Source organism: Calditerricola yamamurae, assembly GCF_054654135.1.
In genome coordinates this window covers 452,501-505,663 of record NZ_BAAIFH010000004.1, presented here as the reverse complement: position 1 = coordinate 505,663, position 53,163 = coordinate 452,501, and the positions used below count along the sequence as shown (strand labels likewise).

67 protein-coding genes, 3 pseudogenes and 1 other annotated feature (2 of these 71 only partly in view) are annotated in these 53,163 nt (G+C 61.9%); of the genes and pseudogenes, 65 read left to right on the top strand and 5 right to left on the bottom strand.

Annotation, left to right across the window (positions count from 1 at the left end):
* The 13 genes from cysS to ACYQ0Z_RS03900 form a co-directional block, all read left to right on the top strand.
* Positions 1-587 carry the 3' portion of a cysteine--tRNA ligase gene (cysS, locus tag ACYQ0Z_RS03960; RefSeq protein ID WP_459864577.1) on the top strand. The gene continues 862 nt to the left of window position 1, outside the view, so only the last 587 of its 1,449 coding nucleotides appear in the window; its start codon lies beyond the left edge, outside the window; the stop codon is at positions 585-587.
* A 12-nt stretch (positions 588-599) separates the two neighbouring features.
* Positions 600-1,046 carry a Mini-ribonuclease 3 gene (locus ACYQ0Z_RS03955; RefSeq protein ID WP_459864575.1) on the top strand — a complete coding sequence of 149 codons (447 nt, stop codon included), beginning with the start codon at positions 600-602 and terminating at the stop codon, positions 1,044-1,046.
* The gene (gene rlmB / locus ACYQ0Z_RS03950) at positions 1,043-1,783 is read left to right on the top strand and encodes a 23S rRNA (guanosine(2251)-2'-O)-methyltransferase RlmB (RefSeq protein ID WP_459864573.1); all 741 of its coding nucleotides are present in this window, start codon (positions 1,043-1,045) and stop codon (positions 1,781-1,783) included. Before ACYQ0Z_RS03955 ends, rlmB begins: the two co-directional genes overlap by 4 nt.
* Before the next feature lie 22 nt (positions 1,784-1,805).
* A complete protein-coding gene (locus ACYQ0Z_RS03945) occupies positions 1,806-2,333 on the top strand; it encodes an NYN domain-containing protein (protein ID WP_459864571.1) in 528 nt (175 codons plus the stop codon).
* Between the two features lie 61 nt (positions 2,334-2,394).
* Positions 2,395-3,054, top strand: a complete 660-nt coding sequence (gene sigH / locus ACYQ0Z_RS03940; protein WP_459864569.1) for an RNA polymerase sporulation sigma factor SigH — start codon at positions 2,395-2,397, stop codon at positions 3,052-3,054.
* Positions 3,055-3,223: 169 nt separating this feature from the next.
* A complete protein-coding gene (gene rpmG / locus ACYQ0Z_RS03935; RefSeq protein WP_459864567.1) occupies positions 3,224-3,373 on the top strand; it encodes a 50S ribosomal protein L33 in 150 nt (49 codons plus the stop codon).
* A 15-nt stretch (positions 3,374-3,388) separates the two neighbouring features.
* Positions 3,389-3,604 (top strand): preprotein translocase subunit SecE, encoded by a 216-nt coding sequence (gene secE / locus ACYQ0Z_RS03930; RefSeq protein WP_459864565.1) that lies wholly within the window; start codon positions 3,389-3,391, stop codon positions 3,602-3,604.
* Positions 3,605-3,638: 34 nt separating this feature from the next.
* Positions 3,639-4,172, top strand: a complete 534-nt coding sequence (nusG, locus tag ACYQ0Z_RS03925; RefSeq protein WP_459864562.1) for a transcription termination/antitermination protein NusG — start codon at positions 3,639-3,641, stop codon at positions 4,170-4,172.
* Between the two features lie 166 nt (positions 4,173-4,338).
* Positions 4,339-4,764, top strand: a complete 426-nt coding sequence (gene rplK / locus ACYQ0Z_RS03920) for a 50S ribosomal protein L11 (RefSeq protein ID WP_459864560.1) — start codon at positions 4,339-4,341, stop codon at positions 4,762-4,764.
* Between the two features lie 84 nt (positions 4,765-4,848).
* Positions 4,849-5,538: a 50S ribosomal protein L1 gene (gene rplA / locus ACYQ0Z_RS03915; protein WP_459864558.1), complete on the top strand. Its 690-nt coding sequence runs from the start codon at positions 4,849-4,851 to the stop codon at positions 5,536-5,538.
* A 48-nt stretch (positions 5,539-5,586) separates the two neighbouring features.
* Positions 5,587-5,743: a sequence feature (ribosomal protein L10 leader region), on the top strand.
* Positions 5,744-5,763: 20 nt separating this feature from the next.
* On the top strand, positions 5,764-6,279 hold the full coding sequence (gene rplJ, locus ACYQ0Z_RS03910) for a 50S ribosomal protein L10 (RefSeq protein WP_459864556.1): 516 nt from the start codon (positions 5,764-5,766) through the stop codon (positions 6,277-6,279).
* Positions 6,280-6,342: 63 nt separating this feature from the next.
* Positions 6,343-6,714 carry a 50S ribosomal protein L7/L12 gene (rplL, locus tag ACYQ0Z_RS03905; protein ID WP_459864554.1) on the top strand — a complete coding sequence of 124 codons (372 nt, stop codon included), beginning with the start codon at positions 6,343-6,345 and terminating at the stop codon, positions 6,712-6,714.
* A gap of 152 nt (positions 6,715-6,866) precedes the next feature.
* Positions 6,867-7,469, top strand: a complete 603-nt coding sequence (locus ACYQ0Z_RS03900) for a class I SAM-dependent methyltransferase (protein WP_459864552.1) — start codon at positions 6,867-6,869, stop codon at positions 7,467-7,469.
* A 125-nt stretch (positions 7,470-7,594) separates the two neighbouring features.
* Here ACYQ0Z_RS03900 and ACYQ0Z_RS03895 read toward each other — a convergent pair whose 3' ends face one another.
* The gene (locus ACYQ0Z_RS03895) at positions 7,595-8,764 is read right to left on the bottom strand and encodes a DDE-type integrase/transposase/recombinase (RefSeq protein ID WP_459863705.1); all 1,170 of its coding nucleotides are present in this window, start codon (positions 8,762-8,764) and stop codon (positions 7,595-7,597) included.
* A gap of 313 nt (positions 8,765-9,077) precedes the next feature.
* On the opposite strand from ACYQ0Z_RS03895, the gene rpoB reads away from it, so the two are divergent.
* The 10 genes and pseudogenes from rpoB to ACYQ0Z_RS03845 all read left to right on the top strand — a co-directional run bounded on the left by rpoB (position 9,078) and on the right by ACYQ0Z_RS03845 (position 24,175).
* Positions 9,078-12,620: a DNA-directed RNA polymerase subunit beta gene (rpoB, locus tag ACYQ0Z_RS03890; RefSeq protein ID WP_459865129.1), complete on the top strand. Its 3,543-nt coding sequence runs from the start codon at positions 9,078-9,080 to the stop codon at positions 12,618-12,620.
* 12 nt (positions 12,621-12,632) lie between these two features.
* Positions 12,633-16,271 carry a DNA-directed RNA polymerase subunit beta' gene (gene rpoC / locus ACYQ0Z_RS03885; RefSeq protein WP_459864550.1) on the top strand — a complete coding sequence of 1,213 codons (3,639 nt, stop codon included), beginning with the start codon at positions 12,633-12,635 and terminating at the stop codon, positions 16,269-16,271.
* A 125-nt stretch (positions 16,272-16,396) separates the two neighbouring features.
* Positions 16,397-16,651: a 50S ribosomal protein L7ae-like protein gene (locus ACYQ0Z_RS03880; protein ID WP_459864548.1), complete on the top strand. Its 255-nt coding sequence runs from the start codon at positions 16,397-16,399 to the stop codon at positions 16,649-16,651.
* Between the two features lie 125 nt (positions 16,652-16,776).
* Entirely contained in the window at positions 16,777-17,199 is a 423-nt protein-coding gene (rpsL, locus tag ACYQ0Z_RS03875; protein ID WP_459864546.1) for a 30S ribosomal protein S12, read from the top strand.
* Positions 17,200-17,243: 44 nt separating this feature from the next.
* Complete coding sequence (gene rpsG, locus ACYQ0Z_RS03870) at positions 17,244-17,714, top strand: 30S ribosomal protein S7 (protein WP_459864545.1); 471 nt, start codon at positions 17,244-17,246, stop codon at positions 17,712-17,714.
* A 39-nt stretch (positions 17,715-17,753) separates the two neighbouring features.
* A complete protein-coding gene (fusA, locus tag ACYQ0Z_RS03865) occupies positions 17,754-19,829 on the top strand; it encodes an elongation factor G (protein WP_459864543.1) in 2,076 nt (691 codons plus the stop codon).
* 125 nt (positions 19,830-19,954) lie between these two features.
* Positions 19,955-21,145 (top strand): elongation factor Tu, encoded by a 1,191-nt coding sequence (gene tuf / locus ACYQ0Z_RS03860; RefSeq protein WP_459864541.1) that lies wholly within the window; start codon positions 19,955-19,957, stop codon positions 21,143-21,145.
* Positions 21,146-21,486: 341 nt separating this feature from the next.
* Positions 21,487-22,202: pseudogene (locus ACYQ0Z_RS03855) on the top strand (ABC transporter ATP-binding protein).
* Positions 22,203-22,206: 4 nt separating this feature from the next.
* On the top strand, positions 22,207-23,403 hold the full coding sequence (locus ACYQ0Z_RS03850) for an ABC transporter permease (RefSeq protein ID WP_459864539.1): 1,197 nt from the start codon (positions 22,207-22,209) through the stop codon (positions 23,401-23,403).
* Between the two features lie 265 nt (positions 23,404-23,668).
* A complete protein-coding gene (locus tag ACYQ0Z_RS03845) occupies positions 23,669-24,175 on the top strand; it encodes a DoxX family membrane protein (protein WP_459864537.1) in 507 nt (168 codons plus the stop codon).
* Between the two features lie 94 nt (positions 24,176-24,269).
* On the opposite strand, the gene ACYQ0Z_RS03840 is transcribed toward ACYQ0Z_RS03845, so the two are convergent.
* Positions 24,270-25,223, bottom strand: coding sequence for a pseudouridine-5'-phosphate glycosidase (locus ACYQ0Z_RS03840; protein ID WP_459864535.1), 954 nt, complete (start codon positions 25,221-25,223; stop codon positions 24,270-24,272).
* 209 nt (positions 25,224-25,432) lie between these two features.
* Between ACYQ0Z_RS03840 and ACYQ0Z_RS03835 the strand changes: the two genes are divergently transcribed.
* On the top strand, positions 25,433-26,071 hold the full coding sequence (locus ACYQ0Z_RS03835) for a LytTR family DNA-binding domain-containing protein (RefSeq protein ID WP_459864533.1): 639 nt from the start codon (positions 25,433-25,435) through the stop codon (positions 26,069-26,071).
* Between the two features lie 177 nt (positions 26,072-26,248).
* On the top strand, positions 26,249-27,781 hold the full coding sequence (scpC, locus tag ACYQ0Z_RS03830; protein ID WP_459864531.1) for a succinyl-CoA:acetate CoA-transferase ScpC: 1,533 nt from the start codon (positions 26,249-26,251) through the stop codon (positions 27,779-27,781).
* Positions 27,782-28,015: 234 nt separating this feature from the next.
* Here scpC and ACYQ0Z_RS03825 read toward each other — a convergent pair whose 3' ends face one another.
* Positions 28,016-29,185, bottom strand: a complete 1,170-nt coding sequence (locus ACYQ0Z_RS03825; RefSeq protein ID WP_459865126.1) for a DDE-type integrase/transposase/recombinase — start codon at positions 29,183-29,185, stop codon at positions 28,016-28,018.
* 260 nt (positions 29,186-29,445) lie between these two features.
* On the opposite strand from ACYQ0Z_RS03825, the gene rpsJ reads away from it, so the two are divergent.
* The 39 genes and pseudogenes from rpsJ to ACYQ0Z_RS03630 all read left to right on the top strand — a co-directional run bounded on the left by rpsJ (position 29,446) and on the right by ACYQ0Z_RS03630 (position 50,908).
* Positions 29,446-29,760, top strand: coding sequence for a 30S ribosomal protein S10 (gene rpsJ / locus ACYQ0Z_RS03820; RefSeq protein ID WP_459864529.1), 315 nt, complete (start codon positions 29,446-29,448; stop codon positions 29,758-29,760).
* A 40-nt stretch (positions 29,761-29,800) separates the two neighbouring features.
* A complete protein-coding gene (rplC, locus tag ACYQ0Z_RS03815) occupies positions 29,801-30,430 on the top strand; it encodes a 50S ribosomal protein L3 (protein WP_459865124.1) in 630 nt (209 codons plus the stop codon).
* Between the two features lie 31 nt (positions 30,431-30,461).
* Positions 30,462-31,088 (top strand): 50S ribosomal protein L4, encoded by a 627-nt coding sequence (rplD, locus tag ACYQ0Z_RS03810; RefSeq protein ID WP_459864527.1) that lies wholly within the window; start codon positions 30,462-30,464, stop codon positions 31,086-31,088.
* Complete coding sequence (gene rplW / locus ACYQ0Z_RS03805; protein WP_459864525.1) at positions 31,085-31,375, top strand: 50S ribosomal protein L23; 291 nt, start codon at positions 31,085-31,087, stop codon at positions 31,373-31,375. Before rplD ends, rplW begins: the two co-directional genes overlap by 4 nt.
* Before the next feature lie 32 nt (positions 31,376-31,407).
* The gene (gene rplB, locus ACYQ0Z_RS03800; protein ID WP_459864523.1) at positions 31,408-32,238 is read left to right on the top strand and encodes a 50S ribosomal protein L2; all 831 of its coding nucleotides are present in this window, start codon (positions 31,408-31,410) and stop codon (positions 32,236-32,238) included.
* A 43-nt stretch (positions 32,239-32,281) separates the two neighbouring features.
* Complete coding sequence (rpsS, locus tag ACYQ0Z_RS03795; protein WP_054669358.1) at positions 32,282-32,560, top strand: 30S ribosomal protein S19; 279 nt, start codon at positions 32,282-32,284, stop codon at positions 32,558-32,560.
* A gap of 30 nt (positions 32,561-32,590) precedes the next feature.
* Positions 32,591-32,920 (top strand): annotated as a pseudogene (gene rplV / locus ACYQ0Z_RS03790) (50S ribosomal protein L22); the annotation flags it as partial.
* An 81-nt stretch (positions 32,921-33,001) separates the two neighbouring features.
* Positions 33,002-33,670 (top strand): 30S ribosomal protein S3, encoded by a 669-nt coding sequence (gene rpsC / locus ACYQ0Z_RS03785; RefSeq protein ID WP_459864521.1) that lies wholly within the window; start codon positions 33,002-33,004, stop codon positions 33,668-33,670.
* A 2-nt stretch (positions 33,671-33,672) separates the two neighbouring features.
* Entirely contained in the window at positions 33,673-34,101 is a 429-nt protein-coding gene (rplP, locus tag ACYQ0Z_RS03780) for a 50S ribosomal protein L16 (RefSeq protein WP_459864519.1), read from the top strand.
* Between the two features lie 2 nt (positions 34,102-34,103).
* Positions 34,104-34,301, top strand: a complete 198-nt coding sequence (rpmC, locus tag ACYQ0Z_RS03775; RefSeq protein WP_459865121.1) for a 50S ribosomal protein L29 — start codon at positions 34,104-34,106, stop codon at positions 34,299-34,301.
* An 18-nt stretch (positions 34,302-34,319) separates the two neighbouring features.
* Positions 34,320-34,577 (top strand): annotated as a pseudogene (gene rpsQ / locus ACYQ0Z_RS03770) (30S ribosomal protein S17); the annotation flags it as partial.
* 100 nt (positions 34,578-34,677) lie between these two features.
* On the top strand, positions 34,678-35,046 hold the full coding sequence (rplN, locus tag ACYQ0Z_RS03765) for a 50S ribosomal protein L14 (RefSeq protein ID WP_459864516.1): 369 nt from the start codon (positions 34,678-34,680) through the stop codon (positions 35,044-35,046).
* 48 nt (positions 35,047-35,094) lie between these two features.
* Positions 35,095-35,406, top strand: a complete 312-nt coding sequence (gene rplX, locus ACYQ0Z_RS03760; RefSeq protein ID WP_459865118.1) for a 50S ribosomal protein L24 — start codon at positions 35,095-35,097, stop codon at positions 35,404-35,406.
* Between the two features lie 31 nt (positions 35,407-35,437).
* Positions 35,438-35,983, top strand: a complete 546-nt coding sequence (rplE, locus tag ACYQ0Z_RS03755; RefSeq protein WP_459864514.1) for a 50S ribosomal protein L5 — start codon at positions 35,438-35,440, stop codon at positions 35,981-35,983.
* A gap of 23 nt (positions 35,984-36,006) precedes the next feature.
* Positions 36,007-36,192 (top strand): type Z 30S ribosomal protein S14, encoded by a 186-nt coding sequence (locus ACYQ0Z_RS03750; protein WP_459864512.1) that lies wholly within the window; start codon positions 36,007-36,009, stop codon positions 36,190-36,192.
* A 30-nt stretch (positions 36,193-36,222) separates the two neighbouring features.
* On the top strand, positions 36,223-36,621 hold the full coding sequence (gene rpsH, locus ACYQ0Z_RS03745; RefSeq protein ID WP_459864510.1) for a 30S ribosomal protein S8: 399 nt from the start codon (positions 36,223-36,225) through the stop codon (positions 36,619-36,621).
* A gap of 27 nt (positions 36,622-36,648) precedes the next feature.
* Entirely contained in the window at positions 36,649-37,185 is a 537-nt protein-coding gene (gene rplF, locus ACYQ0Z_RS03740) for a 50S ribosomal protein L6 (RefSeq protein ID WP_459864508.1), read from the top strand.
* Positions 37,186-37,227: 42 nt separating this feature from the next.
* On the top strand, positions 37,228-37,596 hold the full coding sequence (rplR, locus tag ACYQ0Z_RS03735) for a 50S ribosomal protein L18 (RefSeq protein ID WP_459864506.1): 369 nt from the start codon (positions 37,228-37,230) through the stop codon (positions 37,594-37,596).
* Between the two features lie 25 nt (positions 37,597-37,621).
* Complete coding sequence (rpsE, locus tag ACYQ0Z_RS03730) at positions 37,622-38,119, top strand: 30S ribosomal protein S5 (RefSeq protein ID WP_459864504.1); 498 nt, start codon at positions 37,622-37,624, stop codon at positions 38,117-38,119.
* Between the two features lie 13 nt (positions 38,120-38,132).
* Positions 38,133-38,321, top strand: coding sequence for a 50S ribosomal protein L30 (rpmD, locus tag ACYQ0Z_RS03725; RefSeq protein ID WP_459864501.1), 189 nt, complete (start codon positions 38,133-38,135; stop codon positions 38,319-38,321).
* A 39-nt stretch (positions 38,322-38,360) separates the two neighbouring features.
* A complete protein-coding gene (gene rplO, locus ACYQ0Z_RS03720; RefSeq protein ID WP_459864499.1) occupies positions 38,361-38,795 on the top strand; it encodes a 50S ribosomal protein L15 in 435 nt (144 codons plus the stop codon).
* Entirely contained in the window at positions 38,795-40,087 is a 1,293-nt protein-coding gene (secY, locus tag ACYQ0Z_RS03715; protein WP_459864497.1) for a preprotein translocase subunit SecY, read from the top strand. Before rplO ends, secY begins: the two co-directional genes overlap by 1 nt.
* Positions 40,088-40,114: 27 nt before the next feature.
* On the top strand, positions 40,115-40,759 hold the full coding sequence (locus ACYQ0Z_RS03710) for an adenylate kinase (protein WP_459864495.1): 645 nt from the start codon (positions 40,115-40,117) through the stop codon (positions 40,757-40,759).
* Between the two features lie 9 nt (positions 40,760-40,768).
* Positions 40,769-41,515, top strand: coding sequence for a type I methionyl aminopeptidase (gene map / locus ACYQ0Z_RS03705; RefSeq protein WP_459864492.1), 747 nt, complete (start codon positions 40,769-40,771; stop codon positions 41,513-41,515).
* Positions 41,516-41,528: 13 nt separating this feature from the next.
* Entirely contained in the window at positions 41,529-41,855 is a 327-nt protein-coding gene (locus ACYQ0Z_RS03700; protein WP_459864490.1) for a KOW motif-containing protein, read from the top strand.
* Positions 41,842-42,060 carry a translation initiation factor IF-1 gene (infA, locus tag ACYQ0Z_RS03695; protein ID WP_054669311.1) on the top strand — a complete coding sequence of 73 codons (219 nt, stop codon included), beginning with the start codon at positions 41,842-41,844 and terminating at the stop codon, positions 42,058-42,060. Before ACYQ0Z_RS03700 ends, infA begins: the two co-directional genes overlap by 14 nt.
* A gap of 35 nt (positions 42,061-42,095) precedes the next feature.
* Entirely contained in the window at positions 42,096-42,209 is a 114-nt protein-coding gene (gene rpmJ, locus ACYQ0Z_RS03690; RefSeq protein ID WP_054669309.1) for a 50S ribosomal protein L36, read from the top strand.
* Between the two features lie 27 nt (positions 42,210-42,236).
* Positions 42,237-42,605 carry a 30S ribosomal protein S13 gene (gene rpsM, locus ACYQ0Z_RS03685; protein WP_054669307.1) on the top strand — a complete coding sequence of 123 codons (369 nt, stop codon included), beginning with the start codon at positions 42,237-42,239 and terminating at the stop codon, positions 42,603-42,605.
* A 25-nt stretch (positions 42,606-42,630) separates the two neighbouring features.
* Positions 42,631-43,029, top strand: a complete 399-nt coding sequence (gene rpsK / locus ACYQ0Z_RS03680) for a 30S ribosomal protein S11 (protein ID WP_459864486.1) — start codon at positions 42,631-42,633, stop codon at positions 43,027-43,029.
* Between the two features lie 143 nt (positions 43,030-43,172).
* Complete coding sequence (locus ACYQ0Z_RS03675) at positions 43,173-44,117, top strand: DNA-directed RNA polymerase subunit alpha (protein ID WP_459864484.1); 945 nt, start codon at positions 43,173-43,175, stop codon at positions 44,115-44,117.
* A 26-nt stretch (positions 44,118-44,143) separates the two neighbouring features.
* A complete protein-coding gene (rplQ, locus tag ACYQ0Z_RS03670) occupies positions 44,144-44,509 on the top strand; it encodes a 50S ribosomal protein L17 (RefSeq protein WP_459864482.1) in 366 nt (121 codons plus the stop codon).
* A 106-nt stretch (positions 44,510-44,615) separates the two neighbouring features.
* Entirely contained in the window at positions 44,616-45,464 is an 849-nt protein-coding gene (locus ACYQ0Z_RS03665; protein ID WP_459864480.1) for an energy-coupling factor transporter ATPase, read from the top strand.
* Positions 45,440-46,309, top strand: coding sequence for an energy-coupling factor transporter ATPase (locus ACYQ0Z_RS03660; RefSeq protein ID WP_459864478.1), 870 nt, complete (start codon positions 45,440-45,442; stop codon positions 46,307-46,309). The genes ACYQ0Z_RS03665 and ACYQ0Z_RS03660 overlap by 25 nt, the downstream gene beginning before the upstream one ends.
* Positions 46,306-47,106, top strand: coding sequence for an energy-coupling factor transporter transmembrane component T family protein (locus ACYQ0Z_RS03655; protein ID WP_459864476.1), 801 nt, complete (start codon positions 46,306-46,308; stop codon positions 47,104-47,106). Before ACYQ0Z_RS03660 ends, ACYQ0Z_RS03655 begins: the two co-directional genes overlap by 4 nt.
* Before the next feature lie 28 nt (positions 47,107-47,134).
* Positions 47,135-47,917 carry a tRNA pseudouridine(38-40) synthase TruA gene (truA, locus tag ACYQ0Z_RS03650; RefSeq protein WP_459864473.1) on the top strand — a complete coding sequence of 261 codons (783 nt, stop codon included), beginning with the start codon at positions 47,135-47,137 and terminating at the stop codon, positions 47,915-47,917.
* A gap of 91 nt (positions 47,918-48,008) precedes the next feature.
* On the top strand, positions 48,009-48,446 hold the full coding sequence (rplM, locus tag ACYQ0Z_RS03645) for a 50S ribosomal protein L13 (protein ID WP_459864471.1): 438 nt from the start codon (positions 48,009-48,011) through the stop codon (positions 48,444-48,446).
* Between the two features lie 17 nt (positions 48,447-48,463).
* Positions 48,464-48,859, top strand: a complete 396-nt coding sequence (rpsI, locus tag ACYQ0Z_RS03640; protein ID WP_459864469.1) for a 30S ribosomal protein S9 — start codon at positions 48,464-48,466, stop codon at positions 48,857-48,859.
* Positions 48,860-49,014: 155 nt separating this feature from the next.
* Positions 49,015-49,767, top strand: a complete 753-nt coding sequence (cwlD, locus tag ACYQ0Z_RS03635; RefSeq protein WP_459864467.1) for an N-acetylmuramoyl-L-alanine amidase CwlD — start codon at positions 49,015-49,017, stop codon at positions 49,765-49,767.
* Positions 49,768-49,813: 46 nt separating this feature from the next.
* Positions 49,814-50,908, top strand: coding sequence for an Mrp/NBP35 family ATP-binding protein (locus tag ACYQ0Z_RS03630; RefSeq protein ID WP_459864464.1), 1,095 nt, complete (start codon positions 49,814-49,816; stop codon positions 50,906-50,908).
* Between the two features lie 103 nt (positions 50,909-51,011).
* Here the strand turns inward: ACYQ0Z_RS03630 and gerD are convergent, their stop codons facing one another.
* Entirely contained in the window at positions 51,012-51,665 is a 654-nt protein-coding gene (gene gerD / locus ACYQ0Z_RS03625; protein WP_459864461.1) for a spore germination lipoprotein GerD, read from the bottom strand.
* Positions 51,666-51,833: 168 nt separating this feature from the next.
* Here gerD and ACYQ0Z_RS03620 point away from each other — a divergent pair, with 168 nt between their 5' ends.
* Positions 51,834-52,475 carry a KinB-signaling pathway activation protein gene (locus ACYQ0Z_RS03620; RefSeq protein ID WP_459864459.1) on the top strand — a complete coding sequence of 214 codons (642 nt, stop codon included), beginning with the start codon at positions 51,834-51,836 and terminating at the stop codon, positions 52,473-52,475.
* A 1-nt stretch (position 52,476) separates the two neighbouring features.
* Here ACYQ0Z_RS03620 and pdaB read toward each other — a convergent pair whose 3' ends face one another.
* Positions 52,477-53,163 carry the 3' portion of a polysaccharide deacetylase family sporulation protein PdaB gene (pdaB, locus tag ACYQ0Z_RS03615; protein ID WP_459864457.1) on the bottom strand. 78 nt of this gene lie beyond the right edge of the window, so the window shows 687 of its 765 coding nt (coding positions 79-765); its start codon lies beyond the right edge, outside the window; the stop codon is at positions 52,477-52,479.

Here is a 53,163-nt window from a genome sequence, read left to right as displayed (position 1 = left end):
GCGAGCTGCGGCGGCAGCATGACCCGATGGCCCTGCGCTTCTTCCTCCTGTCGGTCCACTACCGCAACCCGATCAACTTCAGCGAGGAGCTTCTCGCTCAGGCGGAGGCGGGTCTGGCCCGTCTCCGCACAGCGGTGGAGAACCTGCGCTTTGCGCTGGGCGGAGCGAGAGAGGGCGCGGTGGAGCCTGAGGTGGCCGAGGCCGTCTCCACCCTGCGCGCGCGCTTTGTGGCGGAGATGGACGACGACTTCAACACGGCCAACGCCATCACCGTGCTCTTCGACGCGGCGCGGGAGGCCAACCAGTACGTGCGGCGTGACGCGATGGTTCGCGGATCTGTTCAGGCCTTCCTCGACCTCTTTGCCGAGCTTGCCGAGGAGGTGCTCGGCCTGACCTTGGCGCCGCAGGCCGAAGCCTCCGGCGAGGACGACAGCTTTGTGGCGGAGGTGGAGCGGCTCATTGCCGAGCGCCAGGAGGCCCGCAAGCGCAAGGACTGGGCCACGGCCGACGCCATCCGCGACCGGCTGAACCAGATGGGCGTCATCGTGGAGGACACGCCCCACGGCGTGCGGTGGCGGCGAAAGTGAGGGTGTGGTGGGATGCGACTGACCGTTGATGTGACGCTGTCCCTTCCTCCCGAACGGCTTCACCCCCTGGTGTGGGCCTATGTCGGCGACGCCGTCTATGAGTTGTACGTGCGCACGCACCTGTTGGCGCGGGGCGTGCTGAAACCGGGCAACCTGCAGCGGGCAGCGGTTGCCTACGTGTCAGCGCGCGGCCAGGCCCGGGTGGTCCACCGCCTGTTGCCGCTCCTCAGCGAGGAGGAGGCGGCCGTGCTGCGCCGCGGGCGCAACGCCAAGTCCGGCACCATACCCAAAAATGCCCGCGTGTCCGAATACCGCCTTAGCACGGGGCTTGAAAGCTTGTTTGGCTACCTGTACCTGACGGGGCAGGAGGGGCGGCTGCGCGAGCTGATTGCCCACGCCTTGACGGCCATGGACGGGGACGGCGGGCCGCCGGAACCCGAAGGGAGCGAAACGCGGTGACGGAATGGATCTACGGACGCCATCCGGTGCTAGAGGCCTTGCGTGCCGGACGGGCGATCAACAAGATTTTGCTGGCGGAAGGGGTCTCATCCCGCCAGTTGGCGCCGCTCTTGACCGCGGCGCGCCAGCAGGGTGTGCCGGTTCAGCAGGTGCCGCGGCGCAAGCTGGACGAGCTGGCTCCCGCTGCGGTGCATCAGGGGGTGGCCGCTGCCGTGGCTGCCCGCGCCTATGCCGAGGTGACGGACCTCCTGGCGCGGGCCCGCGCGCGGGGCGAAATGCCCTTTCTTGTTGTGCTGGACGGCCTCGAGGATCCGCACAACCTGGGCTCCATCCTGCGCACGGCCGACGCCGTCGGCGCCCATGGCGTGATCATCCCCAAGCGGCGTTCGGCCCAGCTCACCCCCGCGGCCGTGAAAGCCTCCGCCGGGGCGGCCGAACACGTTCCCGTCGCCCGCGTCACCAACATCGCCCGCACCCTGGAGGAACTGAAAGCGGAAGGCCTGTGGGTCGTCGGCACCGATGCCCAGGCGACCCACGATTACCGCACGGCCGACTATACGGTGCCCCTTGCCCTTGTCGTCGGCAGCGAGGGGCGGGGCATGAGCCGGCTGGTGCTCGAGACCTGCGACGTGCTCGTCCGCCTGCCGATGGTCGGCCGCCTCACGTCGCTAAACGCGGCGGTTGCCGCGGCCCTGCTCATGTACGAGGTCTTTCGCGCCCGGCATCCCGTCGGATGAGGACGGTCCCGGTGGGGTGGCCATGGAAGAGGTGCTGATCGTCGACGGATACAACGTGATCGGGGCCGCGGCCGGGCAGTTGTCGGAGCCGCTGGGGGAGGCGGCTCTCGAGGAGGCGCGTCGGGCGCTGGTGGATGCGCTCGCCGACTATCAGGCCGTCACGGGCCGCCGGGTGATTGTCGTGTTTGACGCGCACCGCACCGAGGGCCCCGCGGTCACCACCTGCGAACACGGTGTCACCGTCACCTACACGGCGCGCGGCGAGACGGCCGATGAGCGGATCGAGCGGCTTGTGGGCGAGTGGCTGTCCTCCCGGCGGCGGGTGTACGTGGCCACGTCGGACGCCGTGGAGCAGTGGGTGGTCTTCGCTCGCGGGGCGCTGCGGCTGCCGGCGCGCCAGCTCCTGAACGAACTGGCCGGCGTGCGTCGTGACGTCGCGGCGCGCATGAAAACGCTCTCGCCTCCGAGAACGTCGGTGGGCGATCGCATGCCGGAGGAGATCGCCGAACGATTCGAAAAATGGCGCCGGAGCGGCGATCCCGCGAGTTGACGGGCTTGGCCTGCGGGCGGTATACTGAACCTATCACCCAGGAATGTCCGCAGCCGGAGGGATGAGGGTGAGCGCGGAGCTCAGGGACAGCCACGAAACGAGCCGCTATGACCAGATGACGGACGAAGAACTGGTGGAACGGATCCGTGACGGCGACAACGACGCCTTGGAATACCTCATCAACAAATACAAACCCTTTGTGCGGGCAAAGGCCCGGTCGTACTTCCTGATCGGTGCCGATCGGGAGGACATCATCCAGGAAGGTATGATCGGGCTGTACAAGTCGATTCGCGATTACCGTGGCGATAAGCTCACCTCGTTCAAGGCCTTTGCCGAATTGTGCATCACGCGGCAGATCATCACGGCGATTAAGACGGCAACGCGGCAGAAACACATCCCTCTCAACTCGTACATCTCGTTGGACAAGCCCATCTATGACGAAGACTCCGACCGCACGTTGCTCGACGTGTTGTGCGGTTCACGGGTTGCGGATCCCGAAGAGCTGATCATCAACCAGGAGGAGTTTGATGACATCGAGCTCAAGATGAGTGAGATCTTGAGCGACTTGGAACGCAAGGTGCTGATGCTGTACCTTGACGGCCGGTCGTACCAGGAGATCGCGCTCAACCTCGACCGGCATGTCAAGTCGATCGATAACGCGCTGCAGCGCGTCAAGCGCAAGCTGGAACGGTATCTGGAAGTGCGGGAAGTGACGACGTGAGGCGGCCTGGTGAACGCGACCCAGGCCGCCTTGTCGTTGCCTGCAAAATGAATGCTTCATTGACAGAGATTAGCGGCTGTGATAGAGTATCTAGAGTAGCCGTGGGTGAATTGCGGGTGTCCCCGTTCGGTGGCGATACAGGTTGGCATCCTGCAGGGAGGTGGAGGAGATGCGGGTCATCATCACGCTGGAATGCACGCAATGCAAGCGCCGGAACTACACGACCACGAAGAACAAGCGGACCCATCCGGACCGCCTGGAACTGAAAAAGTACTGCAAGTACTGCAATAGCCACGTGCTGCACCGCGAGACGCGCTAAGCGGGAGGTGGCGACGTGGCCTTTCTCGCGCGCATCGGTTCCAGTTTCAAACGAACGGGGGCGTTTTTCCGGGATAGCTGGATGGAGATGAAGAAAGTCCGGTGGCCGAATCGGGCGGAGCTCACCAGCTACACCGTTGTCGTCATCACCACGGTCACGCTGCTCGCCCTCTTTTTCGCCATTGTGGATCTGGGGATTTCGCGGCTCATTGAGCTGATTCTGGCCAATTAACGTGAGGGAGGAAGGACCCGCCGGGTCTTACGTCATGGAAAAGCAGTGGTACGTGATCCACACCTACTCGGGCTACGAGAACAAGGTGAAGACCAACCTCGAAAAGCGCGTCGAGTCAATGGGCATGCAGGACAAGATCTTCCGCATTCTCGTCCCCACCGAAGAGGCCAAAGAGGTGAAGGACGGGAAGCAGCGGACGGTCCAGCGCAAGGTGTTCCCCGGGTACGTGCTCGTCGAGATGATCATGACCGACGACTCGTGGTACGTCGTGCGGAACACGCCGGGCGTCACCGGGTTTGTCGGCGCCAGCGGGGCGGGATCGAAACCGATTCCCCTACAGCCGAAGGAAGTGCAGGCCATTCTGCGCCAGATGGGCATCCAGGAGCCCAAGCCCACGGTCGACTATGAGGTTGGCGACAAGGTCAAGGTGAAGGACGGGCCCTTTGCCGACTTTGTCGGCACGATCGAGGAAATCCAGCTCGACAAACAGAAGGTCAAGGTGCTCGTCAACCTGTTCGGGCGCGAGACGCCGGTGGAGCTCGATTTCTCCCAAGTGGAGCGAATCTGACGTTGCAAGGGGCCGCGATTTGTGATACGTTCATCTTGTTGTGTGATCCCCAAACAAGGGCTTCTTTCTTTTTTGCCGCGCGGCGTCGCCGGTGCGCGGCGGCCGCCGGCGTGTGGGAGGGCGCGACGTCCCGCTACACCACATTCGGAAAGGGAGGTGTCCTGCCGTGGCCAAGAAAGTCGTGAAAGTGGTCAAGCTGCAAATTCCTGCTGGGAAAGCCAACCCGGCGCCGCCGGTCGGTCCGGCCCTTGGTCAAGCCGGGGTTAACATCATGGCCTTCTGCAAGGAGTTCAACGAGCGGACGAAGGATCAGGTGGGGCTGATCATTCCCGTCGAGATCACGGTCTACGAGGACCGCTCGTTCACCTTCGTCACCAAAACGCCCCCGGCGGCGGTGCTGTTGAAAAAAGCGGCCGGCATCGAGACCGGTTCCGGACAGCCGAACAAAAACAAGGTGGGCAAGGTAACGCGGGAACAGGTGCGGCAGATCGCCGAGCAGAAGATGCCGGACCTCAACGCGGCCAGCCTGGAAGCCGCCATGCGCATGATCGAAGGTACGGCCCGCAGCATGGGCATCGAAATTGTCGACTGACGCGCGACGGGTTGGCGCGACGGCGCCAACCCCTCCTTACGTGGGAGGAGCTTCCGTTAAGACCACACAAAGGAGGACAGACGTATGCCGAAGCACGGAAAAGCGTATCGGGAAGTGGCGGCACTCGTCGACCGCACCAAGCTGTACGATCCGGCGGAGGCCGTCGAGCTGGTGAAGAAGACGGCGCGCGCCAAGTTTGATGAAACAGTGGAGCTGGCGGTGCGCCTCGGCGTGGATCCCAAGCGTTCCGACCAGCAGGTGCGCGGCGCGGTGGTGTTGCCGCACGGTACTGGGAAGACGGCCAAGGTGCTCGTCTTCGCCAAAGGGGAAAAAGCGCGGGAAGCCGAGGCCGCCGGAGCGGACTACGTCGGCGATGAGGACCTGATCAGCAAAGTGGCCGAAGGGTGGATCGACTTTGATGTGGTCGTGGCCACCCCGGACATGATGGGCCAAGTGGGTCGCCTCGGGAAGATCCTCGGTCCGAAAGGGCTCATGCCCAACCCGAAAACCGGTACGGTCACCTTTGACGTGGAGAAGGCCGTGAAGGAGATCAAGGCCGGGAAGATCGAGTACCGTACCGACAAGGCCGGGAACGTCCACGTGCCGATCGGGAAGGTCTCCTTCGATTCCCAGAAGCTTTTGGAGAACTTCCTCACGGTGATCGACGCCCTGAAGCGGGCCAAGCCGGCGGCGGCCAAGGGGCAGTACTTCCGGTCGGTCACCTTGAGCTCGACAATGGGCCCGGGGATTCGCGTCAACGCGGCCAAGCTGTAATCTTGACAGAGGTTGTAAAACCGAGTACAATCGTTCATGTTGTGACAATTGAATCGGGAAGCCTGGCCGTAGACAGAAGGTGCCACACGGTGGCTTAATACCCTTCCGAGGCGGGCGTCTTACGGGCGTGGAGCGGCCCCTGTGCCCTCGCATGCCGTGGGAAAGCCGTGCCTCCGTTGTCTACGGGGGCTTTTTTCATGCCGCGAGCGAACAGGAGGTGTCGAGATGGCGGTCGTGCGGGAAAAGCCCGTCCGGGAAGAGAAGAAACAGATCGTCGCCGAGATCGCCGAGAAGCTGCGTACGTCCAAGAGCGCCATCTTGGCCGACTACCGCGGGCTGAACGTGGCGCAGATGACCGAGCTGCGCAAAAAGCTCCGCGAAGCCGGCTGTGAGATCAAGGTGTACAAGAACACCTTGGCCCGCCGGGCGACGGCGGAAGTGGGCCTGACGGAACTGGATCCGTTCCTCGTCGGTCCGACGGCGATTGCCTTCGGGCCGGAAGACCCGGTGGCGCCGGCCAAGATCCTTGCCGAATTTGCCAAGGAAAACGAGGCGCTGGAGTTGAAGGCGGGGGTTGTGGAAGGCCGTGTCGTTAGCGCGGAGGAGATCAAAGCCATTGCCAAGCTGCCGTCCCGCGAAGGGCTCTTGGCTATGCTCCTCAGCGTGCTCCAGGCGCCGATCCGCAATTTTGCGCTGGCGGTCAAGGCCGTGGCCGACAAGAAGGAGCAGGAAAGCGCCTAAGGGCAGCGCGTGGAAGCGATTTGCAAGCCCGTAGAATTTCTTGAGGATGGGAGGCACGTGACGATGACGAAGGAGCAAATTATCGAAGCGATCAAAGGGATGACCGTTCTCGAGCTGAACGAACTGGTCAAGGCGATCGAAGAGGAATTTGGCGTGACTGCTGCGGCGCCGGTGGCCGTCGTTGGCGCGCCGGGGGCTGCTGCGGATGCCGGTGCGGCCGAGCAAACCGAATTCACGGTTGTGCTCAAGAGCGCCGGTGCGTCGAAGATCAACGTCATCAAGGTGGTGCGCGAAATCACCGGCCTCGGCCTGAAAGAGGCGAAGGAACTGGTCGATGGCGCGCCGTCCAACATCAAGGAAGGCGTCAGCAAGGAAGAAGCCGAGGAAATCAAGAAGAAGCTCGAAGAAGCCGGCGCGGAAGTCGAGCTCAAGTGAGGCGCCGCGCCGCCGAGCCCGCCGTACGCTGCGTACGCGCGGGTTTTTTCCTTTTCCCGCGGTTGTTTTCCGGGATCGCGCCCGCCCCCGGCCCGGCGCCGGGGTTTAACGGGAGGGGTCCTGGTCGAAACTGGCAAACAAGGGGGATTGCCGTGAGCGAGCACTACTACACGGCGTCGCCGCAAAGCGACGAGGAGCGGAAGAAAATCCAGGCTGTCCTGCGCGACACGCGTTTTGTGTTTTGGACGGCCGCCAGCGTCTTCTCCCGTGAGTATGTCGACTACGGTTCCCGCCTGCTCATTGAAACGCTCGATGTCCCGCCGGGTGCCCGCGTGCTCGATGTTGGCTGCGGATATGGGCCGATCGGCATCGCCATTGCCAAAACGGTAGCCGATGTCCGGGTGGACATGGTCGACATCAATGAGCGGGCCGTGGCGCTGGCACAGGAAAACGCCGCCGCCAACGGCGTGGCCGACCGCGTGCGCGTTTTTATTAGCGATGGGTATGCCCGGGTGGATGGCGTCTATGACGTCATCGTGACCAACCCGCCCATCCGTGCGGGGAAGGACGTCGTGTATGCCATCTTTGCGGGAGCGAAGGAGCACCTGGTGCCGGGGGGCAGCCTGTGGGTGGTGATCCATAAGAAACAAGGCGCCCCGAGCGCGGAGCGCAAGCTGGCCGAGCTATACGACACCGTGGAACGGGTGGCGCGGAAGAAGGGGTATCATGTGTTTCGCGTGACACGGGGGGCGTGACGTTTCGGAGTGCGCGTGTCAACTCACATAAAAACCTAACCGAAGTGAAACCGATCCCTCACGTAAAAACCTAACCGAATACTCTTGGCAAGAGGCTCCCTCAGGTAGGAAAATGGAGTTGAGGTCTACCCGACCTCAAGAGGTTCTTGGTTAGGTGGCTCGGGGGAGGGAGCCCAAGGACCCCGAGCCACGATTTTTTCGAGCTCATCATGAAGATCGAGCGGGTTGAGCGTTTCAAACTGAGCCTTGAGCACGTGTTCCATCTCCGGTTTTAAGGCGCCGCTTTCGATCAGGCGTTGGAAAGGCGTGCGGGCTTGGTCGAAGCGTTTGCGAATGCGCTTGCCTTCGTAGGATTTTTCGACGACCTTGCGGGTGGGCAAAAAGAGATTGGCGTAGGGGTCGAGGAGGGCATAGACGGCGTTGAGCCACTCCACAGCCTCTGGGGTGTCGTAGCGGGCATAGCCCACGATCTCGCGAACGAACTGGCGGTTTTTCTGTTCGACATGGGGGTTGTCGTTTTTGCGGTAGGGACGGCTGCGCATAAACGCAATCCCCTTTTGCCTGCAGAAACGGAGGAGATGATGGTTCAAGAACTCGGAACCGTTATCGCTGTGGAGGGTATGGACAGCTGTAGGCCACTGCGAGAGGATGGATTCCAAGGCAGCGAAGACGGCTTTTTGGCTTTTGCCGAGGATGGCCTGGCGGCGGCTGTAGCCGGTGACCATGTCGGTAACCGACAAGGTGCAGGCGAACTGGCCGGACGAGTCGCCGCCATTGTGTTCGACGAGATCGATTTCCAGGGCGCCGGGGCGGGATTCGTTCCAAGGGAGCCGGCCTGCAGGGATGTCCCTTTTCAAGCGATTGGTGGGTTTGGGGCGCATAAAGCGTCTGGGTTTGGGCGAATCGAATTCCTTCAGGCGCCGAGCGAGCGTAGATCGGCTGATTTGGGCGAGTTGCTGGCGGATGAGCGAGGTTAAGCGAAGTTTTCCATGGCGTTCTAAATGCTCGGCAGTCGGCAGGAGGACCGGATGGAGGCGTTCGGCACAAGGGTAGTCAAGGGCTTCCCAAACGGTTCGGATGACAGGGAGCGCTTCTTGATACCGCTTGGGCCGTTTGCGCCGGATCTGTTTGGGTTTCCACTCCGGGCCGTTGAGAACCTGGATAGCGTACTTGCGGTGATACCCCAGCACGCGCGTGACTTCATCGAGAATGCGCGACTTTTCTTTTCGGGACGAGGCTTTGGCATACCATTTCCGGATTTGTGTAAGGTATTCGCGACGGCTTTGGAGAGACATGGTCACGTCACATCCCCCTCGGTAAGATTTCGATGTGAGTGATCCAGTCTCCCTTCGGTTAGATTTTAGCTGAGCGATTGCGGTGCGTTGACATTTGATTTTTGCTATGATATCGTTATAAAATGCGAAATGAAAGAACGGGATGGCGTGGTGAACAGGACGTGAACGGATCGCAGGCGATCGGAGAGGTGGAAACGAGCCGGCTCGACAGACAGGCTCTGCCGTTTTTCTTTTTCCGGGCCTGCTCGTGAAGGGGTCCGACGCGTCCTGTTTTTTGTTTTACGGCCAGATTCCGTGACGAGGGGTGAAGGAGTTGGCTGGTCACCTGATCCAATGTGGACGCCACCGCGTACGCCGTTCCTATGCGCGCATCAAAGAGGTACTCGAACTCCCCAACCTCATCGAGGTCCAGTTGAAGTCGTACCGCTGGTTCCTTGACGAGGGGCTGCGGGAGCTCCTCCGTGACATCTCCCCCATTACCGATTTTACGGGGAATCTCGTTCTCGAGTTCCTCGACTATAGCCTCGGCGAGCCGAAGTACACCGTCGAGGAAGCCAAAGAGCGCGACGTGACGTACGCGGCACCGCTCCGCGTGAAAGTGCGCCTGATCAACAAGGAGACGGGCGAGGTCAAAGAGCAGGAAGTGTTCATGGGCGACTTCCCGCTGATGACCGAGACCGGGACCTTCATCATCAACGGAGCCGAGCGGGTCATCGTCAGCCAGCTCGTTCGTTCGCCCAGTGTGTATTTTAGCAAAAAGGTCGACAAAAACGGCAAACCGATGTACACCGCCACCGTCATCCCGAACCGTGGCGCGTGGTTGGAGCTTGAGACGGACGCCAAGGATGTTGTCTACGTGCGCATTGACCGGACGCGGAAGATTCCCGTCACGGTGCTGCTGCGCGCCCTTGGCTTCAGCACCGACGCCGAGATTCTCGACCTTCTCGGCGACGACGAGTACGTGCGCAACACGCTGGAGAAGGACAACACCGATTCGACGGAAAAAGCGTTGATCGAAATCTACGAGCGCCTGCGCCCCGGCGAGCCGCCGACGCTGGAGAACGCGAGGAACCTTCTCATCTCCCGCTTCTTTGATCCCAAGCGCTACGATCTGGCCGCCGTGGGCCGGTACAAGATCAACAAGAAGCTGCACCTGAAGGAGCGCCTGTTTAACCAGCGTCTGGCCGAGCCAATCGTCGATCCCGAAACGGGCGAGATCGTCGCCGAGGCGGGCCAAGTGATCGACCGCCGCCTTCTTGACAAGATTCTGCCGTACCTGGAAAAGGGGGCCGGCGTGTTTGAGGCCCGGCCGCGGGGCGGCATCATCGACGGCGACACGGTGCGGCTGCAGGCCGTGCGCATCTTTGCCCCGGATGACGACGGCAAGGTGATCAAGGTCATCTCCAACGCCGGGGTGGACAAAAACGTCAAACACATCACCACGGCGGACATCGTGGCCGCGATCAGCTACTTCTTCAACCTGATGCACGGCGTGGGCAACATCGACGACATCGACCACCTGGGCAACCGCCGCCTGCGCTCGGTGGGCGAGCTCCTGCAGAACCAGTTCCGCATCGGGCTGTCGCGCATGGAACGCGTCGTCCGCGAGCGGATGTCGATCCAGGATATCAATGCCGTCACCCCGCAGGCGCTGATCAACATCCGCCCGGTGATCGCGGCGATCAAGGAGTTCTTCGGCTCGAGCCAGCTGTCCCAGTTCATGGACCAGACCAACCCGCTGGCCGAGCTCACCCACAAGCGCCGCCTGTCGGCCCTCGGTCCCGGCGGCTTGACGCGGGAGCGGGCCGGTTTTGAGGTGCGCGACGTGCACCATTCCCACTATGGTCGGATGTGCCCGATTGAGACGCCGGAAGGGCCGAACATCGGGCTGATCAACTCCCTGTGCACCTACGCGCGGGTGAACGAGTACGGATTCATCGAGACGCCGTACCGCAAAGTGGATCCCGAGACGGGCCGCGTGACCGACGAGATCGTGTACCTGACGGCGGACGAAGAGGACAACTACGTGATTGCCCAGGCCAACGCGCCGCTCGACGAGGAGGGGCGCTTTGCCACCGAGCAGGTCGTCTGCCGGTATAAGGGCGAGATCGTCACCCTGCCGCGCGAGCGCGTCGACTTCATGGACGTGTCGCCGAAGCAGATCGTCTCCGTGGCCACGGCGCTCATCCCGTTCCTCGAGAACGACGACGCCAACCGCGCCTTGATGGGGTCGAACATGCAGCGCCAGGCCGTGCCGCTTTTGGTGCCCGAGGCACCGATTATCGGCACAGGGTTGGAGTACAAGGCGGCCAAGGACTCGGGCGCGGTGGTCGTGGCCAAGCACGACGGGATCGTCGAGCGCGTAACGGCTGACGAGATCTGGGTGCGCCGCGTGGCCGTGATCGACGGCAAGGAAGTGAAGGGCGATCTCGACGTTTATCGCCTGCAGAAATTTGAGCGCTCCAACCAGGGAACGTGCATCAACCAGCGGCCCATCGTGCGCAAGGGTGATCGCGTCCAGGCGGGCGAGGTGATCGCCGACGGGCCGTCGACGGACAAAGGGGAGCTGGCCCTCGGCCGCAACGTCCTCGTTGCCTTCATGACGTGGGAAGGGTACAACTACGAGGACGCCATCCTGCTCAGCGAGCGCCTGGTGAAAGAGGACGTCTACACCTCGATCCACATCGAGGAGTACGAGTGCGAGGCGCGCGACACCAAGCTGGGGCCGGAAGAGATTACGCGCGACATCCCCAACGTCGGCGAGGACGCCCTGAAGAACCTCGACGAGCGGGGCATCATCCGCATCGGTGCAGAGATCAAGGACGGCGACATCCTCGTCGGCAAGGTGACGCCGAAGGGCGTGACCGAGCTGACGGCGGAAGAGCGGCTGCTTCACGCCATCTTCGGCGAAAAGGCCCGCGAGGTGCGCGACACGTCGCTGCGCGTGCCCCACGGCGGGTCGGGCATTGTCGTCGACGTCAAGGTGTTCACGCGTGAAAACGGCGACGAGCTGCCCCCGGGCGTCAACCAGCTGGTGCGCGTCTACGTGGCCCAGAAGCGGAAGATCTCTGAGGGCGACAAGATGGCCGGGCGCCACGGGAACAAGGGGGTCATCGCCCGCATCCTGCCGGAGGAAGACATGCCCTTCCTGCCCGACGGGACGCCGGTGGACATCGTCCTCAACCCGCTGGGCGTGCCGTCGCGGATGAACGTCGGGCAGATTCTGGAGACGCACCTCGGCATTGCGGCGAAAACCCTCGGCATCCACGTGGCCACGCCGGTTTTCGACGGGGCCAACGAGGAAGATGTCTGGAATGCCCTGGAGGAGGCCGGCCTGGAGCGCGACGGCAAGACGGTGCTGTACGACGGCCGCACCGGCGAACCCTTTGACAACCGGGTGACTGTTGGCGTGATCTACATGCTGAAGCTGGCTCACCTGGTTGACGACAAGATCCACGCCCGCTCCACGGGGCCGTACTCCCTCGTCACGCAGCAGCCGCTGGGCGGCAAGGCGCAGTTCGGCGGCCAGCGCTTTGGCGAGATGGAGGTGTGGGCCCTCGAGGCGTACGGCGCGGCGTATACCCTGCAGGAGATCCTCACCGTCAAGTCGGACGACGTCGTCGGCCGCGTGAAGACCTACGAGGCCATCGTCAAGGGCGAGAACGTTCCCGAGCCGGGCGTGCCCGAATCCTTCAAGGTGTTGATCAAGGAGCTGCAGTCCTTGGCCCTCGACGTGAAGATCCTGACCAAGGACGAGCAGGAGATCGAAATGCGCGAGATCGACGAGGAGGAAGAGCCTGCACCGGAGAAGCTCAGCCTGACCCTGGAACCGACGAAAGCCGGCGGCAAATCGTAAGGAGGGTTGCCCGTGCTGGACGTCAACAACTTCGAGACCATCAAAATTGGCCTCGCCTCTCCGGAGAAGATTCGCTCCTGGTCGTACGGCGAAGTGAAGAAACCGGAGACGATCAACTACCGCACCCTCAAGCCGGAGAAAGACGGGCTGTTCTGCGAGCGCATTTTCGGGCCGACGAAGGACTGGGAGTGCCATTGCGGCAAGTATCGCCGCGTGCGCTACAAGGGCGTCATCTGCGACCGTTGCGGCGTCGAAGTGACGCGCTCTAAAGTGCGCCGGGAGCGGATGGGCCACATCGAGCTGGCCGCTCCCGTCTCCCATATCTGGTTCCTGAAGGGCATTCCCAGCCGCATGGGGCTCGTTCTCGACATGTCGCCGCGCGCCCTTGAGGAAGTCATCTACTTTGCCTCCTACGTGGTAACCGATCCGGGCGACACGCCGCTGGAGAAGAAGCAGCTTCTGTCGGAGAAGGAGTACCGCGCCTATCGCGAGAAGTACGGAAATGCCTTCCAGGCGGGCATGGGCGCCGAGGCGATTAAGAAACTTCTCGCCGAGATCGATCTCGACAAGGAAATTGAGAAGCTGAAGGAGGAGTTGCGCTCGGCCCAGGGGCAGCGGCGCAACCGCATCATCAAGCGTCTGGAGGTTCTTGAGGCCTTCCGCTCGTCGGGCAACCGCCCCGAGTGGATGATCCTCGAGGTGCTGCCGGTCATCCCGCCGGAGCTGCGGCCGATGGTGCAGCTCGACGGGGGCCGCTTTGCCACCTCTGACCTGAACGACCTGTACCGCCGGGTGATCAACCGCAACAACCGCCTGAAGCGGCTCCTCGAGCTGGGCGCGCCGGACATCATCGTCCAGAACGAGAAGCGCATGCTCCAGGAGGCGGTGGACGCCCTCATCGACAACGGCCGCCGCGGCCGCCCCGTCACCGGCCCCGGCAACCGGCCGCTCAAATCCCTCAGCCACATGCTGAAGGGCAAGCAGGGGCGCTTCCGCCAGAACCTGCTCGGCAAGCGCGTCGACTACTCCGGCCGCTCGGTGATCGTCGTCGGGCCGCAGCTGAAGATGTACCAGTGCGGCCTCCCCAAGGAGATGGCCCTCGAGCTGTTCAAGCCTTTCGTGATGAAGGAGCTGGTGGCCAAGGGCCTGGCCCACAACATCAAGTCGGCCAAGCGCAAGGTGGAGCGCGTCCAGCCGGAAGTGTGGGACGTGCTGGAAGAAGTGATCAAGGAGCACCCCGTCCTCCTCAACCGTGCGCCAACGCTGCACCGTCTCGGGATCCAGGCCTTCGAGCCGGTGCTCGTCGAGGGACGGGCCATCAAACTCCACCCGCTGGTGTGCACGGCGTACAATGCCGACTTTGACGGCGACCAGATGGCCGTCCACGTGCCGCTGTCGGCCGAGGCCCAGGCCGAAGCGCGCATTCTCATGCTGGCCACCAACAACATCCTCAACCCGAAGGACGGCAAGCCGGTCGTCACGCCGACCCAGGACATGGTCCTCGGCACCTACTACCTGACGATCGAGAAGGAAGGGGCCAAGGGCGAGGGCAAGGTCTTTGCCTCGGCCGACGAGGCCATCCACGCCTACCAGATGGGCCATATCTCCCTCCACGCCAAGATCGCTGTGCCGGCCAAGCGGCTGAAGAAGGCCAAGGAGACCTTCACCGACCGGCAGTGGGAGGCCCTCATGGTCACCACCGTCGGGAAGATCATCTTCAATGAGATCTTCCCGCCGGAGTTTCCGTTCATCAACACGCCGACGGAGGAAAACCTCAAGCGTGGCGTGCCCGATGAATACTTCATCTTCGACAAGGGTGTCGACGTCCGCGAGTTCGTGAAGAAGATCGAGGACCGCGGCGCGATCAAGAAGAAGTTCCTCGGCACGATCATCCACGAGGTGTTCCGCCGCTTCGGCACAACGCGGACGGCCGAAATCCTCGACAAGATCAAGGAGCTTGGCTTCGCCTATTCGACGAAGGCGGGGATCACCATCGCGATCTCCGACATCATTGTTCCGGAGGAGAAGAAGACCCTCCTCGCCGAGGCCGAGCAGCGCGTCGAGACGGTGATGCGCCAGTACCGCCGCGGCCTGATCACGGAGGACGAGCGCTACGACAAGGTCATCTCCATCTGGAGCGAGACGAAGGAGAAGGTGACCGAAGCGCTCATGGCCTCCCTTGACAAATTCAACTCCATCTACATGATGGCCAACTCCGGGGCGCGCGGGAGCGTGGCGCAGATCACCCAGCTGGCCGGGATGCGCGGGCTCATGGCCAACCCGTCGGGGCGGATCATCGAGGTGCCGATCAAGTCCAACTTCCGCGAAGGGCTGACCGTGCTCGAGTTCTTCATCTCCACCCACGGCGCGCGGAAGGGGCTGGCCGACACGGCGCTGCGGACGGCCGACTCCGGGTACCTGACCCGCCGCCTGGTGGACGTGGCCCAGGACGTCATCGTCCGGGAAGAGGATTGCGGCACCGACCGTGGCTTTGTTGTCACCGACATCCGCGACGGCGGCGAAGTGATCGAGATGCTCTACGACCGCATCGTCGGCCGCTACAGCTTCGAGACGATCCGTCATCCGGAAACGGGTGAGGTGATCGTCCGTCGCAACGAGATGATCGACGAGGATATCGCCGACAAGATCGTCAAGGCGGGCATCGACAAGGTGGTTATCCGCTCGGTGCTCAACTGCCGCACGCCGCACGGGGTGTGCCAGAAGTGCTACGGCCGCAACCTGGCTACGGGGCAGCCGGTGGAGATCGGGGAGGCCGTGGGGATTATCGCCGCCCAGTCCATCGGCGAGCCGGGGACGCAGCTGACGATGCGCACGTTCCATACCGGCGGCGTGGCCGGCGAGGACATCACCCAAGGTCTGCCGCGCGTGCAGGAGCTGTTTGAAGCGCGCAACCCGAAGGGGCAGGCCACGATCACCGAGATCGACGGCGAAGTGGTCGACATCCGCGAGGTGAAGGATCGCCGCGAGGTGGAGATCAAGGGCGAAGCGGAGACCAAGGTGTACAATATCCCCTACGGCGCCCGCCTCAAGGTGACGGAAGGGCAGAAGGTGGAGGCCGGCGACGAGCTGACAGAAGGGCCGGTGGATCCGAAGGAGATCCTCAAGGTCAAGGGCCTGAGCGCGGTGCAGAACTACCTGCTGCAGGAAGTGCAGCGGGTCTACCGCATGCAGGGCGTGGAGATCAACGACAAGCACATCGAGGTCATGATCCGGCAGATGCTGCGCAAGGTGCGCATCACCGACGCCGGCGACACCAACCTTCTGCCGGGTTCTTACGTCGACATTCACGAGTTTGAGGCGGAGAACAAGAAGGTGTTCCAGGAAGGCGGCATGCCGGCCGTGGCGCGTCCCGTTCTCCTCGGCATTACGAAGGCCTCTCTGGAGACGGAATCGTTCCTGTCGGCGGCCTCCTTCCAGGAGACGACGCGCGTGCTCACCGACGCGGCGATCAAGGGCAAGCGCGACGAGCTCCTCGGGCTCAAGGAGAACGTGATCATCGGCAAGCTGATCCCGGCCGGGACGGGCATGGCCCGCTACCGGAACGTGAAGATCAAGACTGTTGCCGACACGTCGACCGACGCGTCCCAACGGGAGAACGAGGCGAACAAGGAGCCGGTGGCCGCCGAATAACGTGCGGTCGTTGGGAGCGCGGCATTGCGCTACCGCGCTCCCGGCTTCGCTTGCTTGACAGGGATGGGGACGCCGTGTTACGATAGCTGGTGTGCCTAGAACCTGTTTGCTTGGGGGATGACCGCATGTCGTACGAGAAGGTCAGACAGGCCAAGGCCGTGACCGTGGGCACCAAGCAGACGAGGAAGGCCATCGAAAAGGGCGAGGCGCTCGAGGTCTTTGTGGCTACCGACGCCGAGTCGCACGTGACGGAACCGATCATCGCCCTGTGCAAGCTGAAGGGGATTCCGGTGCGTTACGTGGACTCGATGCGTGCGCTCGGTGAGGCCTGTGGCATCGACGTAGGTGCGGCTGCGGTCGCCATCATAAAGGAACGGTGAGCGGTTTTGCCGGGGCGAGCTCGCCTCGCTCCGGCAAAGCTTTTCGTTTCCTTTGTGATGATCCGCCTGGAACTGTGGGCTTGTGACGGTCCGTTCGAGGGCCCATTCTGGAAGGAGGTGCAGTCATGCCGACGATCAACCAGTTGGTGCGCAAGGGGCGCCAGAAGAAGATTGAAAAGTCCAAGTCGCCGGCGCTGCAATACGGGTACAACAGCTTCCGCAAGCAGCTCATCCCCCTGCCGTCTCCGCAAAAGCGCGGCGTGTGCACCCGCGTGGGGACGATGACGCCGAAGAAGCCGAACTCGGCGCTGCGGAAGTACGCCCGTGTACGGCTCAGCAACGGCATCGAAGTGACGGCGTACATTCCCGGCGAAGGCCATAACCTGCAGGAACACAGTGTTGTGCTGGTGCGCGGGGGCCGTGTGAAGGACCTGCCGGGTGTGCGCTACCACATTGTGCGCGGCGCGCTGGACGCGGCCGGCGTGCAAAACCGCAAGCAAGGCCGCTCCAAGTACGGCACCAAGCGTCCGAAAGAGAGCAAGAAGTGACGGCTGGTAGACAGTTGATCCGCTAGAAAAGGAGGGGAAGGGTTATGCCTCGCAGAGGTCCGGTACCCCGTCGCGACGTCGACCCCGATCCGATTTACAACAGCAAGCTGGTGACGAAGCTGATCAACAAGCTGATGATTGACGGGAAGAAGTCGAAGGCGCAGAAAATCCTGTACGAGGCCTTTGAGATTGTTCGCCAGCGCACGGGGAAAGACCCCATGGAAGTGTTTGAGCAGGCCCTCAAGAACGTCATGCCCGTCCTGGAGGTTCGGGCACGTCGTGTTGGCGGTGCCAACTACCAAGTGCCGATGGAAGTCCGCCCGGAGCGCCGCGTGTCGCTCGGTCTGCGCTGGCTCGTGCAGTATGCGCGCCTGCGCAACGAGAAGACAATGCAGGAGCGCTTGGCGGGTGAGATCCTCGACGCGGCGAACAACACGGGCGGCGCGGTGAAGAAGCGCGAGGACACGCACAAGATGGCCGAAGCGAACCGCGCGTTCGCCCATTACCGCTGGTAACGGCGTCTGGATCCTAACCGCGAGAAAGGAGCTATACCCATGGGCCGACCATTCCCGTTGGAGAAGACGCGCAACATCGGCATCATGGCGCACATTGACGCCGGGAAGACGACGACGACCGAGCGGATCCTCTACTACACCGGCCGCGTGCACAAGATCGGCGAAACGCACGAGGGTGCGGCGACGATGGACTGGATGGAGCAGGAGCAGGAGCGCGGGATTACGATTACGTCCGCCGCGACGACCTGCCAGTGGAAGGGCCATCGCATCAACATCATCGACACGCCCGGGCACGTCGACTTCACGGTGGAAGTGGAGCGTTCGTTGCGCGTGCTGGACGGGGCGATCGGCGTCTTCTGCGCCAAGGGCGGGGTGGAGCCCCAGTCCGAAACGGTGTGGCGCCAAGCCGATAAGTACGGCGTTCCCCGGATCGCCTACGTCAACAAGATGGACATTGTCGGCGCCGATTTCTTCCGCGCCGTCGAGCAAATGCGCGAACGCCTGAACGCCAATGCCGTGCCGATTCAGCTGCCGATCGGTAAGGAGGACACCTTCGAGGCGATCATCGACCTCATCGAGATGAAGGCCATCTACTGGCTCGACGAACTCGGCCGCCAGTACGAGATCCGGGAGATCCCCGATGAATACAAGGAGCAGGCCGAGGAATGGCGCAACAAGCTCCTTGAGGCGGTGGCCGAGCTCGACGATGAGCTGATGATGAAGTACCTCGAAGGGGAAGAGATCACCGTCGAGGAGATCAAGCGGGCGCTGCGCAAAGGGGTGTGCGAGGTCAAGATCACCCCGGTGCTGTGCGGTTCCTCCTACCGCAACAAGGGCGTGCAGCTGCTCCTTGATGCGGTGGTCGACTACCTGCCGTCGCCGCTGGATATCCCGCCGGTGAAGGGCGTGCTGCCGGATTCCGAGCAGGAAGCGGTCCGCAAGGCCGACGACAACGAACCCTTCGCGGCGCTGGCCTTCAAGATCATGACCGACCCGTATGTCGGGAAACTCACCTTCTTCCGGGTGTATTCCGGTGTGCTCAACGCCGGTTCCTACGTGCTGAACGCCACGAAGGGCAAGCGTGAGCGGATCGGCCGCATCCTGCAGATGCACGCCAACCATCGCGAGGAGATCTCGGCTGTGTACGCCGGGGACATCGCCGCTGCGGTGGGCCTGAAGGACACCACCACCGGCGACACGCTGTGCGACGAGAAAAACCCGATTATCCTCGAGTCGATGGAGTTCCCGGAGCCGGTGATCTCCGTGGCCATCGAGCCCAAGACCAAGGCCGACCAGGACAAGATGGCCACCGCGCTGGGGCGTCTGGCCGAGGAAGACCCGACCTTCCGCTTCTACACCGACGAGGAGACGGGACAGACGATCATCGCCGGGATGGGCGAGCTGCACCTGGAGATCATCGTCGACCGCTTGCAGCGGGAGTTCAAGGTCGAGGCCAACGTCGGCAAGCCGCAGGTTGCCTACAAGGAGACCTTTACCCAGTCGGCCAAGTGTGAAGGGAAGTTCATTCGCCAGACGGGTGGCCGCGGGCAGTACGGGCACGTGTGGATCGAATTCGAGCCGCTGCCGCGCGGGTCGGGCTTCGTTTTCGAAAACAAGATCGTCGGCGGTGTCGTGCCGAAGGAATACGTGCCGGCCGTTCAGGCGGGTCTCGAGGAGGCCATGCAGAACGGCGTGCTGGCCGGCTACCCGATCATCGACATCAAGGCCACCCTCTTCGACGGGTCGTACCACGAGGTCGACTCCTCGGAGATGGCCTTCAAGATCGCCGCTTCCCAGGCCCTGAAAGCGGCGAAGGACAAGTGCGCGCCGGTGCTCTTGGAGCCAGTGATGAAGGTGGAAGTGGTGGTTCCCGAGGAGTACATGGGCGATGTCATCGGCGACATCAACGCCCGCCGCGGTCGCGTGGAGGGTATGGAGCCGCGCGGCAACGCTCAGGTGATTCGTGCCATGGTGCCGCTGGCCGAGATGTTCGGCTATGCCACGGCGCTGCGCTCCAAGACCCAGGGTCGCGGCACGTACACGATGATCTTCGACCACTACGAGGAAGTGCCGAAGAACATCGCCGACCAAATCATCAACAACCGGGCGAAGTAACCCTATTTCCCTCTTTTCTGTCACCCGCGAAAGGGATACAATGAGGGTGGTTTGAACCACCCTCGTCCCCCTCTTCAAATCACAACCAATCACAACCAAAACAAGGGTTAAGGAGGCTTGTCTGTATGGCGAAGCAAAAGTTTGAACGGACGAAACCCCACGTCAACATCGGGACGATCGGCCACGTTGACCACGGGAAAACGACGCTGACCGCGGCGATCACCACGGTTCTGGCGCGCTTTGGCCGTGCGCAAGCCACCGCGTACGACCAAATCGACAAGGCGCCGGAAGAGCGTGAACGCGGGATCACGATTTCCACGGCCCACGTCGAGTACGAAACGGAAAACCGCCACTATGCGCACGTGGACTGCCCGGGTCACGCCGACTACGTGAAGAACATGATCACCGGTGCGGCGCAAATGGACGGCGCCATCCTCGTCGTGTCGGCGGCCGACGGTCCGATGCCGCAAACCCGTGAGCACATCCTCCTGGCCCGTCAGGTCGGTGTTCCGTACATCGTCGTGTTCCTGAACAAGGTCGACATGGTGGACGACGAGGAGCTGCTCGACCTCGTCGAAATGGAAGTGCGTGATCTCCTGTCCCAATACGAATTCCCGGGCGACGAGGTGCCGGTCATCCGCGGTTCCGCGCTGAAGGCCCTCGAAGATCCGGAAGGTCCGTGGGCGGAAAAGATCCTCGAGCTGATGAAGGCCGTCGACGAGTACATCCCGACGCCGCAGCGTGAGGTTGACAAGCCGTTCCTCATGCCGATTGAGGACGTCTTCACGATCACCGGTCGCGGTACGGTGGCCACGGGTCGTGTCGAGCGCGGGACGCTGAAGGTTGGCGACGAAGTGGAGATCGTAGGCCTGCGCGATGAAATCAAGAAGACCACGGTCACCGGTGTCGAGATGTTCCGCAAGATCCTCGACCAAGCCGAAGCCGGCGACAACATCGGTGCCCTGCTGCGCGGCGTGGACCGCAAGGAAGTGGAGCGCGGCCAAGTGCTGGCCAAACCCGGCACGGTGAAGCCGCACACCAAGTTCAAGGCGGAGGTCTATGTCCTGACGAAGGAGGAAGGCGGTCGCCACACGCCGTTCTTCAACGGCTATCGTCCGCAGTTCTACTTCCGCACGACGGACGTCACGGGCACGATCAAGCTGCCGGAAGGCGTGGAAATGGTCATGCCCGGCGACAACGTCAACTTTGAAGTGGAACTGATCGCCCCGATCGCCCTCGAAAACGGGACGCGCTTCGCTATCCGCGAAGGCGGCCGCACGGTCGGCGCGGGCGTCGTGACGGAGATCGTTGAATAATTCGGCTGGGTTCCAACCCCCCGACCCCGGAGTGGGTCGGGGGTTTTCGTTCATAAACGGTTTACCGCCGAGTGCATCCGCAGGGCTGCGGGCTGATGCCGAGGGTTTTCTGATCGGGGAATTTGGAAATTTCAAACAAATCCTTGGCAGAGGACCGGGAATGTGATAGGATCCAGACAGCATCAGGATTTTTTTCGCCTCGCCCTTCGGGAAGACGGATCCAAGTATTGGGTGTCTATATCCGTTTGTTTCGGGATTCCAGCAGATCTGTTAAAGGAGCTCGAACCGAATGGGGACAGGCGGGAAACGGGTGGGTTATGGGGGGAACGGGAGGGAGCGGCTTGATTGTTCTCCGATCGGTCACCAAAACATTTAACGGTTTCACGGCGGTGGAAAACCTGTCGTTTGCAGTTGGGCGCGGTGAAGTGGTCGGCTTGCTAGGGGAAAACGGCGCGGGGAAAACCACTGTGCCGCGCATGATTGCGACGGTGTTGCGGCCGACGTCGGGTTCCATCGAAATTGACGGCTTGGACGCCATCCGGCACGCCCAGGCGGTGCGCAAGCGGATCGGCATTCTGTTTGGAGGGGAAACCGGATTGTACGACCGCTTGACCGCCCGGGAAAACATCGCCTATTTCGGACGGCTGTATGGTCTTCCTCCAGCCACGCTTGCTGAACGGATCGAAGCGTTGGCGGAACGTTTTGGAATGCGCGCGTTTCTCGACAAGCGGGTCGGTGGGTTTTCCAAAGGTATGAAACAGAAGATCGCAATCGCCCGCTCGCTTGTGCACGATCCGGATATTCTCTTGTTGGACGAACCGACCACAGGGCTGGACGTTACGTCGGCCAATGAGATGCGCCGATTGATCGAAAGGTTTCGAAAGGAAGGCAAAACGGTCATGTTCTCAAGCCATATCATGAGCGAAGTGCAGCGGCTATGCGACCGGGTCCTGATCCTGCATAAGGGGGTCCTGCGATACAATGGCGTGTGGAAGCGCTGTACGCCCAACACCGGACAAACGACCTGGATCAGATCATGATGAACATCGTGGGGTGAACCCATGGATTTTCGACAAGTGTGGATCATTTGGAAAAAAGAGATGGTTGACCTGTTTCGCGATCGGAAAACGTGGCTGGTTAGCGTCCTGTTGCCGTTTCTGTTCATCCCGGGCTTGATGTTGTTGCTCCTCAACATGGAGTCCCGTTCACAAGAGGCGGCCCGCAAGGATATCCCGATTGTCATACAGGGTGAGCAGGCGCAGATTGTGGCCGCCTTGACGCGGAATCCGGCGATCCGCGTGGTTCATGTGCACGACCCGCAGCAGGCACTGAAAGAGGGAGAGATCCGCGCGATCGTCAAGCTTGACCCGCAGATCAACGAGAAGTTGCAGCGCAACCAAACGGCTGAGATTGAGGTTTTCTACGACCCGACCAACCCGAAATCGGCCATCGCCCAAAATCTATTGAAAAGCCATTTGCAAGCGGTGCAAGACCAACTGGTTGCCGCCCGACTGGCTCGCTTGCAGTTGTCGCCAGAGATTGTGAAGCCGCTCGACATCCAGTCGCGCAGTGTTGCCACGGAGCAGCAGAAGACCGGCGGGTTTTTTGCCTTTATCCTCCCCTTTCTGCTGGTGGTTTCAACCGCCTCCGGCGGCATGGCGGCGGCGGTTGATCTCGTTGCGGGCGAGAAGGAACGGGGAACGTTGGAAGCCCTGCTCACCGCTCCGGTTCACGGAATGTCGGTATTGACGGGAAAATGGCTGACCGTTACGTTGATGGGCTGCATCAGCGCACTGGCTTCGGTCTGCAGCCTGTTGTTGTCCTTTCGGTTCGCTCCACAACTTGCGGGCCTGCAAGGGGGCGATTTTCCCGATCCGGTTCACGCCGTTAGCGGGGCAAACGTTGCGCTCTTGCTCCTGTTTTTGGTGCTGTTGTCGATGATGTTTGCCGCTCTGATGCTGGGGCTGAGTTCGCTTGCGAAATCGTTCAAGGAGGCGCAAACCTATATCACCCCTGTGCTGTTGGTGGCGATGGTGCCGTCGTACTTGACGATGTCGCTGGCACCGAACGAGATCCCGACCGCCTATTTTTTCATCCCGGTCTTGAACGTTGTCGCGGTGATGAAGCAGCTGTTTCACGGGGTGACGCAGTGGGGGGCTGTGCTGGGCGCGATGGGGAGCACCGGCTTGTTTGTCGTGCTGGCCATCGTGTTGGCCGCCACGTTGTTCCGTCGTGAGTCGCTGATTGTGAAGGGGTAAGGTTCGCCATCGAGGTGAGGCCCCTGCTTCCGGCGTTTGAGCTTGCTCCCGTAGCAGGTATCTTCGTACCCGAGCCCCCGGCCCAGGAAATGGGCCGGGGGTTTTGCCTTCGCGGACCGGTGGGACGTCACACGTTCAAAACGGAACTGTCACAATGTCGTAAGCCGATTTGTTAAGAATATCACAATAATCCCCCTCGTGATTTACTAGACTAAAAGGCGAAGGGAATATCACTTTACAAAACGTTGACGAGGGGGAGGTTAACATGATCCGTTTCTTACGGGAAAGTCTCGTCGCCAGTTATTTGCTATTGGTCGTGAGGTTATATCTGGGGTATACGTGGCTCACAGCAGGATGGGAGAAAATCACAGGGGAATTTGACGCGAGCGGCTTTTTGCGTGGAGCGGTGGCGAAAGCGACCGGTGAGCATCCTGCCGTCCCGATGTGGTGGGCCAAATTCCTAGAGGGGTTTGCCATCCCCCATGTCGAGTTGTTTAACGTCCTCGTTCCATGGGGGGAGTTCCTGGTGGGCCTGGGGTTGATCCTCGGGTGCTTCACAACTGCGGCCATCTTCTTTGGAATGGTCATGAACTTTGCCTTTCTGTTTAGCGGAACCACTAGCATAAACCCCCAAATGGTTCTGCTGAGCATTTTCGTCATTGTGGCGGGTGCAAACGCCGGCAAAATCGGTCTGGATTATTTTGTTTCGCCGTATATGAAAAGGATGTGCAACGCGTTTTTCAAGCACGGGAATGGGGCGGCGGGTGCCTGAGCATCCTTTCTCCTGAGGGGGAAGTTGGACGTTTTCCTACACTGCTTGCTGCCCTAGCCCGTGGCGTTCTCGGCTCCGTGCGGCACGGCAGGAGCTAGTTGGTCGTCTGCCTGGCCTTGGGGGGAAAACAACGGCAAAGGGCTTGGTATGCCACCGCGATTTCCGCCCCTACCCGCGCGTTGTGCTGGACCAGGGCGATGTTGGCCTTGAGACTGGCGCCGCCGGTCAGCTCCTTCACGCGGCGGAGCAGAAACGGGGTGACGGCCTTGCCGCGGATGTTCTGGGCCTTGGCTTCCGCCAGCGCCGTGTCGATGGCCCGCCGCACGACGGCCTCGTCGAGGGCATCTTCGGCGGGGATGGGGTTGGCCACCACCACGCCGCCGGCGAGCCCCAGATCCCACTTGGCCTTGAGTAGCGCGGCCACCTCCTGCGGCGTATCGAGCCGGTAGTCGACCCGAAAGCCGCTGGTGCGCGTGTAGAAGGCAGGGAATTCATCGGTCTGGTACCCCACCACCGGAACACCCCGCGTTTCGAGGTATTCGAGGGTCCGCCCGATGTCGAGGATCGCCTTAGCTCCCGCGCAGACGACAGCTACGTTGGTCTGGGCCAGCTCCGTCAGGTCGGCGGAGATGTCCAGCGTTTCGTTCACGTCGCGGTGCACGCCGCCAATGCCGCCGGTGACGAAAACGGCAATGCCGGCGAGGCGAGCGGCGATCATGGTGGCCGAGACGGTGGTGGCCCCCATTTTGCGCTGGGTTAGCGCGTAGGGGATGTCCCGCCGGCTCACCTTGAGCACGTCGGACCGCGTGGAAAGCGCTTCTAACTCGCTGGTGCTGAGCCCGATCTTGATCTTGCCGTCGACAATCGCAATGGTTGCCGGCACGGCTCCATGTGCTCGGATGATGTCCTCAATGGCGTGGGCCGTCTCCAGGTTTTGCGGGTAGGGCATGCCGTGGGAGATAATGGTGGACTCCAAGGCGACCAGCGGTTTTCCGGCTTCGCGGGCCGCTTGCACTTCGTCGGAGAAGACCAGCCATTGTTCGGACATGGGATCATTCCTCCTGCACCCACGGGCCGAAATCAGCAAGCCATTCGAATCCTGCCTCGGCTAGAATGAAAGGGAGAGAGATTGAAAGGACTCCTTCCCCGATTATCGGCGATGTGCCGCTGTTGCATCAATGGTTTCTTCGCGTTTGACTGCGGAAGGACTGACAGCGGGTGAATGGAACAGATTCGGGGCAGGAAGGTGAGGAGCACATGGAAGAGCGAGCCGCGTGGTTGACGTTCTCGCCTTCGCTCGTGGTTGCCGACGCGCAACGGTATGTGTACTACCGACCGAGTCCGCTTATTGACCTGAAAATCCGTCCGGGTGATCCGATCAAACCCGGATCGGTGACCGATAAGGCGCTGCGCCTAGAACGTGAGGTAGCCGAATGGCGAGATGAATGCCTGTTTGGTGTCGCGTATTTCGGCCTATCGGTCCCGATTAAAGAGACCGGGCGTCTGAAAGGCGTGGTTACCCTTATTTTTCCCCAGTCGTTTGCTTCCCAGGCGCCTTTCCCGCCGACTGCCTCGTTCTTAACCGTATGGGACCGTGAACGCTGGGTCCCGATTGCCGTGGAAGACATCATTTACTTAGAAGCGCAAAACCGCAAGACGTTCATCCAAGCGACCGGCGCTCAAGGTCTTCACCGGGCCCCGCTTTCGACGTTAGAAAAATCCCTTCCGCCCGATCGTTTTGCCCGCATTCATCGGGCGTATATCGTCAACGTGCACCGGATCACGGAAATCCATCCCGATTCGCATTCCACCTTCCGGATCGTGATGTCTGACGGTTCGCGTCTGTACGTGAGCCGATCGTATGCGCCACTGTTGCGTCGGCGGCTTGGGTTTTAGCTTCACGAGCCCTGCTCCCGGTGGTTGGCGCGGTCCTGTGTGCAGAAGCCAACTCATGTTGCAAAAATGACCGTTGGGGTATAAAAATAGCCATTTGGTGCAAAACCTATCGATGGCCCACCCTTCCTTTGCTAAGGTTAAGAAATTGAAGACAATATGAAAGGGGAAGGGGATAGCATGTTGGCAAACGAGGAAATGAAAGCGCTTCTTGGTGATTCCCGCCTTCATGCGCGCATTACCACGGCGGAAGAAGCGGCTTCGTGGATTAAGGATGGAATGACGGTCGGCTTAAGCGGTTTTACGCGTGCGGGAGAGCCCAAGGCGGTGCCGTTTGCGTTGGCCAACCGCGCGAAACAGGAGCCGCTCAAACTCAACATCATCACCGGGGCATCCCTCGGATCCGACGTGGATCGCGTACTGGCGGAAGCCGGCATCGTGCGGCGGCGTCTGCCGTACCAGTCCGACGATGTGATGCGGCAAAAGATAAACCGCGGCGAAATTCTCTACATCGATCAGCATTTGTCCCATACTGCCGAGTGGATCCGCGAAGGCGTGCTCCCCCCGATTGATGTGGCGATTGTTGAGGCGTTGGCCGTTACGGAGGAGGGCCTCGTCATCCCGACGACGTCGGTGGGGAATACGTCGCTTTTCGTCCAGCGGGCGCGACATGTGATTCTCGAGATTAACACTGCACAGCCGCGGGCGCTTTACGGCATTCACGACGTGTATGAAGTCGGCGAACGCGGCGCGCGGAAGCCGATTCCCCTCGTCAACCCGTCCGATCGCATCGGGTTGCCCGGTATCCCGGTGGATCCGGACAAAATTGTCGCGGTGGTCTTCACCCATCAGCCCGATTCGCCTTCTCCCATTACTGCACCCGATGCCGTGACAGACCAAATTGCGGCAAACATCCTTCAATTTTTGCGAAACGAAGTCGCCGCGGGTCGGCTCACACCGCGCCTTGCGCCGTTGCAGGCGGGCATCGGCTCGGTAGCCAATGCGGTGCTATACGGGCTGATGCATTCGGAGTTCCACGACCTTGAGTTTTATTCTGAAGTGCTCCAAGATGCTGTCTTTGATCTCATCGACGCGGGCAAAGTTGTGTTCGCTTCGGCATCGGCCATTACGCTGACGGAGAAGAAGATGCAAGAAGTCTTTCGGGATTTCGATGCGTATCGAAATCGTTTGCTTTTACGTCCGCAAGAAATTTCCAATCATCCGGAGATCGTCCGGCGGCTCGGCTTGATCTCGATTAACACGGCGCTGGAAGCCGACATCTACGGCAACGTCAATTCCACGCACGTGCGGGGTACGCGGATGATGAACGGGATCGGGGGGTCTGGCGACTTTGCCCGGAATGCCCGTCTGGCGATCTTCGTGACCAAATCGATCGCGCAGAAGGGCGCGGTCTCGCGCATTGTTCCGTTCGTTTCCCACGTCGATCACACCGAACACGACGTTGATGTTCTGGTTACGGAATACGGGTATGCCGATCTCCGGGGACTCGCGCCGATCGAGCGGGCACCGCTGATCATCGAACGATGCGCGCATCCCGACTACCGTCCGTTGCTGATGGAATACTACCGCGAGGCATTAAAACACGGGGGCCACACGCCGCACGTCCTCGAAAAGGCGTTCAGCTTTCATCTGGCATATGAACGCAACGGATCGATGCGCACCGCCGCGGGTATCGGGGTGATCGGGCGGTAACGGAGTCGCAGGGTGCGTCCGGCTGACAAATTCCCTTCTAATAAAATAAATATATGGGACATTCCTGTAGGCCTACAGGGGTAAACAGATCTCCGATGAACGTCATGGCCATTGCGTCTCTCCCGTGTCAACTCACATAAAAACCTAACCGAAGTGAAACCGATCCCTCACGTAAAAACCTAACCGAATACTCTTGGCAAGAGGCTCCCTCAGGTAGGAAAATGGAGTTGAGGTCTACCCGACCTCAAGAGGTTCTTGGTTAGGTGGCTCGGGGGAGGGAGCCCAAGGACCCCGAGCCACGATTTTTTCGAGCTGATCATGAAGATCGAGCGGGTTGAGCGTTTCAAACTGAGCCTTGAGCACGTGTTCCATCTCCGGTTTTAAGGCGCCGCTTTCGATCAGGCGTTGGAAAGGCGTGCGGGCTTGGTCGAAGCGTTTGCGAATGCGCTTGCCTTCGTAGGATTTTTCGACGACCTTGCGGGTGGGCAAAAAGAGATTGGCGTAGGGGTCGAGGAGGGCATAGACGGCGTTGAGCCACTCCACAGCCTCTGGGGTGTCGTAGCGGGCATAGCCCACGATCTCGCGAACGAACTGGCGGTTTTTCTGTTCGACATGGGGGTTGTCGTTTTTGCGGTAGGGACGGCTGCGCATAAACGCAATTCCTTTTTGCCTGCAGAAACGGAGGAGATGATGGTTCAAGAACTCGGAACCGTTATCGCTGTGGAGGGTATGGACAGCTGTAGGCCACTGCGAGAGGATGGATTCCAAGGCAGCGAAGACGGCTTTTTGGCTTTTGCCGAGGATGGCCTGGCGGCGGCTGTAGCCGGTGACCATGTCGGTAACCGACAAGGTGCAGGCGAACTGGCCGGACGAGTCGCCGCCATTGTGTTCGACGAGATCGATTTCCAGGGCGCCGGGGCGGGATTCGTTCCAAGGGAGCCGGCCTGCAGGGATGTCCCTTTTCAAGCGATTGGTGGGTTTGGGGCGCATAAAGCGTCTGGGTTTGGGCGAATCGAATTCCTTCAGGCGCCGAGCGAGCGTAGATCGGCTGATTTGGGCGAGTTGCTGGCGGATGAGCGAGGTTAAGCGAAGTTTTCCATGGCGTTCTAAATGCTCGGCAGTCGGCAGGAGGACCGGATGGAGGCGTTCGGCACAAGGGTAGTCAAGGGCTTCCCAAACGGTTCGGATGACAGGGAGCGCTTCTTGATACCGCTTGGGCCGTTTGCGCCGGATCTGTTTGGGTTTCCACTCCGGGCCGTTGAGAACCTGGATAGCGTACTTGCGGTGATACCCCAGCACGCGCGTGACTTCATCGAGAATGCGCGACTTTTCTTTTCGGGACGAGGCTTTGGCATACCATTTCCGGATTTGCGTAAGGTATTCGCGACGGCTTTGGAGAGACATGGTCACGTCACATCCCCCTCGGTAAGATTTCGATGTGAGTGATCCAGTCTCCCTTCGGTTAGATTTTAGCTGAGCGATTGCGTCTCCTTGCAATGGCATTTTTCTTTGCGATATAATAGTGGACGTTGGTCGTGGGATGGGTAGGCGATGAAGCGGAAGGTTGCCGACACACCCGGCCCCATTGCCATGACGGGTGGTCGGGGAATTTCCGTGGAGCGGGGCGAAAACGGGAAACTGGGCGATGAAGGAGGGGACACATCATGGCAAAAGCGAAGCAAAAAATCCGCATTCGGCTGAAGGCGTACGATCATCGCATTCTCGATCAGTCGGCGGAAAAGATCGTGGAAACGGCGAAGCGTTCCGGGGCGAGCGTGTCGGGGCCGATTCCGCTGCCGACGGAGCGTACGGTGTTCACCATTCTGCGGGCGCCGCACAAGTACAAGGATTCCCGCGAACAGTTCGAGATGCGCACGCACAAGCGCCTCATCGATATCCTCAATCCCACGCCGCAAACCGTTGACGCGTTGATGCGCCTGGACCTGCCGTCGGGCGTGGACATCGAGATCAAGCTCTGATGGGACGGGCGATTCAAGGAGGTGGCTGAAGGTGGCGGACGTGAAAGGGATTCTGGGCAAGAAGCTCGGGATGACGCAGGTGTTTACGGAAGACGGCAACGTGGTCCCGGTGACGGTCATCCAAGCGGGTCCGTGCGTTGTGTTGCAAAAGAAGGACAAGGAAAACGACGGCTACGAGGCCATCCAGCTCGGTTTTGAAGACAAGAAGCTGTCGCGGGCCAACAAGCCGGAGATCGGCCATGCGCAGAAGGCGGGCACGACACCGAAGAAGTTTATCCGCGAGATCCGCGGCGTCGACCTGAGCAAGTACGAAGTGGGGCAGGAAGTGCGCGTGGACATCTTCTCCCCGGGTGAACGGGTTGACGTTGTTGGCACCTCGAAGGGGAAAGGCTTCACCGGCGCCATCAAGCGGCACAACCAGTCGCGCGGTCCGATGGCCCACGGCTCGAAGTACCACCGTGGTCCGGGTTCGATGGGTTCCATCGCGCCGAACCGCATCTTCAAGAACCAGACGATGCCGGGGCGCATGGGTAACGAGCGGGTGACGATCCAGAACCTGGAGATCGTGAAGGTGGATCCGGAGCGCAACCTGCTTCTTGTGAAGGGTTCGGTTCCGGGCATCGTAAACAGCTACCTGGTCATCAAGTCCACGGTGAAGAAAGGGAAGTAAGCGGTAACGACCGCGGAAAGGAGGATCCCCCATGCCCAAAGTCGCACTGTACAACATGGAAGGGACCCAGATCGGCGAGATTGAGCTTTCCGACGCCGTGTTCGGCATCGAGCCCCATGTGCACGTGCTGCACCAGTATGTCGTCATGCAGCAGGCGTCCGAGCGGAGCGGCACCCACTCCACGAAAACCCGCAGCGAGGTGCGGGGCGGTGGCCGCAAGCCGTGGCGGCAAAAAGGTACCGGTCGTGCGCGTCATGGGAGCATTCGCGCGCCGCAATGGGTGGGCGGCGGCACGGTGCACGGGCCCAAGCCGCGCGAATACGGCTTCAAGCTGCCGAAGAAGGTGCGCCGGCTGGCGATGAAGTCGGCCCTGTCGGCCAAGGTGCGTGACGGCGAGCTGATCGTCCTCGACAAGCTGGCCTTTGAGAAGCCGAAGACCAAGAACATGGTGGCCGTGCTCAAGAACCTGAAGGTCGACCGCAAGGCGCTTGTGGTCGGCGGCGAGTTTGACGAGACGGTGTGGCTGTCGGCGCGCAACATTCCGGGTGTGAAGTACTTGGCGGCCCACAAGATCAACGTGCTCGACGTGCTGCGCCACGACAAGCTGATCATGACGCAGGACGCGGTGGCCAAAGTGGAGGAGGTGCTGGGCAAATGAAGGACCCGCGGGACATCATCAAGCGTCCGATCATTACCGAAAAGAGCACCGACCTGATGGCCGAAAAAAAGTACGTGTTTGAAGTGGACCTGAACGCTAACAAGATCGAGATCAAGAAGGCGGTGGAGGCCATCTTCGGCGTCAAGGTGGCCAAAGTGAACACGATGCGCGTCAAGCCGAAGAAAACCCGCTTTGGCCGCTTCGTCGGGCGCACGAAAGAATGGAAGAAGGCGATCGTGACGCTCACGCCGGACAGCAAACCGATCGAAATCTTCGAGAACGCGTAAGGGACAGAGCCGCGTGAAGGAGGGAACGCGCGATGGGCATCAAGAAGTTTAAGCCGACCTCTCCGGGGATCCGGCAGATGACGGTGTCCACCTTTGAGGAGATCACCACGGACAAGCCGGAAAAATCCCTGCTCGTGCCGCTGAAGAAGCACGCTGGTCGCAACAATCAGGGCCGCATCACCGTGCGTCATCGTGGCGGCGGGCACAAGCGCATGTACCGCATCATCGACTTCAAGCGCGACAAGGACGGCATTCCCGGGAAAGTGGCCACAATCGAATACGACCCGAACCGTTCGGCGCGCATCTGTCTGATTCACTACCGCGACGGTGAAAAGCGTTACATTCTCCATCCGGTTGGGCTGAAGGTGGGCGACACCATCATGTCCGGACCGGATGCCGACATCAAGGTGGGCAACGCACTGCCGCTGGAGAAGATCCCGGTGGGTACGATTATCCACAACATTGAGCTGAAGCCGGGCAAGGGTGGTCAGCTGGCCCGCGCTGCGGGGGCGGCGGCGCAGGTGGTGGGCCGCGACGGCGACTATGTCATTGTGCGCCTCACCTCCGGCGAGATCCGCAAGATCCATAAGAATTGCCGCGCTACCATCGGCCAGGTGGGCAATCTCGACCACGAGAACATCACCCTCGGTAAGGCGGGCCGCGCGCGCTGGCTTGGTCGCCGTCCGACGGTGCGCGGTTCGGCGATGAACCCGGTCGATCACCCGCACGGCGGTGGTGAAGGGAAGGCGCCGATCGGTCGCAAGCACCCGGTTACGCCGTGGGGTAAGCCGACGCTGGGGTACAAGACGCGCAAGAAGAACAACCCGAGCGACAAGTTCATCATTCGCCGCCGCAAGAAATGACGTGCGCGCGGCATGACGGCCTGAGGCGAAAGGAGGAGAATCGATGGGTCGCAGCCTGAAGAAAGGTCCCTTTGCCGACGAACACCTGCTCAAGAAGATTCGCGAGCTGAACGAGAAAGGGGAAAAACGGGTCATCAAGACGTGGTCCCGCCGTTCGACGATCTTCCCCGAATTCGTCGGCCACACCATCGCCGTCTACGACGGCCGCAAGCACGTGCCAGTGTACATCACTGAGGACATGGTCGGGCATAAGCTCGGCGAATTTGCGCCGACGCGGACGTTCCGCGGTCACGCCGGTGACGACAAGAAGACGAAGAAGTAACGGCGACGCGCCTGAGAGGAGGGTACGGTCATGGAAGCTCGTGCGATCGCGCGCTACGTGCGCATTGCGCCGCGCAAGGCTCGCCTGGTTGTCGACCTGATTCGCGGCAAGGACGTGGGCGAGGCGTTCGCCATCCTGCGCCACACGCCGAAGAAGGCTGCTCCGATCGTGGAGAAGCTCCTGAAGTCGGCGATCGCCAACGCGGAGCACAACCATAACATGGATCCGAAGAAGCTCTACATCAGCAAGATCTACGTCGATGAGGGGCCGACGATGTACCGCATCCGGCCGCGTGCCCAAGGTCGGGCCTACCGCATCCGCAAGCGGACCAGCCACATCACCGTAGTGGTGGCGGAAAAGCAGCCCAAAGCCGTCGCCCAACCTGCTGAAACCCCGAAAGCCGAGAAGAACCAAGAGGCGCAGAAGAAGGAGGGATAACGCGTGGGTCAGAAAGTAAGCCCGGTTGGCCTGCGGATCGGCATCATTCGCGACTGGCAATCCCGTTGGTACGCGGAAAAGGATTACGCGGATCTGCTGCATGAGGACATCAAGATTCGCGATTACCTGAAGAAGCGCCTGAAGGACGCGGCCGTGTCGACCATCGAGATTGAACGGGCGGCAAACCGCGTCAACATCACCATTCACACGGCCAAGCCGGGGATGGTGATCGGCAAGGGCGGCGCGGAAGTGGAAAACCTGCGCAAAGAGCTGACCAAGCTGACGAACAAGCGCGTGCACATCAACATTCATGAGATCAAGCAGCCGGATCTCGACGCGCAGATTGTCGCCGAGAACATCGCGCGGCAGATCGAAAACCGCATTTCCTGGCGTCGCGCGATGAAGCAAGCCATCCAGCGAGCCATGCGCGCGGGGGCCAAGGGCGTAAAGACGCAGGTAAGCGGTCGCCTTGGCGGCGCGGAAATTGCCCGTACCGAAGGATACAACGAGGGGACGGTTCCGCTGCACACGCTGCGCGCCGACATCGACTACGGCTTTGCCGAAGCCCATACCACGTACGGTCGCATTGGCGTGAAGGTGTGGATCTACCGCGGCGACGTCCTGCCGAAGAAGAATCAGGCGCAAGAAGCGGTTGAGGAAGGGGGCAAGTGACCATGTTGATGCCGAAGCGCGTCAAGTACCGCAAGGAGCAGCGCGGTCGGATGAAGGGGCGCGCCAAGGGCGGCACGACCATCGCCTTTGGGGAGTACGGCCTGCAGGCGCTGGAGCCGGCGTGGATCACCAACCGACAAATTGAGGCAGCCCGTATCGCCCTGACGCGCTACATCCGCCGGGGCGGGAAAGTGTGGATTAAGATCTTCCCGCACAAGCCGGTGACGGCGAAGCCCCTCGAAGTGCGGATGGGGAGCGGGAAAGGTTCTCCGGAAAAGTGGGTCGCAGTGGTCAAGCCCGGCAAGATCCTGTTCGAGCTGGCCGGCGTGCCGGAGGACGTCGCCCGCGAAGCGCTGCGGCTTGCCGCTCACAAGCTGCCCATCAAGTGCAAGTTTGTGAAACGCGAGGATCTGGGTGGTGAGCAGCAATGAAGATGAAGGCGAGCGACTTCCGGAACATGACCACGGCGGAAATCGAAAAGAAAATCCGCGATCTGAAAGAGGAGCTGTTCAACCTCAACTTCCAGAAGGCGACGGGTCAGCTGGAGAACCCGGCCCGCATCCGCGAAATCCGCAAGGCCATCGCGCGCGCGAAGACGGTTCTTCGCGAGCGGGAATTGGGCATCCGCTAATCGAGAGGAGGGGTTTCGGTGGCACAACAAGAGCGTGGCAAGCGCAAGGTACTGATCGGCAAAGTGGTCAGCGACAAGATGGACAAATCGATCGTCGTGCTCGTGGAGACCTACAAGCGCCATCCGCTCTACAAGAAGCGGGTGCTGCGTTCCAAGAAGTACATGGCCCACGATGAGCACAACGAAGCCAAGATCGGCGACGTGGTGAAGATCATGGAGACGCGGCCGCTGTCGAAACGCAAGCGGTGGCGCCTGGTGGAGATCCTGGAGCGGGCGTCGGCGGAGGACAAGGCGGCGCTGGTGGAACAGCAGCCCGAGCCGGCTGACGAAGCGCTGGTCCAGGCCGAATGACGCACGGCAAGGAGGGTGAAGGACGATGATTCAACCGCAAACGCGACTGGTTGTGGCGGACAACTCCGGCGCGCGGGAAATCATGTGCATTCGCGTGCTGGGCGGCTCGAATCGCCGTTACGCGAACATCGGCGACATCATTGTCGCGTCGGTTAAGCAAGCGACGCCCGGTGGCGTTGTCAAGAAGGGGGACGTCGTGAAGGCGGTTGTCGTCCGTTCCAAGCGCGGTGTGCGCCGTCCGGACGGCTCGTACATTCGTTTTGACGACAACGCGGCGGTGATCATCCGCGAGGACAAAAGCCCCCGTGGTACGCGGATCTTCGGCCCGGTGGCCCGGGAGCTGCGCGAGAAAGATTTCATGAAGATCATCTCCCTCGCTCCGGAAGTGCTGTAAACAGGCGAGCGGAAGCAAAGGAGGTGCCGAGCGATGTCTCAACCGAAGCTGCACGTCAAAACCGGCGACCTGGTCATGGTCATCGCAGGCAAGGACAAGGGCAAGAAGGGGCGTATCCTGAAGGCCTTCCCGAAAAAGCAGCGCGTGCTGGTGGAAGGCGTCAACCTGATCAAGAAGCACGTCCGTCCGTCGCCGGACAACCCGCAGGGCGGCATCATCACCGTCGAAGCGCCCATCCATGTGTCCAATGTCATGCCCATCGATCCGAAGACGGGCCAGCCGACGCGCGTGGGATACAAAATTCTCGAGAACGGCAAGAAGGTGCGCATCGCCAAGAAGTCGGGTGCCGTGCTCGACTGATGGAGCTTAAGAGAGAAAGGAGGGTCCCGACATGGGTGCACGGTTGAAGGAGAAGTATCTCAACGAAGTGGTTCCGGCTTTGATGAAAAAATTTGGTTACCGCAACGTGATGGAAGTGCCGAAAATCGAGAAAGTGGTCATCAACATGGGCGTCGGCGAAGGGGCGCAGAATCCCAAGGCCATCGACAGCGCGGTGGAAGACCTGACGCTCATCGCCGGCCAGAAGCCGGTGGTGACGCGGGCCAAGAAATCGATCGCCGGCTTCAAGATCCGCCAGGGGATGCCCATTGGCGTGAAGGTGACCCTGCGCGGCGACCGCATGTACCATTTCCTCGACAAGCTGTTCCACGTGGCGCTGCCTCGCGTGCGCGACTTCCGCGGCGTGTCGCCCCGCTCCTTTGACGGGCGCGGCAACTACAACCTGGGGCTGAGGGAGCAGCTCATCTTCCCGGAGATTGACTACGACAAGGTGGACAAAATCCGCGGGATGGACGTCTGCATTGTGACGACGGCGAAGACCGACGAAGAGGCGCGGGAGCTTCTCGAGCAGCTCGGCATGCCCTTCCGCAAGCAATAACGATGGGGTAAGGAGGGATTGACGTGGCTCGCAAAGCGCTGATCATCAAGTCCAAACGGAAGCCGAAATTCAAGGTGCGCGCCTATACCCGCTGTGAGCGGTGCGGCCGTCCGCATTCCGTGTACCGCAAGTTCAAGTTGTGCCGGATTTGCCTGCGCGAACTGGCGTACAAGGGCCAAATCCCGGGCCTGAAAAAGGCGAGCTGGTAAGCCCCCGACCAGGGAAGGAGGTAGCTACCCATGGTGATGACCGATCCCATTGCCGATATGCTCACGCGCATCCGGAACGCCAACTTGGTCCGCCATGACATGGTGGAAGTTCCGGCGTCCAAGCTGAAGCGCGAGATCGCCGAGATTCTGAAACGGGAAGGCTTTATCCGCGATGCGGAATACATCGACGACGGCAAGCAGGGCATCCTGCGCATCTTCCTCAAGTACGGTCCCAATAACGAGCGCGTGATCACCGGGATCAAGCGGATTTCCAAGCCGGGCCTGCGCGTGTACGCGAAAAAGGACGAGATCCCGCGCGTGCTGGGCGGCCTTGGCATCGCCATCCTTTCCACGTCCAAGGGCGTCATGACGGATAAGGAAGCGCGGAAAGCAAACGTCGGCGGCGAAGTGATCTGCTACGTGTGGTAACGGACGAGACGAACGGAGGTGTCAGGCATGTCCCGTGTTGGTCGGAAACCGGTCGTCATCCCCGAAGGGGTTGAGGTGACGATCAACGGTCAGGAAGTGACCGTTAAAGGTCCGAAGGGGACCCTTACCCGCACGTTCCATAAGGACATGACGATCAAGAAAGAGGGCAACCAGCTCATCGTCGAGCGCCCCTCGGACGACAAGTTCCACAAGGCACTGCACGGCACGACGCGGAGCCTTCTCGCCAACATGATTGAAGGGGTCACGAACGGGTTCAGCAAGACCCTTGAGCTGGTCGGCGTTGGCTACCGCGCGGCAAAGAGCGGCAAGAACGTGACGCTGACGGTCGGCTATTCTCACCCGGTCGTGGTTGAGCCGGACCCGGGCATTGAGCTGGAAGTGCCGGAGCAGACGAAGATCGTCGTCAAGGGCATCGACAAGGAAGCCGTGGGGCAGATGGCGGCCAAGATCCGCAAGATCCGTGAGCCCGAACCGTACAAGGGCAAGGGGATCAAGTACGCCGACGAGGTCATTCGCCGCAAGGAAGGCAAGAAAGGCAAGTAACACACGTCGCGTAGGCAGGGGTAGGAAAGGAGTGAACGTCGCATGATTCAAAAGCCGAGTCGGAACGAGCTGCGCAAAAAGCGCCACTTGCGCGTGCGCAAAAAGGTGTTCGGCACGCCGGAGCGGCCGCGGCTGAACGTATTCCGGTCGAACAAGCACATCTACGCCCAGATTATTGATGACCTGAAGGGTCACACGCTGGTATCGGCGTCGACGCTGGACAAGGAGCTACGCGACCAGATCGAGAACGGCGGCAACGTGGAGGCGGCGGCCAAGGTCGGCGCCCTGGTGGCCAAGCGGGCCCTGGCGAAAGGGATCACCAAGGTGGTCTTTGACCGCGGCGGGTACAAATACCATGGCCGGGTGAAGGCGCTGGCCGAGGCGGCGCGCGAGGCGGGCCTCGAATTCTGATCGATGCGGCAAAGGAGGGACCATCATGCGCATTGACCCCAGCAAGCTCGAGCTGGAAGAGAAAGTTGTACAGATCAACCGCGTGGCAAAAGTGGTGAAGGGCGGTCGGCGCTTTAGCTTCAGCGCCCTGGTGGTCGTGGGCGACCGCAACGGTCACGTAGGCTTCGCTCTGGGAAAAGCGGCGGAAGTGCCGGACGCTATCCGCAAGGGCATTGAGGCGGCGAAGAAGAACCTCATCAAAGTGCCGCTGCGCGGGACGACCATCCCTCACGAAGCGATCGGCCATTTCGGTGCGGGGAAGGTGCTGATCAAACCGGCCTCGCCGGGTACCGGGGTTATCGCCGGCGGTCCGGTGCGCGCGGTGTTGGAGCTGGCCGGCATCACCGACGTGCTCTCCAAATCGCTGGGTTCCAACAACGCCATCAACATGGTGCGGGCGACGATGGACGCGCTCCAGCAGCTCCGCACGCCGGAACAAATTGCCAAGCTGCGCGGGAAGTCGGTTCAGGAGTTGCTTGGATAAGGGGGGAACGACGGTGGCGAAGAAGCTCGCAATCACCCTCAAGCGCAGCCTGATTGGCCGCCCCGAGAAGCATCGGGTGACAGTGCGGACGCTTGGGTTGCGCAAGCTGCACCAGACGGTCGTGCACGAGGACAACCCGGCCATTCGCGGCATGATCAATCAGGTGCGCCATTTGGTCGAGGTTAAGGAAATCGACGCGTAACGCGAGCCCCATTTCGGAAAAGGCTCAGGAGGTGTGATCATGAAACTGCACGAACTGAAACCGGCTCCGGGTTCCCGCAAGCGGAAGAAGCGCGTCGGCCGCGGTACCTCGAGCGGCCACGGGAAGACGGCCACGCGCGGGACGAAAGGGCAATGGGCCCGTTCCACGGTTCGTCCCGGGTTTGAAGGCGGGCAGATGCCGCTGTATCGCCGGCTGCCCAAGCGTGGCTTCACCAATCCGCTGCGCAAGGAATACGCCATTGTCAACGTGGAGGCCCTCAATCGGTTCCCCGAGGGTACGGTGGTGACGCCGGAGCTCTTGGTGGCGGAAAAGCTGGTCAAGAACGTGAAGGACGGCATCAAGATCCTGGGCGACGGCGAGCTGAAGGTGAAACTGACGGTTCAGGCCCACAAGTTCTCCCGTTCGGCGATCGAGAAGATTGAGGCTGCCGGTGGCAAGGCCGAGGTGGTCTGATGTTCCGGACGCTTGCCAACATCATGCGGGTGGAGGACCTGCGGCGGAAGATCCTGTTCACGCTGGCCATGCTCGTGGTCTTCCGCATCGGCAGCTTTATCCCCGTGCCCAACATCAACGTCGAGCTCCTTGAGGCGTGGAGCGAGCAGAACCGCGTGTTCGGCTTTTTCAACACCTTCACGGGCGGCGCCCTCGAAAACTTCTCCATCTTCGCCATGGGCGTGATGCCGTATATCACGGCGTCCATCATCGTGCAGCTTCTGTCGATGGACGTTGTGCCGAAGTTTGCCCAATGGGCACGGGAAGGGGAAGCCGGGCGGCGCAAGCTGGCCCAGTACACCCGCTACTTCACCGTGATCATCGCGCTGATCCAGTCGACGGGGATGGCCATCGGATTTAACAACCTGGTGCCGGGGCTTGTCATTGACCCCGACGTGCCCACCTATGCGCTCATTGCGCTCGTTCTGACGGCCGGCACCACTTTTCTGATGTGGCTGGGCGAGCAGATCACGGAAAAGGGGATCGGCAACGGCATCTCGATCCTCATTTTCGCCGGGATCGTGGCTGGAATCCCCAACGGCCTTCGCGCTATCTATGCCTCGGAGTTCGTGCAGGCCGGCGACAAGCTTTTCTTGAGCATCCTCAAGATGGTCGCCGTGTTGATCGGTGTTCTGCTGGTGGTCGTCGGGGTGATCTTCGTCCAGCAAGGGGTGCGCAAGATCCCGGTCCAGTACGCCAAGCGTGTGGTCGGCCGCCGCATGTACGGCGGGCAGTCGACGCACATTCCGATCAGGGTAAACGCCGCGGGCGTGATTCCGGTGATCTTCGCCATCTCGTTGCTCATCTTCCCGCCGACGATCGCTCAGTTCTGGGCCGGTGCGCCGGTGGCGGACTGGATTATCCGCAACTTTGACTACCGCGCGCCGCTCGGCATGTTCCTGTACGTGCTCTTAATCATCGGGTTTACCTACTTCTACACCTTCGTCCAGATCAACCCGGTGCAGATGGCCGAGAACTTGAAAAAGTACGGGGGCTACATTCCCGGCATTCGCCCGGGTCAGGCGACGTCGGCATACATTACCCGGGTGCTCAACCGCATCACGCTGTTCGGCGCCCTATTTCTGGCGGCCGTCTCCATCCTGCCGGTCTTCTTCACGGCGGTAGCCAACTTGCCGGCCAGCGTGCAGATCGGGGGTACGGCGCTCTTGATCGTCGTCGGCGTGGCGCTGGAGACGATGAAGCAGATTGAAAGCCAGCTCATCAAACGCCACTACAAGGGGTTCATCCGGTAACGAGCCCCGCGGGATGGAGGGATACGGGTGAACATCGTGTTCATGGGGCTTCCGGGAGCCGGGAAGGGAACGCAGGCGGAACGGATCGTGGCCAGCTTCGGCATCCCCCATATCTCCACCGGGGACATGTTCCGCCAGGCGGTGCGCGAGGGGACGCCGCTGGGGTTGAAGGCCAAGGAATACATGGACAAAGGGCTCCTGGTGCCGGACGAGGTGACGGTGGGCATTGTCCGCGAGCGCCTCAGCCAGGGCGACTGCGCCAAAGGCTTTCTCCTCGACGGGTTCCCGCGCACGGTTCCCCAGGCGGAAGCCCTCGACGCGACGCTTGCGGAGCTGGGTCGGCGTTTGGATCACGTCATCTACCTCGACGTGCGCAAGGAAACGCTCCTCGCCCGCCTGACCGGCCGGCGCATCTGCCGCCAGTGCGGGGCAACCTACCACGTGGTCTTCAATCCGCCGCGCCAGGAAGGCGTGTGCGACAAATGTGGCGGTGAGCTGTACCAGCGGGACGACGACAAGGAAGAGACGGTGGCGACGCGCCTGGAGGTTAACCTCGCACAGATGGAGCCGCTCCTCGCCTATTACGAGGAGAAGGGTCTGCTCCGGCGCGTCAACGGAGAGCAGGAGATTGACGCCGTGTTTGCCGACATCGCCCAAATCTTGCGGGGGTAAGAAGCGGCGATGATCATTCTCAAGTCGGAGGCCGAGCTGAAGATCATGCGGGAGGCCGGGCGCATCGTCGCCGAAACCCACCGGCTCCTCGCCAAGGCCATTCGTCCGGGGGTCACGACGAAGGAGCTGGATGAGATGGCGGAGGACTACATCCGCCGGCGCGGCGCCATCCCGTCGTTCAAGGGCTACAACGGATTTCCGGCGAGCATTTGCGCGTCGGTCAACGATGAGCTTGTGCACGGGATTCCGTCAGACCGCAAGTTGAAGGAAGGCGACATCATCAGCATCGACATCGGTGCCCAATTGGACGGTTACCACGGCGATTCGGCATGGACCTACGCCGTCGGCGAAATCTCCGACGAGGCGAAGCGGCTTTTGCGGGTGACGGAAGAGTCGCTGTACAAAGGGATTGCGCAGGTTCGGCCGGGGGCGCGGCTGTCGGACGTCTCCCACGCCATCCAAACGCATGTCGAGGCGGCGGGCTTCTCGGTCGTCCGCGAGTATGTGGGACACGGGATTGGGCAAAGCTTGCACGAAGAGCCACAAATCCCTAACTATGGACCGCCCGGACGCGGCCCGCGCCTCAAGCCGGGCATGGTGCTGGCCATCGAGCCGATGGTCAACGCGGGCCAGCGGTACGTCCGCACGCGCGAGGACAACTGGACGGTGGTCACGGCAGACGGCTCGCTGTGCGCCCATTTCGAGCACACCGTCGCCGTGACGGACAGCGGCTACGAGATCTTGACGCTTCCCTGAGGTGACGGTGTCCATGGCCGCGGAGATGCCATCCTTTGAAGTTGGGCAAATCGTGCGCGCGCTCCGCGGGCGGGACGCGGGGCGGTTCGCGGTGGTGATCCGCATCGAAGACGACCGCTTCGTCTGGATCGCTGACGGAGACCGGCGCACGTTCGACCGGCCAAAGAAGAAGAACCGCATTCACCTCGAACCGTTCAACTACATTTCGCCCGAGGTGCGGCGGAGCCTGGAGGAGACTGGACGCGTGACAAACGGAAAGCTCCGCCACGCGATCAAAACGTTCCTCGACGCGCATCCCGAATACCGAACGGAAGGAGAGGATGCCGATGGCGAAGGATGATGTCATTGAAGTGGAGGGGACGGTCATCGAGCCGCTTCCCAACGCGATGTTTCGCGTGGAACTGGACAATGGGCACAAGGTGCTGGCCCACGTTTCCGGGAAGATCCGCATGAATTTCATCCGCATTCTTCCCGGCGACCGGGTCACCGTGGAGTTGTCGCCGTACGATCTGACGCGCGGTCGGATTACGTACCGGTATAAATGAGGCGGCCAGACACGCGAAAAAAGGGGGATTCTTCGATGAAGGTTCGTCCTTCGGTGAAGCCCATTTGCGAAAAGTGCAAGGTGATTCGCCGGAAAGGCGTCGTTCGGATCATTTGCGAAAACCCGAAACACAAGCAGCGCCAAGGCTAATCCAACAGCAAGGAGGGAATGGGTCCCATGGCACGGATTGCGGGTGTCGACCTGCCGCGTGACAAGCGCATCGAAATCGCCTTGACGTACATCTACGGTATCGGCCGGACCACGTCGAAGAAGATTCTGGAGGCCACCGGGGTCAACCCGGACACGCGCGTGCGCGACCTGACCGAAGAAGAGGTTTCCAAGCTGCGCGACTACATCGACAAGAACCTGAAGGTGGAAGGCGACCTGCGCCGGGAAGTGGCGATGAACATCAAGCGGCTCATCGACATCGGGTGCTATCGCGGCATTCGCCATCGTCGCGGCTTGCCGGTTCGCGGGCAGCGGACGCGGACGAACGCCCGGACGCGCAAAGGGCCGCGCAAGACGGTTGCCAACAAGAAGAAGTAACGCCTAGGACAAGGAGGTATGCGTGATGGCCAAGCGGAAAGGGACGACGACCCGGGTTCGCCGCCGGGATCGCAAGCATATCGAGCAGGGCATCGCCCACATCAAGTCGACCTTCAACAACACCATCGTGACGATCACCGATCCGCAAGGCAACACCATTGCGTGGGCCAGCGCCGGGACGATGGGGTTCAAGGGGTCGCGCAAGAGCACGCCGTTTGCGGCACAGATGGCGGCGGAAGCGGCGGCCAAGGCGGCCATGGAGCACGGGATGAAGACGGTTGAGGTGCAGGTAAAAGGTCCGGGGGCCGGCCGGGAAGCGGCCATCCGCTCGCTGCAGGCTGCCGGGCTGGAAGTGAGCGTCATCAAGGACGTCACCCCGATTCCGCACAACGGGTGCCGTCCGCCGAAGCGCCGTCGGGTCTAACGGGTTTAGCTGGGGTGCCGTCATCCCATACTGGTGGAAGAACGGGAGCAACGCGCGCGCCGCTCCGGCACGACCGGGTGCCTCCCGCCGGAGGCCCTGCCCGGAGCGGGAGGGGCACCCGCTGAAGGAGGGTTCGGCAACTGATGATCGAGATCGAAAAGCCGAAGATTGAGGTCGTCGAGGTGAGCGAGGACGGCCGATACGGCAAGATCGTCGTCGAGCCGCTGGAGAGAGGGTATGGAACGACGCTGGGCAACTCCCTGCGTCGCATCCTGCTTTCCTCGCTCCCCGGCGCGGCGATCACGAGCGTGCAGATCGACGGCGTACTGCATGAGTTCTCCACGATTGAGGGGGTTCTGGAGGACACCACGCAGATCATCCTCAACCTGAAGAACCTTACCCTCAAGATCCACTCGGACGAGGAGAAGATCCTCGAAATTGATGCCGTCGGCGAAGGGGAAGTGAAGGCGGCCGACATCCGCCACGATAGCGACGTGGAAATTTTGAACCCCGACCTGCACATTGCCACCTTGGCCGAAGGGGCGCGCCTGTCGATGCGCATGACGGCCAAGCGCGGACGGGGCTACGTGCCGGCGGAAGGGAACAAAAAGCCGGATCAACCCATCGGCGTCATTCCGATTGATTCGATTTACACGCCGATCCGGCGCGTCAACTACAGTGTGGAGAACACCCGTGTCGGCCAAGTGACCAACTACGACAAGCTCACCCTCGAAGTGTGGACCGACGGCAGCATTCGACCGGAAGAAGCGGTCAGTTTGGGCGCCAAGATCCTGACCGAACACCTCAACCTGTTTGTCGGCTTGACGCAGAATGCCCAGGACGCGGAGATTATGGTGGAGAAAGAGGACGACAAGAAAGAAAAGGTCCTCGACATGCCGATCGAGGAGCTCGATCTCTCCGTGCGCTCGTACAACTGCCTGAAGCGCGCGGGGATCAACACCGTGGGCGAGCTGATCCAGAAAACCGTGGAAGACATGATGAAGGTGCGCAACCTCGGGAAAAAATCGCTCGAAGAAGTGCAGGCGAAATTGGCCGAACTGGGCCTGTCCCTGCGCAAAGACGACTAGGGATGCACTGAAGGAGGGGATCCAGCATGCCGGCTGGCAAACTCGGTTGCAAAACGGCGGCCCGCAAGGCCCTGTTTCGCGATCTGGTGACCGACCTCATCATTTACGAGCGGATCAAGACAACGGAAGCGAAGGCCAAGCAGGTGCGGTCCATTGCCGAGAAGATGATCACGCTCGCCAAGCGCGGCGATCTGCACGCGCGCCGGCAAGTGGCCGCCTTTGTGCGCAAAGAAGTGGCGGACCCGAGCACGGGGCAGGACGCGATCCAAAAACTGTTTTCCGATATCGCCCCGCGTTACAAGGAGCGCAACGGCGGTTACACCCGCATCCTGAAGCTGGGGCCGCGCCGGGGCGACGCTGCGCCGATGGTGGTTTTGGAACTGGTAGAGTGAGCGGGCGGAAAAAGGGTGAACAGGATCCGGCGCCGGTCCGGATTCTGTTTTCTTGCCCTTTTTCTTTTTTCTTCACCGGAGGTTGGGGCAAAAAAGGGGGAGGCGTATGCACGCGGCAGTCGCGTACGAGGGAGTGGAGTATGCCTACCCCGATGGCGACGGGCAGCCGATGTGGGCCGTGCGCGGCGTGACGCTGACGGTGGCCTGCGGCGAATGGGTCGCCCTCGTGGGGCCAAACGGCTCGGGCAAGTCGACGCTGGCCAAGCTGGCCGCCGGCTTGCTGGTGCCCACCGAAGGAAAGGTGACGGTGTGCGGCATTCCCACCGACGACGAGTCGCGCATCGGCGAGCTGCGCAGCCGGGTGGCCGTCGTCTTTCAGAATCCCGACAACCAGCTTGTTGCCCCGACGGTGGAGGAAGATGTGGCCTTCGGTCCGGAGAACCTGGGCCTGGCGCCGGAGGAGATCCGCCGGCGCGTGGACGAGGCGCTGCGGGTAACCAGACTGAGCGCCCTGCGCGATGCCCCGCCGCATCGCCTGTCCGGAGGCCAGAAGCAGCGCGTGGCCATTGCCGGTGCGCTGGCCATGCATCCGGAGGTGCTGGTCCTCGACGAGGCGACGGCGATGCTTGACCCTCAGGGGCGGCGTGAGGTGTGGGCAACAGTGCGCCGCTTGCACCGCGAGCGGGGCATGACCGTCCTGTTCATCACCCACCGCCTGGAGGAGACGCTGGCGGCGGACCGCGTCGTCGTGGTGGCCGACGGTCGCCTCGTGGCCAGCGGCCCGCCGCGCGAGGTGTACGCCGATCCCGGGCGTCTCGAGGCCCTCGGACTGGACGTCCCGCCGGTGGTGGCGTTGCGCGAGCGGCTGATCCGGCGCGGTCTTCCCCTTTCCCGCGACGTGGTGACACGTGACGAGTTGGTGACGGCCTTATGGAGATTGTGGTCGACGGCTTGACCCACGTGTATGACGTCGGTACGCCTTTTGCGCGGCCCGCCCTTCGCGAGGTGACGTTTCACCTGCCGGCGGGTTCCTTCGTCGGGATCATTGGTGCTACCGGCTCGGGCAAGTCGACGCTCATCCAGCATTTCAACGGGCTCTTGCTCCCTACGGTGGGCGAGGTACGCGTGGGGGATGTGACCTTGAGGCCCGGGAGCCGCGTGCCGCCCACGCTGCGCCAGCGGGTGGGGCTGGTTTTCCAGTACCCGGAGCACCAGCTCTTCGCCGAGACGGTGGAGGAGGATGTGGCGTACGGGCCGCGCAACTTCGGCTGGCCTGAGGATCTGGTGCGGCAACGGGTGCGCGAGGCGCTGGAGGCGGTCGGCCTCGACCCCGATCGCGTTGCCCGCCGGTCCCCCTTCGCCTTGAGCGGCGGGGAGAAGCGGCGTGTGGCCTTAGCCGGCGTCCTGGCCGCGCAGCCCGAGGTGCTCGTGTTGGACGAGCCCACGGCAGGTCTCGACCCGCGCGGACGCAACCAGCTGGTTGCGCTCATCCGGCGGCTGCACCGGGAGGAGGGCATGACCGTGATCTGGGTCACCCACACCATGGAGGAGGTGGCCGAGCTGGCAGACCGGCTCCTCGTCCTGCAAGAGGGACGGCTTGTCCTGGAGGGGTCGCCGGCTGAGGTGTTCTCCCGCCGCGACGTCCTCCAACAGACCGGCGTCGAAGTGCCCGAGCCGGCGGCCGTGGCTGCCGAGGTGAGCCGCTTCCTTGACCCGCCCTTCGCCGAGATGCCGCTGACCGTCGAGGCCCTCGCGGAGGCGATTGCCGACCGATTTGCGCGGAGGAGGGGGCGGCGATGATCGCCGGGTTGCGCCACCTCCCGCTGGGCGCCTATCTGCCGCGCGAATCGGTTGTGCACGCCCTTGATCCGCGTGGGAAGCTCCTCTTCCTGCTGCTCTTGGCGGTGTTGGCCCTTTTCGCGCGGTCGGCGGTCGACTTTGCTGCGCTCTTTACCGTGATTCTGGGCGCGGCCTTGCTTTCACGCGTTCCGTTGGGCTACCTCCTGCGCGGGCTGCGCCCCCTGCTTTGGCTGTTGGCCTTCACCGCCGCGTTGCACGCCCTGACGACGCGACAAGGTGATGTCCTGTGGGCGTGGGGACCGCTGGCCGTCACCACAGGCGGGCTGCTGACGGCGGGGGTGGTGGCGCTGCGCGTGTTGTTTCTCGTGGCGGCCTCTTCGCTGCTGACCCTCACCACGTCGCCGCTCGCCCTGACGGATGGGTTTGCGCGCCTTCTGTCCCCGCTGCGCCGCTTTGGCGTTCCGGTGGCCGAGCTGGCTTTGATGATGAGCGTGGCGCTGCGCTTTGTGCCCACGCTGCTGGAGGAGGCCGAGCGCATCGCCCGGGCCCAGGCGGCGCGGGGAGCTGACTTCACGACGGGACCGCTGGCCCGCCGCGCCCAGCACCTCTTGGCCCTGCTCGTTCCCCTGTTTGTCGGGGCCTTCCGCCGGGCCGAAGAGCTGGCGCTGGCCATGGAGGCCCGGGGCTGGCGCGGCGGTGAGGGGCGCACGCGACTGCGGCCGCTTGTCTGGACGCGCCGTGACGCGGTGCTGATCCCGCTTGCCCTGGTCCTTTCCGCCGTGATGTGGTGGGCCTAGGAGACACGGAAGAGGACGGTGTGGGGCTATGCGCAAGATCCGCTTGACGGTGAGCTACGACGGGACCGATTTTTCCGGTTTTCAGGTACAGCCGAACCGGCGCACGGTGCAGGGAGTTCTTCAAGACGCCCTGGCCAAGCTGACCAAGGCGCCGGTGCGCGTGGTCGGTGCCGGGCGCACCGATGCCGGCGTGCACGCCTACGGCCAGGTGGTCCATTTTGAAACGGACAGCCGCATCCCGGTGGACAAATGGCCGCTTGCCCTCAATGCCGTATTGCCGCCGGACGTCGTCGTGCGGGATGCCCGGGAGGTCGACTCGGCCTTTCACGCCCGCTACAGCGCTACCGGCAAGACCTACGTCTACCGTGTGGACAATCGTCCCGTTCCCGATGTTCTCGCGCGGCGTTACGCGTATCACGTCCCGCACCCCCTCGATGTGGCGCGCATGCGCGCGGCGGCCCGCTATCTCCTCGGACGGCACGACTTCACCTCCTTCTGCTCGGCCAAAACCACGGTGAAGGGTGACCGCGTTCGCCACCTGCGCCGGGCCGACATTGTTGTTTGCGGCCGGGACATCTGGTTCTGCTTTGCGGCGGACGGCTTTCTCTACAACATGGTACGCATTCTCGTCGGCACGCTGTTGGAAGTGGGACAGGGCCTGCGCGATCCGGAGACCATGCCGGACATCCTCGCCGCCCGTGACCGGGCCGCCGCAGGGAAGACGGCACCGCCCCACGGGCTCATCCTCTGGTCGGTGGCTTATGGCGACGACGACGCGCACGAGTCCGTTGACTTTGCCCCGATTTTTTAGTACCATCTTGTTTGGTATTTTTCTTTACCCTTGCCCACGAGCCCCGGTTCACATAGATCGACCCATTCGCATCCTTCGGGAGGGACAACCGATGCGCACGTACATGGCCAAGAAAGGCGAAGTGGAACGCAAGTGGTACGTGGTGGACGCCGCTGGCCAAACTCTGGGCCGACTGGCCAGTCAAGTCGCGGCGATCTTGCGCGGCAAGCACAAGCCGCAGTATACCCCGCATGTCGATACCGGCGATTTCGTCATCGTGATCAACGCCGATAAAGTGGTGCTCACGGGGAAAAAGCTCGACAAGAAGATCTATTACCGTCACACCGGGTACCCGGGCGGCTTGAAGAAGACGACGGCCCGTCAAATGCTGCAGAACAAGCCGGAAGAAATGATCGAGCGCGCTGTTTGGGGCATGCTGCCGAAGAACCGCCTGGGCCGCAAGCTGATCAAGAAGCTGAAAGTGTACCGCGGCAGCCAGCATCCGCACGAGGCGCAGCAGCCCGAAGTGCTGGAACTTCGCTATCAGTAATGGGGAGGGTCTGATCCGTGGCACAAGTTCGGTACTACGGTACGGGTCGTCGGAAGGAGTCGGTCGCCCGCGTGTGGCTGGTTCCTGGTGACGGCAAGGTGACGATCAACAAGCGCAGCTTGGACGACTATTTCGGCGGTTTGGAGACGCTGAAGCTGATCATCAAGCAACCCCTCGTGCTGACGGAAACGGCCGACAAATACGATGTCATCGTCAATGTTCGCGGCGGCGGCGTTTCCGGCCAGGCCGGGGCCATCCGCCACGGCATTGCCCGGGCGCTCTTGAAGGTGGATCCCAATTTCCGTCCGACACTCAAGAAAGCGGGCCTCCTGACGCGCGACCCGCGGATGGTCGAGCGGAAGAAGTACGGGCTCAAGAAAGCCCGCCGCGCGCCGCAGTTCTCCAAGCGGTGACGAAATCTCTTTTGCCTCCCGCCCATGGCGGGAGGCTTTTCGTTTTTCGCGCGGTCGCATAAACGCCGCCTTTCTCCCGTATACTGTCACAGGCGAGCGGACAAACCGCCCGGGGCTTCCTGTAGCCGTTGGGCGGTCCGGTTTGGGGGAGGGAAATGGCTGTGCGGCGGGGACGTGGGTGGGGAATGGTTGCGGTTGTGGCGGTGGTGGCCCTTTGGTTTGGCCTGAGCCTGGACGAACGCGGTCGCCCGGCGTGGGGGCTGCCCCTGTCGGGTGTGGTCATTGCCGTGGATGCGGGGCACGGCGGTCCCGACGGGGGGGCCGTCAGCGCCGAAGGGGTGGCGGAAAAGGAGGTTGTCCTGCCGGTGGCCCTCTACCTGCGCGACTTTTTGCAGGAGGCGGGGGCCCTTGTTGTCATGACCCGTGAGACCGACACCGATCTGGCCGCCCCGGAGACGCAGTGGCTGAGCCGGCGCAAGACGGAGGACCTGTTGGCGCGGGCCCGTCTGGTCGACGAAAAGAAGGCTGACCTCCTCATCAGCGTGCACGCCAACAGTATTCCCTCGCCGCGATGGTTTGGCGCGCAAACCTTTTACCACCCGGGGCGCGAAGCCAGTGGGCGCGTGGCGGCGCTCGTGCAGGAGGAATTGCGCGCCGTGCTGGCCAACACCGACCGGCGGCCGAAGCGGCGCAGCGACCTCTACCTGATCCGCGCCGTCCATTGCCCGGCCGTGTTGGTGGAGATCGGTTTTTTGTCCCATCCGCGGGAGGCGCGCCTGTTGGCGGATGCCGGTTACCAGCGGGCCCTGGCGCTCGCCATCTATCGCGGCGTGTTGCGGTACTACGCCGGGGAGAAGCCGGCCGATGACGCAAGGGGCGAAAGGATTCGTGATATAATCAATTTGTAGAGCAGATGAGGCAGAGGCGAACTTTCTTCCGAACGAGGTGCTGACCATGATCACCCGCGAGAGGGTCGTGGACGCGCTCCGGCATGTGCGCGATCCGGAACTGAACCGTAGCGTCGTCGAGCTGGACATGGTACGCGATGTGGTCATCGAGGGCGACACGGTGCGTCTGACGTTGGTGCTCACCGTGGCCGGTTGTCCCTTGAAGGCCCGGATCGAAGAGGACGTGGTAAATGCGGTGAAACAGCTTGGCGCCAGGGAAGTCCACGTCACCTTTGGCGCGATGACCGACGAGGAGCGGGCCGCCCTGGCCGCCCGGCTCAGGGGCGAACAGGGGAAGGCGCCGGGCGCGTCGAACGCGGTGCCGCCCTTGTTGGCGCCGGGGAGCCAGACGGTCTTCATCGCCGTGGCCAGCGGCAAGGGCGGGGTGGGGAAATCCACGGTCGCCGTTAACCTCGCCGTGGCGCTGGCGCGGGCCGGTCGCCGCGTGGGGCTGATCGACGCCGACATTTACGGCTTCAGCGTGCCGGATCTCCTCGGCATTGACCAGCGGCCGACGGTGATCGACGACGTGATTCTCCCTGTGACCCGCTTTGGCGTAAAGGTGATGTCAATGGGCTTTTTTGTCGAGGAGAACGCCCCGGTGATCTGGCGCGGGCCGATGCTGGGCAAGATGCTGCGCCATTTCTTTCACGACGTGCACTGGGGCGACCTCGACTACCTGATCCTCGACCTGCCGCCGGGGACGGGCGATGTGGCGCTTGATGTGCACCAACTGCTTCCCCAGAGCAAGGAGATCCTGGTGACCACCCCCCATGCGACGGCGGCGTTTGTTGCCGCACGGGCGGGTGCGATGGCCGTGCGCACCCACCATGAAATTTTGGGGGTTGTGGAGAATATGGCCTATCTCACGTGCTCGGCGTGCGGGAACCGGGAGTTTCTTTTCGGGCAAGGCGGCGGGGAGAAACTCGCCCGCGAGCTGGGGACCGAGCTGCTGGCCCAACTGCCTCTGGTGCAGCCGCCGGCGCGCGACATTGACGACCCCGACTTCGCGCCGGGCCTCTATCCCGCCGACAGCGAGATGGGGCGCCTGTATGACCGTATCGCTGCGCGGATCGACGAAAAATGCCGCGCGCGGGTGTGAGCGCGTAGAGGCTTTGTTCGCGGTTTGCGGAGGTCTTGCCGGAAACAAACGAGCCCTTGGCGGGTACCCGTCGACCCGTCCAAGGGCTCGCTGCGTATCGGCCTTACATGCCGTCACCCCCGCTTCCACTGCCTTGTTGGTTGCCTCCCCCGCCGGCTTGGTTCCCCCCTTTGCCCCCTTTTTTCTGCTGCGCCATCATGTCTTCCGACGCTTTTTGCATCAGCTCCATCATTTCCAGGCGAAAGAAGGGACTTCGTAGCGCGTCCTTCATCACGCCCATCAGGTGCTGGCGGAACTGTGGTGTGTTCATCAGCTCGAGGAAGATTTTCTGAAACGCGGGATCGCGCAGCGCGTTTTTCCACGCGTTCAGGTACTCCGGGTCGTTCATCAGGTCCTTCTGCAACTGGCGCTGTTCGCGTTGAAATGCCTTGGCAAAAGCGCCGGCGACGCGCGGGTCCTTCAGCATCTCCGAAAACTGCGTTTGGTTTTTGGGATCGGTGAGCGTCCGTTCCACGGTCGAGCGAACCATCTCGTCGTTCACCACGATTTGCCGGCGGAACTCGGGATCTTTCAGGACATCGCGAATCGCGTTTTTCCCATCCTCGGTTTGCAGGATGTCGACGACCATCTGTTTCAATTCCTTATAGTCGGGCTTCCCCTGGGCTTGTCCGCTCCCGCCCCCTCCGCCGGGAGAGCAGGCGGTGAGGAAGAGGACCAGGGCCCAGACGAGCACAGGGCGGTGACCGGGGCGGCGCATCGGCGTACAGGCCTCCTTTGCATGGGAATATGGGTACACGTTCGGTACGTACTATGGCCCGCTTCGCCCATCCGTATGCGGACCGGTGCGCGCCGCCTGGGCACCTTGAGGCGGTATGGGGAACTTGATACAATCATAAAGAATGCGAAAAACGTGGAGGGGCCGATCGTGAGCATTCGCGTGTGGCTGTCCTGGTTTGGAAAGACCCTTGCCGTCGGGGCAGGGGCCACTTTGGTTACGGGCCTTTTCTTGACGCGCGCGACGCTGACCAGCCCGTCGGAGGTTCTGGTGGCCGCCGTATCCTACGCGTGGTTTGGCCTGTTGTTCGGCGCGGTCAGCCAAATGGGACTGTTCGCTTTTTTGTGGCTCCAGCGCCTCGGCTTAGGGTTGGTACGTCGTCCGTTCGTGTGGCACGGCTTCTTGCTGGTGTTGGTGGCCGTGGTGTTTGTGGATGTGGCCTACCTGCGCCACGCGGCGTTTGGAACGGGGGAATCGCTGCTGGGCTATTTTGGGCTCCCGGCCGGTGTGCTGGCGTGGGCCCTCGCCGGGGCGTGGTGGAAGGTGCGCCTCACCCATCGCCAGGCCTTTGTTCCCACGTTGTTCTACCTGTTTGCGGGGACGCTCCTGGAGGCCGTTCCGGTGCTCCGTGGGGACAATCCCGTGCAGATCACCCTGATGCTCGTTCCGCTTCTTCTCTGCAACACGTGGCAGGTGTTGACGTTGCACAGGCTAACCGCGCCGAAGGAAGCAAAAGAGGCCAAGCGACCGGCGTCGCTTGGCCTGGACGGGATGCGACCACGGCGCGGGTGAGCTAGTTAAGCTCGTGCAACTGACGATCGGTGCCGGTGATCAGCTCCGACACGGTAACGAAGCGGTAGCCGCGCTTCTTCAGCTCGTCGATGACGATGGGCAGCGCCTCGTGGGTTTGCTTGCAGGAGTCGCTGGCGTGGAACAGGACGATATCGCCCGGGTGCGCTTTTGACAGCACGCGGTTGACAATTGTCTGCACACCGGGGTTTTTCCAGTCCAGCGAGTCGGTATCCCATTGGATGACGGTGTAGCCGAGTTCGTGGGCGATGCGCAGCACCCGTTTGTCAAAATCGCCGTTGGGAAGCCGGATCAGCCGCGGGGGCTTCCCGGTCAGGTCGGTGAGAATGCGGTGGGCCGTCTGGATCTGCGTGCGGATTTCCTCGTCCGACAGCGTGGAGTAATTGACGTGCCGGTGTCCGTGGGAGCCGATTTCCGCGCCCATCTGTACGATGCGCTTGACAATTTCCGGGTGGTCACGGCTCCAGGGGGAGGACAGGAAAAAGGTGACGCGGTCGGCGATTCCTTTTTGCTCGAGGACGTCGAGGATGGGACCGGTGCGCTCTTCGCCCCAGCTGATGTCGAAGGTAAGGGCGATCTTCTTTTCGTCGGTGGGGACGTTGTAGATCGCCTTGGGTTCGTCGGTCGGGGCGAAGACGGTGATCTGATCCCGCTCGGCGTAGACGATGCC

What these genes read in the sequence shown, in the direction of transcription:
- rpsE (WP_459864504.1), top strand. Translation starts at nt 37,622, where the DNA reads ATGCGCATTGACCCCAGCAAGCTCGAGCTGGAAGAGAAAGTTGTACAG.
- rplJ (WP_459864556.1), top strand. Translation starts at nt 5,764, where the DNA reads ATGGCGGTCGTGCGGGAAAAGCCCGTCCGGGAAGAGAAGAAACAGATC.
- tuf (WP_459864541.1), top strand. Translation starts at nt 19,955, where the DNA reads ATGGCGAAGCAAAAGTTTGAACGGACGAAACCCCACGTCAACATCGGG.
- ACYQ0Z_RS03655 (WP_459864476.1), top strand. Translation starts at nt 46,306, where the DNA reads ATGATCGCCGGGTTGCGCCACCTCCCGCTGGGCGCCTATCTGCCGCGC.
- ACYQ0Z_RS03700 (WP_459864490.1), top strand. Translation starts at nt 41,529, where the DNA reads ATGGCCGCGGAGATGCCATCCTTTGAAGTTGGGCAAATCGTGCGCGCG.
- ACYQ0Z_RS03850 (WP_459864539.1), top strand. Translation starts at nt 22,207, where the DNA reads ATGGATTTTCGACAAGTGTGGATCATTTGGAAAAAAGAGATGGTTGAC.
- rplL (WP_459864554.1), top strand. Translation starts at nt 6,343, where the DNA reads ATGACGAAGGAGCAAATTATCGAAGCGATCAAAGGGATGACCGTTCTC.
- rplP (WP_459864519.1), top strand. Translation starts at nt 33,673, where the DNA reads ATGTTGATGCCGAAGCGCGTCAAGTACCGCAAGGAGCAGCGCGGTCGG.
- ACYQ0Z_RS03895 (WP_459863705.1), bottom strand. Translation starts at nt 8,764, where the DNA reads ATGTCTCTCCAAAGCCGTCGCGAATACCTTACACAAATCCGGAAATGG.
- truA (WP_459864473.1), top strand. Translation starts at nt 47,135, where the DNA reads ATGCGCAAGATCCGCTTGACGGTGAGCTACGACGGGACCGATTTTTCC.
- rpsJ (WP_459864529.1), top strand. Translation starts at nt 29,446, where the DNA reads ATGGCAAAAGCGAAGCAAAAAATCCGCATTCGGCTGAAGGCGTACGAT.
- rplF (WP_459864508.1), top strand. Translation starts at nt 36,649, where the DNA reads ATGTCCCGTGTTGGTCGGAAACCGGTCGTCATCCCCGAAGGGGTTGAG.
- rplM (WP_459864471.1), top strand. Translation starts at nt 48,009, where the DNA reads ATGCGCACGTACATGGCCAAGAAAGGCGAAGTGGAACGCAAGTGGTAC.
- ACYQ0Z_RS03955 (WP_459864575.1), top strand. Translation starts at nt 600, where the DNA reads ATGCGACTGACCGTTGATGTGACGCTGTCCCTTCCTCCCGAACGGCTT.
- rpsL (WP_459864546.1), top strand. Translation starts at nt 16,777, where the DNA reads ATGCCGACGATCAACCAGTTGGTGCGCAAGGGGCGCCAGAAGAAGATT.
- rplB (WP_459864523.1), top strand. Translation starts at nt 31,408, where the DNA reads ATGGGCATCAAGAAGTTTAAGCCGACCTCTCCGGGGATCCGGCAGATG.
- rplQ (WP_459864482.1), top strand. Translation starts at nt 44,144, where the DNA reads ATGCCGGCTGGCAAACTCGGTTGCAAAACGGCGGCCCGCAAGGCCCTG.
- rpmG (WP_459864567.1), top strand. Translation starts at nt 3,224, where the DNA reads ATGCGGGTCATCATCACGCTGGAATGCACGCAATGCAAGCGCCGGAAC.
- rplR (WP_459864506.1), top strand. Translation starts at nt 37,228, where the DNA reads ATGATTCAAAAGCCGAGTCGGAACGAGCTGCGCAAAAAGCGCCACTTG.
- rplW (WP_459864525.1), top strand. Translation starts at nt 31,085, where the DNA reads ATGAAGGACCCGCGGGACATCATCAAGCGTCCGATCATTACCGAAAAG.
- ACYQ0Z_RS03630 (WP_459864464.1), top strand. Translation starts at nt 49,814, where the DNA reads ATGATCACCCGCGAGAGGGTCGTGGACGCGCTCCGGCATGTGCGCGAT.
- infA (WP_054669311.1), top strand. Translation starts at nt 41,842, where the DNA reads ATGGCGAAGGATGATGTCATTGAAGTGGAGGGGACGGTCATCGAGCCG.
- rpmJ (WP_054669309.1), top strand. Translation starts at nt 42,096, where the DNA reads ATGAAGGTTCGTCCTTCGGTGAAGCCCATTTGCGAAAAGTGCAAGGTG.
- rplN (WP_459864516.1), top strand. Translation starts at nt 34,678, where the DNA reads ATGATTCAACCGCAAACGCGACTGGTTGTGGCGGACAACTCCGGCGCG.
- ACYQ0Z_RS03825 (WP_459865126.1), bottom strand. Translation starts at nt 29,185, where the DNA reads ATGTCTCTCCAAAGCCGTCGCGAATACCTTACGCAAATCCGGAAATGG.
- nusG (WP_459864562.1), top strand. Translation starts at nt 3,639, where the DNA reads ATGGAAAAGCAGTGGTACGTGATCCACACCTACTCGGGCTACGAGAAC.
- sigH (WP_459864569.1), top strand. Translation starts at nt 2,395, where the DNA reads ATGAGGGTGAGCGCGGAGCTCAGGGACAGCCACGAAACGAGCCGCTAT.
- rpsM (WP_054669307.1), top strand. Translation starts at nt 42,237, where the DNA reads ATGGCACGGATTGCGGGTGTCGACCTGCCGCGTGACAAGCGCATCGAA.
- cwlD (WP_459864467.1), top strand. Translation starts at nt 49,015, where the DNA reads ATGGCTGTGCGGCGGGGACGTGGGTGGGGAATGGTTGCGGTTGTGGCG.
- ACYQ0Z_RS03880 (WP_459864548.1), top strand. Translation starts at nt 16,397, where the DNA reads ATGTCGTACGAGAAGGTCAGACAGGCCAAGGCCGTGACCGTGGGCACC.
- gerD (WP_459864461.1), bottom strand. Translation starts at nt 51,665, where the DNA reads ATGCGCCGCCCCGGTCACCGCCCTGTGCTCGTCTGGGCCCTGGTCCTC.
- ACYQ0Z_RS03660 (WP_459864478.1), top strand. Translation starts at nt 45,440, where the DNA reads ATGGAGATTGTGGTCGACGGCTTGACCCACGTGTATGACGTCGGTACG.
- rplO (WP_459864499.1), top strand. Translation starts at nt 38,361, where the DNA reads ATGAAACTGCACGAACTGAAACCGGCTCCGGGTTCCCGCAAGCGGAAG.
- ACYQ0Z_RS03835 (WP_459864533.1), top strand. Translation starts at nt 25,433, where the DNA reads ATGGAAGAGCGAGCCGCGTGGTTGACGTTCTCGCCTTCGCTCGTGGTT.
- ACYQ0Z_RS03845 (WP_459864537.1), top strand. Translation starts at nt 23,669, where the DNA reads ATGATCCGTTTCTTACGGGAAAGTCTCGTCGCCAGTTATTTGCTATTG.
- rplE (WP_459864514.1), top strand. Translation starts at nt 35,438, where the DNA reads ATGGGTGCACGGTTGAAGGAGAAGTATCTCAACGAAGTGGTTCCGGCT.
- fusA (WP_459864543.1), top strand. Translation starts at nt 17,754, where the DNA reads ATGGGCCGACCATTCCCGTTGGAGAAGACGCGCAACATCGGCATCATG.
- rplD (WP_459864527.1), top strand. Translation starts at nt 30,462, where the DNA reads ATGCCCAAAGTCGCACTGTACAACATGGAAGGGACCCAGATCGGCGAG.
- rpmC (WP_459865121.1), top strand. Translation starts at nt 34,104, where the DNA reads ATGAAGGCGAGCGACTTCCGGAACATGACCACGGCGGAAATCGAAAAG.
- scpC (WP_459864531.1), top strand. Translation starts at nt 26,249, where the DNA reads ATGTTGGCAAACGAGGAAATGAAAGCGCTTCTTGGTGATTCCCGCCTT.
- ACYQ0Z_RS03665 (WP_459864480.1), top strand. Translation starts at nt 44,616, where the DNA reads ATGCACGCGGCAGTCGCGTACGAGGGAGTGGAGTATGCCTACCCCGAT.
- rpsS (WP_054669358.1), top strand. Translation starts at nt 32,282, where the DNA reads ATGGGTCGCAGCCTGAAGAAAGGTCCCTTTGCCGACGAACACCTGCTC.
- map (WP_459864492.1), top strand. Translation starts at nt 40,769, where the DNA reads ATGATCATTCTCAAGTCGGAGGCCGAGCTGAAGATCATGCGGGAGGCC.
- ACYQ0Z_RS03675 (WP_459864484.1), top strand. Translation starts at nt 43,173, where the DNA reads ATGATCGAGATCGAAAAGCCGAAGATTGAGGTCGTCGAGGTGAGCGAG.
- rpsH (WP_459864510.1), top strand. Translation starts at nt 36,223, where the DNA reads ATGGTGATGACCGATCCCATTGCCGATATGCTCACGCGCATCCGGAAC.
- ACYQ0Z_RS03945 (WP_459864571.1), top strand. Translation starts at nt 1,806, where the DNA reads ATGGAAGAGGTGCTGATCGTCGACGGATACAACGTGATCGGGGCCGCG.
- ACYQ0Z_RS03840 (WP_459864535.1), bottom strand. Translation starts at nt 25,223, where the DNA reads ATGTCCGAACAATGGCTGGTCTTCTCCGACGAAGTGCAAGCGGCCCGC.
- rplA (WP_459864558.1), top strand. Translation starts at nt 4,849, where the DNA reads ATGCCGAAGCACGGAAAAGCGTATCGGGAAGTGGCGGCACTCGTCGAC.
- secY (WP_459864497.1), top strand. Translation starts at nt 38,795, where the DNA reads ATGTTCCGGACGCTTGCCAACATCATGCGGGTGGAGGACCTGCGGCGG.
- rpsG (WP_459864545.1), top strand. Translation starts at nt 17,244, where the DNA reads ATGCCTCGCAGAGGTCCGGTACCCCGTCGCGACGTCGACCCCGATCCG.
- rpsK (WP_459864486.1), top strand. Translation starts at nt 42,631, where the DNA reads ATGGCCAAGCGGAAAGGGACGACGACCCGGGTTCGCCGCCGGGATCGC.